General features: G+C 41.9%; 69 protein-coding genes and 1 pseudogene (1 of these 70 only partly in view). 45 read left to right on the top strand and 25 right to left on the bottom strand.

Annotated features, from left to right (window positions below):
- On the bottom strand, nt 1-257 hold a 257-nt coding region (locus tag CYK47_RS05830), incomplete at its 3' end, for a transposase family protein (RefSeq protein WP_164709154.1).
- A gap of 329 nt (nt 258-586) precedes the next feature.
- Between CYK47_RS05830 and CYK47_RS05840 the strand changes: the two genes are divergently transcribed.
- Both CYK47_RS05840 and CYK47_RS05845 read left to right on the top strand, forming a co-directional pair.
- On the top strand, nt 587-910 hold the full coding sequence (locus tag CYK47_RS05840; RefSeq protein WP_122899819.1) for a hypothetical protein: 324 nt from the start codon (nt 587-589) through the stop codon (nt 908-910).
- A 91-nt stretch (nt 911-1001) separates the two neighbouring features.
- Nucleotides 1002-2525 (top strand): anti-phage dCTP deaminase, encoded by a 1524-nt coding sequence (locus tag CYK47_RS05845; RefSeq protein ID WP_122899821.1) that lies wholly within the window; start codon nt 1002-1004, stop codon nt 2523-2525.
- Between the two features lie 30 nt (nt 2526-2555).
- Here the strand turns inward: CYK47_RS05845 and CYK47_RS05850 are convergent, their stop codons facing one another.
- The 4 genes from CYK47_RS05850 to CYK47_RS05865 all read right to left on the bottom strand — a co-directional run bounded on the left by CYK47_RS05850 (nt 2556) and on the right by CYK47_RS05865 (nt 5506).
- Nucleotides 2556-2840 (bottom strand): DUF3817 domain-containing protein, encoded by a 285-nt coding sequence (locus CYK47_RS05850; RefSeq protein WP_122899823.1) that lies wholly within the window; start codon nt 2838-2840, stop codon nt 2556-2558.
- Between the two features lie 166 nt (nt 2841-3006).
- The gene (gene sodC / locus CYK47_RS05855) at nt 3007-3564 is read right to left on the bottom strand and encodes a superoxide dismutase family protein (protein ID WP_122899824.1); all 558 of its coding nucleotides are present in this window, start codon (nt 3562-3564) and stop codon (nt 3007-3009) included.
- 94 nt (nt 3565-3658) lie between these two features.
- Nucleotides 3659-4771: an AI-2E family transporter gene (locus tag CYK47_RS05860; protein ID WP_502697049.1), complete on the bottom strand. Its 1113-nt coding sequence runs from the start codon at nt 4769-4771 to the stop codon at nt 3659-3661.
- Nucleotides 4772-4861: 90 nt separating this feature from the next.
- Nucleotides 4862-5506: a ParA family protein gene (locus CYK47_RS05865; protein WP_122899826.1), complete on the bottom strand. Its 645-nt coding sequence runs from the start codon at nt 5504-5506 to the stop codon at nt 4862-4864.
- Between the two features lie 338 nt (nt 5507-5844).
- Between CYK47_RS05865 and CYK47_RS05870 the strand changes: the two genes are divergently transcribed.
- A complete protein-coding gene (locus tag CYK47_RS05870) occupies nt 5845-6366 on the top strand; it encodes a hypothetical protein (RefSeq protein ID WP_228722474.1) in 522 nt (173 codons plus the stop codon).
- Between the two features lie 14 nt (nt 6367-6380).
- Nucleotides 6381-6782, top strand: a complete 402-nt coding sequence (locus tag CYK47_RS05875) for a protease inhibitor I42 family protein (RefSeq protein ID WP_122899828.1) — start codon at nt 6381-6383, stop codon at nt 6780-6782.
- 47 nt (nt 6783-6829) lie between these two features.
- Here CYK47_RS05875 and CYK47_RS05880 read toward each other — a convergent pair whose 3' ends face one another.
- A complete protein-coding gene (locus CYK47_RS05880; protein ID WP_122899829.1) occupies nt 6830-7162 on the bottom strand; it encodes a HopJ type III effector protein in 333 nt (110 codons plus the stop codon).
- A 103-nt stretch (nt 7163-7265) separates the two neighbouring features.
- Here CYK47_RS05880 and crcB point away from each other — a divergent pair, with 103 nt between their 5' ends.
- Nucleotides 7266-7631, top strand: coding sequence for a fluoride efflux transporter CrcB (crcB, locus tag CYK47_RS05885; protein ID WP_122899830.1), 366 nt, complete (start codon nt 7266-7268; stop codon nt 7629-7631).
- A gap of 70 nt (nt 7632-7701) precedes the next feature.
- Here the strand turns inward: crcB and CYK47_RS05890 are convergent, their stop codons facing one another.
- Both CYK47_RS05890 and CYK47_RS05895 read right to left on the bottom strand, forming a co-directional pair.
- The gene (locus CYK47_RS05890) at nt 7702-7962 is read right to left on the bottom strand and encodes a type B 50S ribosomal protein L31 (RefSeq protein WP_122899832.1); all 261 of its coding nucleotides are present in this window, start codon (nt 7960-7962) and stop codon (nt 7702-7704) included.
- Nucleotides 7963-8054: 92 nt separating this feature from the next.
- Nucleotides 8055-9353: an ABC1 kinase family protein gene (locus CYK47_RS05895; RefSeq protein WP_122899833.1), complete on the bottom strand. Its 1299-nt coding sequence runs from the start codon at nt 9351-9353 to the stop codon at nt 8055-8057.
- Nucleotides 9354-9486: 133 nt separating this feature from the next.
- Here CYK47_RS05895 and CYK47_RS05900 point away from each other — a divergent pair, with 133 nt between their 5' ends.
- Nucleotides 9487-9711, top strand: coding sequence for a DUF1737 domain-containing protein (locus CYK47_RS05900; protein ID WP_122899835.1), 225 nt, complete (start codon nt 9487-9489; stop codon nt 9709-9711).
- Nucleotides 9712-9725: 14 nt separating this feature from the next.
- Here the strand turns inward: CYK47_RS05900 and CYK47_RS05905 are convergent, their stop codons facing one another.
- Both CYK47_RS05905 and CYK47_RS05910 read right to left on the bottom strand, forming a co-directional pair.
- Nucleotides 9726-11078: an MATE family efflux transporter gene (locus CYK47_RS05905; RefSeq protein ID WP_502697050.1), complete on the bottom strand. Its 1353-nt coding sequence runs from the start codon at nt 11076-11078 to the stop codon at nt 9726-9728.
- A gap of 9 nt (nt 11079-11087) precedes the next feature.
- The gene (locus tag CYK47_RS05910; RefSeq protein ID WP_122899839.1) at nt 11088-11546 is read right to left on the bottom strand and encodes a DMT family transporter; all 459 of its coding nucleotides are present in this window, start codon (nt 11544-11546) and stop codon (nt 11088-11090) included.
- Between the two features lie 126 nt (nt 11547-11672).
- Here CYK47_RS05910 and hemW point away from each other — a divergent pair, with 126 nt between their 5' ends.
- Complete coding sequence (hemW, locus tag CYK47_RS05915) at nt 11673-12827, top strand: radical SAM family heme chaperone HemW (RefSeq protein WP_122899841.1); 1155 nt, start codon at nt 11673-11675, stop codon at nt 12825-12827.
- 59 nt (nt 12828-12886) lie between these two features.
- Here hemW and CYK47_RS05920 read toward each other — a convergent pair whose 3' ends face one another.
- The 5 genes from CYK47_RS05920 to ribA form a co-directional block, all read right to left on the bottom strand.
- Nucleotides 12887-14710 carry an acyl-CoA dehydrogenase C-terminal domain-containing protein gene (locus CYK47_RS05920; protein WP_122899843.1) on the bottom strand — a complete coding sequence of 608 codons (1824 nt, stop codon included), beginning with the start codon at nt 14708-14710 and terminating at the stop codon, nt 12887-12889.
- A 374-nt stretch (nt 14711-15084) separates the two neighbouring features.
- Nucleotides 15085-15873, bottom strand: a complete 789-nt coding sequence (gene aroE / locus CYK47_RS05925; RefSeq protein WP_122899845.1) for a shikimate dehydrogenase — start codon at nt 15871-15873, stop codon at nt 15085-15087.
- Nucleotides 15874-15922: 49 nt separating this feature from the next.
- The gene (locus tag CYK47_RS05930) at nt 15923-16129 is read right to left on the bottom strand and encodes a hypothetical protein (RefSeq protein WP_122899848.1); all 207 of its coding nucleotides are present in this window, start codon (nt 16127-16129) and stop codon (nt 15923-15925) included.
- 120 nt (nt 16130-16249) lie between these two features.
- Nucleotides 16250-17194 carry an oxygen-dependent coproporphyrinogen oxidase gene (gene hemF, locus CYK47_RS05935; protein WP_122899850.1) on the bottom strand — a complete coding sequence of 315 codons (945 nt, stop codon included), beginning with the start codon at nt 17192-17194 and terminating at the stop codon, nt 16250-16252.
- Between the two features lie 114 nt (nt 17195-17308).
- On the bottom strand, nt 17309-17911 hold the full coding sequence (gene ribA / locus CYK47_RS05940; protein WP_122899852.1) for a GTP cyclohydrolase II: 603 nt from the start codon (nt 17909-17911) through the stop codon (nt 17309-17311).
- 300 nt (nt 17912-18211) lie between these two features.
- Here ribA and dxs point away from each other — a divergent pair, with 300 nt between their 5' ends.
- From dxs to CYK47_RS05980, 8 genes are all read left to right on the top strand, one after another.
- The gene (dxs, locus tag CYK47_RS05945; protein ID WP_122899854.1) at nt 18212-20122 is read left to right on the top strand and encodes a 1-deoxy-D-xylulose-5-phosphate synthase; all 1911 of its coding nucleotides are present in this window, start codon (nt 18212-18214) and stop codon (nt 20120-20122) included.
- A gap of 100 nt (nt 20123-20222) precedes the next feature.
- A complete protein-coding gene (locus tag CYK47_RS05950; protein ID WP_122899856.1) occupies nt 20223-21053 on the top strand; it encodes an inositol monophosphatase family protein in 831 nt (276 codons plus the stop codon).
- A gap of 457 nt (nt 21054-21510) precedes the next feature.
- Nucleotides 21511-23373, top strand: coding sequence for a DEAD/DEAH box helicase (locus CYK47_RS05955; protein WP_122899858.1), 1863 nt, complete (start codon nt 21511-21513; stop codon nt 23371-23373).
- Nucleotides 23374-23710: 337 nt separating this feature from the next.
- Nucleotides 23711-24526, top strand: coding sequence for an ABC transporter ATP-binding protein (locus CYK47_RS05960; RefSeq protein WP_122899860.1), 816 nt, complete (start codon nt 23711-23713; stop codon nt 24524-24526).
- Nucleotides 24523-25302: a lipid asymmetry maintenance ABC transporter permease subunit MlaE gene (mlaE, locus tag CYK47_RS05965; protein WP_122899862.1), complete on the top strand. Its 780-nt coding sequence runs from the start codon at nt 24523-24525 to the stop codon at nt 25300-25302. The genes CYK47_RS05960 and mlaE overlap by 4 nt, the downstream gene beginning before the upstream one ends.
- Nucleotides 25302-25955, top strand: coding sequence for an outer membrane lipid asymmetry maintenance protein MlaD (gene mlaD, locus CYK47_RS05970; RefSeq protein ID WP_122899864.1), 654 nt, complete (start codon nt 25302-25304; stop codon nt 25953-25955). Before mlaE ends, mlaD begins: the two co-directional genes overlap by 1 nt.
- A 15-nt stretch (nt 25956-25970) precedes the next feature.
- On the top strand, nt 25971-26597 hold the full coding sequence (locus tag CYK47_RS05975) for an MlaC/ttg2D family ABC transporter substrate-binding protein (RefSeq protein ID WP_122899866.1): 627 nt from the start codon (nt 25971-25973) through the stop codon (nt 26595-26597).
- A complete protein-coding gene (locus CYK47_RS05980; protein WP_122899868.1) occupies nt 26597-26881 on the top strand; it encodes an STAS domain-containing protein in 285 nt (94 codons plus the stop codon). The genes CYK47_RS05975 and CYK47_RS05980 overlap by 1 nt, the downstream gene beginning before the upstream one ends.
- Before the next feature lie 74 nt (nt 26882-26955).
- Here the strand turns inward: CYK47_RS05980 and CYK47_RS05985 are convergent, their stop codons facing one another.
- Nucleotides 26956-27969 carry a magnesium and cobalt transport protein CorA gene (locus tag CYK47_RS05985; RefSeq protein WP_122899870.1) on the bottom strand — a complete coding sequence of 338 codons (1014 nt, stop codon included), beginning with the start codon at nt 27967-27969 and terminating at the stop codon, nt 26956-26958.
- A 148-nt stretch (nt 27970-28117) separates the two neighbouring features.
- Between CYK47_RS05985 and CYK47_RS05990 the strand changes: the two genes are divergently transcribed.
- Together CYK47_RS05990 and CYK47_RS05995 are read left to right on the top strand one after the other, a co-directional pair.
- Entirely contained in the window at nt 28118-28717 is a 600-nt protein-coding gene (locus tag CYK47_RS05990; RefSeq protein WP_122899872.1) for an LOG family protein, read from the top strand.
- On the top strand, nt 28714-29118 hold the full coding sequence (locus CYK47_RS05995) for an NUDIX hydrolase (protein WP_122899874.1): 405 nt from the start codon (nt 28714-28716) through the stop codon (nt 29116-29118). Before CYK47_RS05990 ends, CYK47_RS05995 begins: the two co-directional genes overlap by 4 nt.
- On the opposite strand, the gene CYK47_RS06000 is transcribed toward CYK47_RS05995, so the two are convergent.
- Both CYK47_RS06000 and recG read right to left on the bottom strand, forming a co-directional pair.
- The gene (locus CYK47_RS06000; RefSeq protein ID WP_122899876.1) at nt 29098-29703 is read right to left on the bottom strand and encodes a phosphoribosyltransferase family protein; all 606 of its coding nucleotides are present in this window, start codon (nt 29701-29703) and stop codon (nt 29098-29100) included. The genes CYK47_RS05995 and CYK47_RS06000 overlap by 21 nt on opposite strands.
- Nucleotides 29690-31735 carry an ATP-dependent DNA helicase RecG gene (gene recG, locus CYK47_RS06005; protein ID WP_122899877.1) on the bottom strand — a complete coding sequence of 682 codons (2046 nt, stop codon included), beginning with the start codon at nt 31733-31735 and terminating at the stop codon, nt 29690-29692. The genes CYK47_RS06000 and recG overlap by 14 nt, the downstream gene beginning before the upstream one ends.
- A 41-nt stretch (nt 31736-31776) precedes the next feature.
- On the opposite strand from recG, the gene CYK47_RS06010 reads away from it, so the two are divergent.
- From CYK47_RS06010 to CYK47_RS06020, 3 genes are all read left to right on the top strand, one after another.
- Nucleotides 31777-32583 (top strand): NAD-dependent epimerase/dehydratase family protein, encoded by an 807-nt coding sequence (locus tag CYK47_RS06010; RefSeq protein ID WP_122899879.1) that lies wholly within the window; start codon nt 31777-31779, stop codon nt 32581-32583.
- A gap of 86 nt (nt 32584-32669) precedes the next feature.
- Entirely contained in the window at nt 32670-33344 is a 675-nt protein-coding gene (locus CYK47_RS06015; RefSeq protein ID WP_122899881.1) for a hypothetical protein, read from the top strand.
- A gap of 54 nt (nt 33345-33398) precedes the next feature.
- Complete coding sequence (locus CYK47_RS06020) at nt 33399-33941, top strand: hypothetical protein (RefSeq protein ID WP_122899883.1); 543 nt, start codon at nt 33399-33401, stop codon at nt 33939-33941.
- A gap of 32 nt (nt 33942-33973) precedes the next feature.
- Here the strand turns inward: CYK47_RS06020 and plsB are convergent, their stop codons facing one another.
- Nucleotides 33974-36523, bottom strand: coding sequence for a glycerol-3-phosphate 1-O-acyltransferase PlsB (gene plsB / locus CYK47_RS06025; protein ID WP_122899885.1), 2550 nt, complete (start codon nt 36521-36523; stop codon nt 33974-33976).
- Nucleotides 36524-36752: 229 nt separating this feature from the next.
- Here plsB and CYK47_RS06030 point away from each other — a divergent pair, with 229 nt between their 5' ends.
- A complete protein-coding gene (locus CYK47_RS06030; protein WP_122899887.1) occupies nt 36753-37628 on the top strand; it encodes an acyl-CoA thioesterase in 876 nt (291 codons plus the stop codon).
- 32 nt (nt 37629-37660) lie between these two features.
- Here CYK47_RS06030 and CYK47_RS15770 read toward each other — a convergent pair whose 3' ends face one another.
- Nucleotides 37661-37786, bottom strand: coding sequence for a hypothetical protein (locus CYK47_RS15770; protein ID WP_286206918.1), 126 nt, complete (start codon nt 37784-37786; stop codon nt 37661-37663).
- A 255-nt stretch (nt 37787-38041) separates the two neighbouring features.
- Here CYK47_RS15770 and CYK47_RS06035 point away from each other — a divergent pair, with 255 nt between their 5' ends.
- The gene (locus tag CYK47_RS06035; protein WP_122899889.1) at nt 38042-39280 is read left to right on the top strand and encodes a dicarboxylate/amino acid:cation symporter; all 1239 of its coding nucleotides are present in this window, start codon (nt 38042-38044) and stop codon (nt 39278-39280) included.
- On the opposite strand, the gene CYK47_RS06040 is transcribed toward CYK47_RS06035, so the two are convergent.
- The 5 genes from CYK47_RS06040 to CYK47_RS06060 form a co-directional block, all read right to left on the bottom strand.
- Entirely contained in the window at nt 39277-39831 is a 555-nt protein-coding gene (locus CYK47_RS06040) for a hemerythrin domain-containing protein (protein WP_164709155.1), read from the bottom strand. The genes CYK47_RS06035 and CYK47_RS06040 overlap by 4 nt on opposite strands.
- Nucleotides 39832-40124: 293 nt before the next feature.
- Nucleotides 40125-40976: a ribosome biogenesis GTP-binding protein YihA/YsxC gene (gene yihA / locus CYK47_RS06045; RefSeq protein WP_122899893.1), complete on the bottom strand. Its 852-nt coding sequence runs from the start codon at nt 40974-40976 to the stop codon at nt 40125-40127.
- 62 nt (nt 40977-41038) lie between these two features.
- Entirely contained in the window at nt 41039-41479 is a 441-nt protein-coding gene (locus CYK47_RS06050) for an RrF2 family transcriptional regulator (RefSeq protein WP_122899895.1), read from the bottom strand.
- A 67-nt stretch (nt 41480-41546) separates the two neighbouring features.
- Nucleotides 41547-42308: a globin domain-containing protein gene (locus tag CYK47_RS06055; protein WP_122899897.1), complete on the bottom strand. Its 762-nt coding sequence runs from the start codon at nt 42306-42308 to the stop codon at nt 41547-41549.
- Nucleotides 42309-42460: 152 nt separating this feature from the next.
- Nucleotides 42461-43657 (bottom strand): PLP-dependent transferase, encoded by a 1197-nt coding sequence (locus tag CYK47_RS06060; RefSeq protein ID WP_122899899.1) that lies wholly within the window; start codon nt 43655-43657, stop codon nt 42461-42463.
- A 162-nt stretch (nt 43658-43819) separates the two neighbouring features.
- Here CYK47_RS06060 and CYK47_RS06065 point away from each other — a divergent pair, with 162 nt between their 5' ends.
- The 23 genes and pseudogenes from CYK47_RS06065 to secY all read left to right on the top strand — a co-directional run.
- Nucleotides 43820-44557 carry a type 1 glutamine amidotransferase gene (locus CYK47_RS06065; RefSeq protein WP_122899901.1) on the top strand — a complete coding sequence of 246 codons (738 nt, stop codon included), beginning with the start codon at nt 43820-43822 and terminating at the stop codon, nt 44555-44557.
- A gap of 270 nt (nt 44558-44827) precedes the next feature.
- Nucleotides 44828-45139, top strand: a complete 312-nt coding sequence (rpsJ, locus tag CYK47_RS06070) for a 30S ribosomal protein S10 (protein ID WP_000070912.1) — start codon at nt 44828-44830, stop codon at nt 45137-45139.
- A gap of 59 nt (nt 45140-45198) precedes the next feature.
- Entirely contained in the window at nt 45199-45837 is a 639-nt protein-coding gene (gene rplC / locus CYK47_RS06075; RefSeq protein ID WP_122899903.1) for a 50S ribosomal protein L3, read from the top strand.
- An 11-nt stretch (nt 45838-45848) separates the two neighbouring features.
- Nucleotides 45849-46451 carry a 50S ribosomal protein L4 gene (rplD, locus tag CYK47_RS06080; RefSeq protein ID WP_067731189.1) on the top strand — a complete coding sequence of 201 codons (603 nt, stop codon included), beginning with the start codon at nt 45849-45851 and terminating at the stop codon, nt 46449-46451.
- Nucleotides 46448-46768, top strand: a complete 321-nt coding sequence (gene rplW, locus CYK47_RS06085; protein ID WP_004809809.1) for a 50S ribosomal protein L23 — start codon at nt 46448-46450, stop codon at nt 46766-46768. Before rplD ends, rplW begins: the two co-directional genes overlap by 4 nt.
- Nucleotides 46769-46779: 11 nt before the next feature.
- Entirely contained in the window at nt 46780-47604 is an 825-nt protein-coding gene (gene rplB / locus CYK47_RS06090) for a 50S ribosomal protein L2 (protein WP_122899905.1), read from the top strand.
- A 19-nt stretch (nt 47605-47623) separates the two neighbouring features.
- Nucleotides 47624-47899 carry a 30S ribosomal protein S19 gene (gene rpsS, locus CYK47_RS06095; protein ID WP_004281508.1) on the top strand — a complete coding sequence of 92 codons (276 nt, stop codon included), beginning with the start codon at nt 47624-47626 and terminating at the stop codon, nt 47897-47899.
- A gap of 9 nt (nt 47900-47908) precedes the next feature.
- Nucleotides 47909-48238, top strand: a complete 330-nt coding sequence (gene rplV, locus CYK47_RS06100; RefSeq protein WP_001982638.1) for a 50S ribosomal protein L22 — start codon at nt 47909-47911, stop codon at nt 48236-48238.
- Between the two features lies 1 nt (nt 48239).
- Nucleotides 48240-49017, top strand: a pseudogene (gene rpsC, locus CYK47_RS06105) (30S ribosomal protein S3).
- Nucleotides 48996-49409, top strand: coding sequence for a 50S ribosomal protein L16 (gene rplP / locus CYK47_RS06110; protein ID WP_122899908.1), 414 nt, complete (start codon nt 48996-48998; stop codon nt 49407-49409). The pseudogene rpsC and the gene rplP overlap by 22 nt, the downstream one beginning before the upstream one ends.
- Nucleotides 49409-49606 (top strand): 50S ribosomal protein L29, encoded by a 198-nt coding sequence (gene rpmC, locus CYK47_RS06115; RefSeq protein ID WP_004650482.1) that lies wholly within the window; start codon nt 49409-49411, stop codon nt 49604-49606. The genes rplP and rpmC overlap by 1 nt, the downstream gene beginning before the upstream one ends.
- Nucleotides 49603-49860, top strand: a complete 258-nt coding sequence (gene rpsQ / locus CYK47_RS06120) for a 30S ribosomal protein S17 (protein WP_122899910.1) — start codon at nt 49603-49605, stop codon at nt 49858-49860. The genes rpmC and rpsQ overlap by 4 nt, the downstream gene beginning before the upstream one ends.
- A gap of 88 nt (nt 49861-49948) precedes the next feature.
- Nucleotides 49949-50317: a 50S ribosomal protein L14 gene (rplN, locus tag CYK47_RS06125; RefSeq protein WP_005012978.1), complete on the top strand. Its 369-nt coding sequence runs from the start codon at nt 49949-49951 to the stop codon at nt 50315-50317.
- Between the two features lie 9 nt (nt 50318-50326).
- A complete protein-coding gene (gene rplX, locus CYK47_RS06130) occupies nt 50327-50644 on the top strand; it encodes a 50S ribosomal protein L24 (protein WP_122899912.1) in 318 nt (105 codons plus the stop codon).
- Nucleotides 50645-50660: 16 nt separating this feature from the next.
- Complete coding sequence (rplE, locus tag CYK47_RS06135) at nt 50661-51197, top strand: 50S ribosomal protein L5 (protein ID WP_122899914.1); 537 nt, start codon at nt 50661-50663, stop codon at nt 51195-51197.
- 9 nt (nt 51198-51206) lie between these two features.
- Nucleotides 51207-51512, top strand: a complete 306-nt coding sequence (rpsN, locus tag CYK47_RS06140) for a 30S ribosomal protein S14 (protein ID WP_122899916.1) — start codon at nt 51207-51209, stop codon at nt 51510-51512.
- A gap of 12 nt (nt 51513-51524) precedes the next feature.
- Entirely contained in the window at nt 51525-51920 is a 396-nt protein-coding gene (gene rpsH, locus CYK47_RS06145; protein WP_122899918.1) for a 30S ribosomal protein S8, read from the top strand.
- Nucleotides 51921-51933: 13 nt separating this feature from the next.
- Nucleotides 51934-52467, top strand: a complete 534-nt coding sequence (rplF, locus tag CYK47_RS06150; RefSeq protein WP_122899920.1) for a 50S ribosomal protein L6 — start codon at nt 51934-51936, stop codon at nt 52465-52467.
- A gap of 14 nt (nt 52468-52481) precedes the next feature.
- Nucleotides 52482-52832: a 50S ribosomal protein L18 gene (gene rplR, locus CYK47_RS06155; protein WP_004281497.1), complete on the top strand. Its 351-nt coding sequence runs from the start codon at nt 52482-52484 to the stop codon at nt 52830-52832.
- Between the two features lie 2 nt (nt 52833-52834).
- Nucleotides 52835-53332, top strand: coding sequence for a 30S ribosomal protein S5 (gene rpsE / locus CYK47_RS06160; RefSeq protein WP_122899922.1), 498 nt, complete (start codon nt 52835-52837; stop codon nt 53330-53332).
- Nucleotides 53333-53338: 6 nt separating this feature from the next.
- Entirely contained in the window at nt 53339-53515 is a 177-nt protein-coding gene (gene rpmD, locus CYK47_RS06165) for a 50S ribosomal protein L30 (protein ID WP_005094139.1), read from the top strand.
- 3 nt (nt 53516-53518) lie between these two features.
- On the top strand, nt 53519-53959 hold the full coding sequence (gene rplO, locus CYK47_RS06170; protein ID WP_122899924.1) for a 50S ribosomal protein L15: 441 nt from the start codon (nt 53519-53521) through the stop codon (nt 53957-53959).
- Nucleotides 53960-54004: 45 nt separating this feature from the next.
- Nucleotides 54005-55320 carry the 5' portion of a preprotein translocase subunit SecY gene (secY, locus tag CYK47_RS06175; protein ID WP_171407306.1) on the top strand. Its footprint extends 4 nt past the window's final position, so only the first 1316 of its 1320 coding nucleotides appear in the window; its start codon is at nt 54005-54007; the stop codon falls past the right edge of the window.

Below are 55320 nucleotides of genomic sequence, written 5' to 3' on the forward strand. Positions count from 1 at the left end.
TTAATGGTTCGATTCACATTACTTTCAGCGATATGGTAATTTGCCGCTAATTCCAGTTGAGTACTATAGTTGCGTAAGTAATTGAGAGTTAATAACAATTGATCCTCTATATCTAAAGTATGAGGTCGACCTGATTTCTTCTTGAGTGATTCTGCTTTTTCTAGAACCTCTACCATTTCAGTAAAAACTTGTCGAGGTACGCCAACCAAGCGTTTGAATTCAGAATCTGAAAAACGGTTTAATTTCTGATATCTCATGAAATTTATATGGAGGTGATTTTTACTTTCGCAAGAGGTCTAATGAAATTAATAATATTTTTGATGAGATAAAGAGTAAAAATGCTGCTTATAGTCAAATTATTGATGAAGATAGTAATCAACGCATCCAAAAATATTACGAAGAGATTTATGACGAAGAAATTCATATAGCCAATAAATACCGTAAATGGGCTTTATGGATTTTTGCTGCTGTAGGTTCATTTCTTCTAATCGGTTTTTTAATTGTTTCCATCCAAAATTGGAATCATCTGCGTAATCCATCGTTTATTGAAATCAAACTCGGTTGGGATAGCCTATTTAAAACCTTAATGCTATTTAGCTTAACCACACCTGCATGGTATTTAACTAAAGAATCTTCAAAGCATCGCCAAGTGGCTTATAAAGCCAAAATGCTTGGAACGGAACTTGCAGCTTTTCCTTTATACGCGCGTGAATTCAAAGACGAAGAGCGTTTAGAGTTACGTAAAAGTCTAGCTGATCGTTTCTTTGGACAAGAGCTTTATGGTACATCTAACTCAAAAGCAGATAATTCAGCATCATCTACTGAACAAATCAAACTGCTTGCGGAAATGAATAAAGTCACTGTAGAAGCCATTAAAGTACAACAAACTTTATTGGGCAAAAAAGAATAAAAACATTATTTGCCTAAAATGGCTAAAAACTTGAAAAAAAACACATCAGTATAGAGAATAGAGAATCTGCTGTTTTCTCTACTGGTGCACTATGCTCGAAGATATCAAAATAACCAACCATGAGCTTGTCATTGGTCTTGTGGGCGCGGTGGGTAGTCGCCTTGGACAACTCAGCGACATTGTGCAAAACCTGCTCGAACAGCAATTTAACTACCAAGTTGAAATTATTCGCGTGTCTAAAGACATTCTTGCCGAATTTTATCCGTATACCCAAAATGGCAGTGCCTTTGACCGCATTCAACACTATATGGATAAAGGCAATCAACTACGCCGTGATTACCAAACCGACTTTTTAGCACTGCAAATTGTTAAAAAAATTTATCAGCGTCGCCAAATGTGGCAACAGCAAAATCCTGAGCAAGATATTCAGCAGCGCCGTGTGGCATATATTGTAGATTCGTTAAAACACGAGTCAGAAATTCAAGCACTGCGCCAAATTTATGGCAATGGCTTTTTTCAGTTGTCATTATATGAGTCCAAAAGTACACGTACCCATGCCTTAGTCACCAGATACGGCATGAGTGAAGACAAAGCCAAAATCTTAATTGAACGTGATGAAGGCGAGTCGAACTCTTATGGTCAACATACCAGTGAAGCGTTCCATCTGGCCGACTACTTTTTAAAGTTTGAACATAATCAAAATCAATTACGTGAGTCTTGCTTACGCTTTTTAAAACTGATTTTTAAAAACCCGTATATCACACCCACCTTTAATGAATTTGCGGCATATATGTCATTTAGCGCCAGTTTGCGTTCGGCAGATTTATCGCGCCAAGTGGGGGCAGTGGTGGCAAGAGACGAAACCATTTTAGCCATTGGCTCCAATGATGTACCTAAATTTAGGGGCGGAACGTATTGGCCTTATTTTAATGAAGAAACGGGTGCGGTCGAAGATGTGCCGAATGGTCGTGACTATATGCGCGGCTATGATGTCAATACCCAAGAAAAGCAGGGCATTATTCAAGATTTATTGGGTAAAATTGAAGGCGTAATTGAACGCGAAATGCCAGATGAGCGCCGCGCATCAGTCAAAACCGAAATCGAAAATATCCTACGCCAAAGTAAAATTAAAAATATTTTGGAATATGGTCGCGTGGTACATGCCGAAATGGATGCTTTACTCAGTTGTAGCCGTAGCAATATTTCTACAGTAGGTGCGACTTTATTTGTGACCACATTCCCATGTCATAACTGCGCTAAACATATTTTGGCAGCAGGGATTGAAAAAGTGGTGTTTGTCGAGCCGTATCCAAAAAGCTTGGCACTGCATTTGCACCATGAATCGATTACTCAGCGCTGGGAACAGCAAGAAAGTGAAATTCATAACAAACTGATTTTTGAACCTTTTGTTGGTGTGGGCGCACGCAGCTTTATGAATTTATTTTCGCTGTCTTTAGGGGTGGGGGAAAAAGTCAAACGTAAAGATGCCTTTGGTCGCGTACTCGATTGGCAAGCAGATACAGCAACTTTACGCATGCCAATGCATGTCTTGTCTTATCAAGCCTTAGAAGAAAAAATTATGCAGATCATGCAAGGCAAAAATACAGCAGATTAAAACTAAAATCCCGCAGGTTGCGGGATTTTTTTAACCTTGCAGCTTTTTAAGTTTACGGTCATACACAAAAGTGCCAAACGGTAAAATCGCAGCAATTAAACCTGCCACAAACATATTGAGTGACCATTTTTCACGTTCACAGACAATGAATAAAACTGCTAAAAAAGCGATCACTAAAATGCCATGTCCCATGCCCACATATTTAACTAAAATAGGATTTCCCCACATATATTTAAGCGGCATAGCAATAAACAGCAGTAATAAAAAGGATAAACCTTCAATAAAACCAACCACACGTAAGGCTTGAATATTCATCTTAAAAAATAGCAAAAACAATACTATATGAAATTTTTAAGCATTGTTTAAATTTAGTTTTGATTAAATTGTAAAGCAGTTGTGATGTTTTTGGCAGTCCAGTGCTACAGTGTTATAGCGTTGGCTAAAACTACAAAAAAAAAGCAGCCGAAGCTGCTTTCTAGATTTAGTGGATGACACCACAGGCAATACGTTCACCACCACCGCCTAAAGGTTTTGGAACATCGGCATAGTTGTCACCGCCTGCATGTACCATAATCGAACGACCACTAATATCTGCCATTTTTAAACGTGGTGCAATTAAGCGCACATTGGCTGTACCATCAGCTGCGACTTTCAGTGCGGGTAAATCGCCTAAATGTCCTGACAACGGTGTGCCATGATTGGCAGCGCCATTACTATTTAAATGGCTACCCGCAGCCAATGCTGCGCCCATTTTGCCATCTTTTTCAGCAGGCGCACATGAGCCATTTTCATGAATATGGAAACCTCGTTCACCCGCAGGTAAGCCAGTTAAATTGGTGCTAATGATTAAACCTGCAACGCTGTCTTGGAAAGTGACAGTACCGATTTTTTGCCCCACGCCTTGGGCTGACACAGCATTTATTTCCACTGTTTTTTGTGCAGTAGGGACAATCTGACCTTGGTCATTGGTGGTGGCACAGCCTATCGTCACGGCTGCTGTGAGGGCGCTCAGTGCTGCAATTTTAAAGAATGATAACATTGTGTTTTTCCCAGACTTGTAATTATAAACAAGAATCATTTAAACAAACTCAAACCCTTAACTCAATGTTAAGCCGTGACAATCTGTATAAGTTTTACTTGATTTGTGCATCATCCACATCATGTGCAAGGGTGGCTTTGGGCATTAAACCTGCATCAACGTCCTTACTTTCATGCAACCATTCGCGCCAAATTGCCAATAATACGGCCAAGATCACTGGGCCAATAAATAAGCCAACCATACCAAAACTGGCCAACCCCCCCAGTACACCAAACATAATTAAAATAAATGGAATCTGGGTTGCACCTGAAATCACCAATGGACGAATCACATTGTCGGCAGTACTTACCACACACACGCCCCATGCCATGACGCCAATCGCTTCAATGGTGTGACCTTGTGAAAACAACCATAAAGACACCGCACCATAGGCCACAGGTGGGCCAAATGGAATCAGGGCAAAAATAAAGGTCACAATGGTCAGTAGCATTGGATTAGGGACGCCCGCGACAAAATAGCTGATGCCAGCCAATAATGCCTGTGCAACGGCAGTTAAGCCTACACCATACACCACGGCACGCGTGGTTTCAGAAATCGTATCTAAATAATGATGTACGCGTGGTCCAATCACCATTTCTAAGGCGCGGCTGACTTGGGTTAAAATGGTTTGCCCATCACGGTAAAAGAAAAATAAGGTCAAAATTGCAAAACATAGCTTAACGATATTACGTGTGACTTCATTTAAGACGATTTTACCGTAATTTAGATGCCCTTGAATCCAAAGCGAGGCTGACTGGATAATACTGTTAGGATCTTGATTAATTTCATGTAATGTTCGTGTGATTTCTTTGCCAATAAACGGTAATTTTGCAATCACATCAGGCACAGATAGATGCCCAGAAAAAACTTGTTTTTGTAATTCGTAATATAAACTACGACCTTCATGCTGAATCATAAAGATCGCAAAAATCACAGGTATCCCGACCACCAATACTACGAGCAGGATCATGATGGTGGCACTTAAGGTAGCACGTTCAGCACAAGCAGCCTTAATACGACAATACAATGGCCATGTCATATAGGCGATGATTGCTGCCCATAACACCGGAACAATAAAGTATTTGAGCACACTAAAGCTCAAAAACAACAAGAAGAAAAACAGTCCAAAGAGCAAGACTTTTTGTATTGTTGGCGCGTACTGATGCACTGATGTCACTGATTGAATAATGGGTCGTTGACCATCTTAACGTAAAAATCCCATGCAGCAAGTTAAAGCATGTGTCTAAATGGTTTTAATTTAAAACCAATTGCTTGGGTCATCAATAATCGCATTGAGGACAGGTTGCCACTGATTCTGCATCGCCAAATAAATCTTTTGAGGTTTATCAAAGACATTGAGTCCTTGCTGCGCCAATTGTGCATAGGCACTACGCTCAGAAATCCAAGCCAACGGGCTTTGCCCAACTTTATCAAAAAAGGCCTGCATGTCTTTATTACTCGCACTGTTGGCTTTGACGCGATTAGCCAATAAATGGATGTGTACTTTGCCTTTACGAATCCGTTTAATATCTTGAATATGTTTTAAAAAGCGTCGTGTGCTGTCGATATCAAAAAAAGATGGCTGCAATGGGGTGATAATAGCATCGGCTTCGGCGATTAATTGTTCTGCACTTTCACCCGACAAAGCACCAGGTGCATCAATAATTAAATACTCAATGCCTTTAGGGCTTTTGCCAAAACTTTTATCAGAACGCCAATCTAAACTTTCAATAAAAGCTGCCTCTGCAGGGCGCTGTTTAAGCCAATGTAAAGACGATTTTTGTGGATCAGCATCAGCAAGCGCGACCTTATAGCCTTTTTGTGCCAGAGCCGTTGCCAAACTAATGGCTGTTATTGTTTTACCACAGCCTCCCTTTTGATTTGCAATTAAAATAGTTTTCATGATCCTAAAGGTTTTATTCTGCTCAGCTCTAGCATAGCACCCTTTTATGTCTAGTATATGACACAGGACAAAAGTATTACGCTTATGCAATTAAGCCTTGCAAACTATAAAAACCTGCATAGCAATACAGAAAAAATAGCAATTTAAGGCCGATTTATATCTGTATTTTTAGTGTAGAAATATAGTAAAAAGCTACAAAAAATCAGCAAATATCAGTGCCGTGTTACCGATTTTTAATTGTAGTTTAAGCTTAAACACTTAAGCTAAAGTTTAGGATTAAAGCAAGGATAAATGGTATGAAAATGGCGTTCGTTGCGACGACCTTGGCTGCGGCCAGTATGTTAGGCATTGCGATGACGCATGCTGCGCCTGAATACAATATTGCCAAAGGTTTGCCGCCTGTGTTGGCGACCCAGTCGGTTGCAGTTTTACAGCCTTTTCAGGGTGATTTTCGGATTTTAGGGACTAAGATTTATCGCGATGATGCTCAAGCAAAATTTTCTCCGATTGATTATGCGGTAAGTTGGGGCTTATTTGCCGAACCTGAAATTGCCCGTACCATACGGGTTAATCAATATGACCGTTATTTAAATTGGCAGATGCCACAATTACCTGTGCCAGTAGAACAAGCCATGCAAATGGTATCCAATATGCATATTGTGCCTGCTACGCCAGAAATTGCTCAACAAATTAAACAAGTAAAACGTGGCGATCTGGTACGCTTGCAAGGCGAATTGGTCGAAATTAAAGATCAAGATTTAGTCTGGCGATCTTCTTTAACTGCAACCGATATTGGTGATGGTGCATGTGAAGTTTTTCGTGTAAATTCAATTCACTGGATTGAAAAAGTCCATGCATAAACTTTTGGGGAAATATGTATAAGATCGCTTTTGCTGTACTGACTACAGCATTGATGACGGGCTGTGTCAGCACACCAAAACCAGCACAACTACCACAAGGTACTTATAGTTATAATGTAGATACGCCGTGTAGTGACAATCTACGCTTAAAAGTGGGTGAAACGATTACAGTCAAAGTCTATGACAATTCTTCAACGGGTTATAGTTGGAACGTTGTCGGTGCAGATAAGTTTGCTGTGACAAGTGCATATATTGCACTTTTGCCTACAGATCCGATTGTTGTCGGTGGTGGTACAGATAAAACCTTTATCTTTACCGCTAAAGCACAAGGGGAAGACACTATTGCCCTACATCATAGCCGTGGTTGGGAAGGGCAGTCTGCAGCCCAATGGTCATGTCAAGTGACGGTTGAATAAAAGCTTAAATCTAAACATCCTCCCTATAGGGAGGATTTTTTTGGGCGTTATTTGGCTGTTAAAGCTGGAGCAGAAAACTGAATGCCATCCCAACCGTTTTGCATAAACTGGCGAATATTTTGATGATCTGTACCCTCAGGATGCGCCAGCACCGCAGCATAATGTTCAGCAAATAAACTTAAAGTTTGTGCTTGGTCTAATTGTTGCAACTGCGCAAAGGCAAATACTTTAGCACTGCCTTGATTTTGATCCGCAGCATTGCTTTGGTTACCATTTTGAAATGCAGTTGGGGTATGGGTGTAGTGTTGTTCGATATAAGCCAAAACATCGCTAAATTGAGCCTGATTTTGGCTTAAACGTTGCAGTAAATCCTGTGTCATAAGTGTTGTATCCTAAAAAAAATGTGTACTGAATATAGCAGGCTTATGCTTTGCTTTTAAGACAAGGTTAAACTGTGTTTTTTAGTTTTTATAGCAGACGATGATGACATGGCTATTGGTGGCAAGTGGTGGAGCAATTGGCGCTAGCTTGCGTTATGCACTGGGACTGTATTTAGCTAAACCCGACAGTGTATTTCCATGGGCAACATGGTGGATCAATATAGGCGGTTGTGCGTTGGCAGGTATTTTTTTTGGTTTAAGTCAAAAATATCCAAGTCTGCAACAAGAAGCGCGTTTATTTTTTATGGTAGGAATTTTAGGCGGTTTTACCACGTTTTCCAGCTTTGGTTTAGAAACCTTGCAACTTTGTAAACAAGGCCAGTGGTTACTTGCAATGAGTTATGCTTTGTCTAGTCTGGTTTTTGGCGTTTTGCTCTTGGCACTCATGAGTTATGTCGTACAGCGCTAGCTCAGGACAGATTAAAAAAATGGTCTAATCCGAAAATTAGACCATGCCAGCCACAGCAAAAAAACTTGTCTTAATCGGCTTTTTTGCGGCCAAAACGTGCAAAACGTTTATTAAAGCTTGCCACACGTCCTTCATTGCTGGTTTGACGTTGTTCACCAGTATAAAAAGGATGTGAAGCACTCGAAATATCAAGGCTAATATAAGGATAAGTCTTGCCTTCATATTCGCGTGTGATGGTGCTTTGCAGTGTGCTACCAATGACAAAATACACATCGGCATTGGTGTCATGAAATAAAACTTCATGATATTCAGGATGGATATCAGGACGCATCATTGTATTCCTAATCTTTTAGATATGTTATAACATAACATAAAAGTATAAAAAGTAAACCCAAAGTCGTTTAAAACTTTGGGTTTTATGATTTAAGCACGCGGGGGTACTAATTCATCAAACACATCATTGAGGTTGTCATGCACTTTAAGATTAATCAAATTCCAGTATTGTCCTGAGATGGTACGATTCACCATTAAAGTGTCTGGAGACGGTTTAAATAAATCCCAATATTTAAGTGAAGGTTTCACCAATTCCATAGCATCGTGATGCGAGCTATTGGCTGCAAAATCATAATGCGTGGTTAAAGGACGGGTAAAAATTTCTACCCAAGCTGTATATAAATCGGTGGGGAATTTGCCAGTTTCTGCCAAAGAATTTAAGCGCACTAAATAATCTTCCATGGTGGCAAAGTCTTGCGCGCGTGCGGCATGTACTAAGGCTTTAAAGTTTTCGACCACTTCTGTTGATAAAGTTTTAACACCGCCATAATCGTAAATTAACACGCTGCCATCTTCACGAAAGGCAAAGTTGCCCGGATGTGGGTCACAGTGGAAACGCTTTAAATAGAAAATTTCTTGGCCAATGGCACGTAATAAACGTCGACCAAGTTCATTGCGCGTTGCTTGTGACCAAGTACTGGCAGTTTCAATACTGTCACCTTGTTCGAGGCTTAAGGTTAAAACATGGCGTGACGAATATTCTGTATAGACTTGAGGAATGATGATTTTAGGGTCAAGTTGCTGATGAAACGTGCGTGCCACTTGCAGATTTTGGGCTTCAATCTCGTAATTGAGTTCGTTGTCTAAGCTATCTTGAATTTCTTTAAATAAACGATCTTGCAGTTTGCGTTCAATTTTTAATACACCCATTAAACGTAAGGCCAAACGTACTTGCTTTAAATCGCTTTCACAGGCTTCTTCTACCCCTGGATACTGCACTTTGACTACCACTTGTTCGCCATTTTTTAAGATGGCTTTATGGACTTGACCAATCGAGGCTGCAGCAAAAGGGGTTTCGTCAAAATGTTGAAATAGTTGATCTAAAGATTTACCCAGTTCTTTTTCGACTTGTAATTTGATTTGCTTAAACGGCATTGGCGGCGCTTGGCGCTGCAATTTGGCAATCGCTTTAGATACTTCGGGTGGGAAAATGTCTTTATATTGTGAGGCAATTTGCCCCACTTTCATGACAGCCCCTTTCATATCCCCTAAGGTTTCAGCAATCTGTACGCCAATATCTTGGAACATTTTACTGCGTGCGGCATTTTTTTGTTCTTCATCTGCGGTTAAATTACGTAGCGAATGAGAGACCGTTTTTGTTGCGATACTTGCGGTCATACCTGCAAGTTTCAGAAAACGACGACCAGGCGTACTTGCCGGTTTTGCCATGCGTAAATCCTCAGGAAAAAATCTGCACTATTGAGCTTGATCATAGGCGACAATTCGCCTGATGCCTACTTTAAATTGTTAAAGGATTGTATAAGGAGGTAGACTCAAGCAGATTTTAAACATAGAGAACAGCATGCAAGTGTATCGCTATTTAACGGGTAAAGATGATGTGGATTTTTGTGCACGCGTGACCCAAGCTTTAAATGATGGCTATCAGCTTTATGGTTCACCTACCATGACCTTTAATGGCACTGATGTGATTGTCGGGCAGGCGATAATTAAACAAGTCGCGGATCAAGCTGCAATACCACAAGGCTTACAAGATGCAATAAATGCTCAAAAAAAAGCGAAGCCTTAAGCTTCGCTAGTCATTTAAATACTTGCACTTAAGCGTTTATTGTTCATATATAAACGCATCAGCAATAAAATACAGGCCACGGTTAAACCAACAATTAAACCGATCCACACTCCAGGTGCACCCATATTGGTAAAACGTGATAAATAAATTCCGACAGGGAAGGCCACAATCCAGTAGGCCACCATGGTGATCCACATCGGGCCTTTAGTGTCTTGCATGCCACGTAAGCAACCTGCGGCACTAATTTGCCATGCATCCATAATTTGATAGGCAATTGCAAACCAGATTAAATACATGGCGACTTCAGCTACCGCTAAATCAGTGGTGTAGATAGAGACTATTTCAGCGCGTAATAGCCACATCAATAACATGGTCATTAAAGCTAAAACGGTGGCAGTGAGTAACCCTAGTTTTTGTACTTTACGCATGGCGACAAAGTTTTTCTCACCATAATAGGTTCCGACCCGAATGGTCAATGCCAGCGCCAGTGACATGGGAATCATAAATAATTGCGAAGTGACAGAAATGGCAATCTGATGCGCGGCGACAATGGTTTCACCTAAAGGACTTAAAATAATGGCTGCGGTACTAAAAATACTGACTTCAAAGAAAATCGCTAAACCAATTGGCAGCCCAAGTTTTAAAATGCGTTTAATCCAGTAGTGATCCATTTTTTCAAAATGAAAAATAGAGGTCGCCTTATAAATGCTGGCTTTATGAATATAGCCCAATAAAGCAAAAAACATCAGCCATTGTAAAATCGCGGTAGCAAAACCACAGCCAGCACTACCCAGCGCTGGAATAGGCCCAAAGCCATACATAAAGATAAAATTGAGAGGCACTAATAACACTAAAGCGATCAGGCTAATGGCGGTGACTGGGCGTGGGAAACCGAGTGCTTCAGAATAACCACGTAAAGCGGCATACATGGTCACCGCAGGCATCCCAAACCCAATGGCATGTAAAAATAAACTGGCTTTAGGTAGCAAGTTGGCAGGCACACCAAGCACGGGCAGTAAAAATGGCATGACTTGTAATATTAAGCCAGCAATAATCCCTAAAATTAAAGCTACCCATAATGATTGACGCACAATAGTGGCAATTTTTTCAGGGGTTTTGGCACCATTGGCTTCGGCAACCAGTGGCGTGGTGGCAATCATAATACCGCTAAATAGCAGCATAATCGGAATCCAAAGACCTACCCCTACAGCAATTGCAGCAAGATCAACGGCAGATAAATGCCCCGCCATAATGGTATCAATTAAGCCAAAGCCGGCTTGAGAAAACTGCGTAATTAAAATTGGCAGCATTAAATGCATGAGCTTCTTAATTTCAAAGCTTGTAGAGGTCACTTGTGACACAGCCATATTCATCATCTAGCGTTGTAGGGTGAGCAGCACACCGACAAATATGACCACGCCACCCAATAAACGTTGCCAATGGATTGGATTTTTTTCGGCACCTAACCAGCCAAAATGATCAAACAGCATAGACGTTAGCAGTTGCCCAAAAATGACCAAACCTGAGAAAGTCAGAAAGCCTAATTTTGGGGCAGTATAGATGCTAATACTAATTGCATAAACCCCTAACATGCCTGCACAGTAGCTATACCACGGTAGGTTGAACAATTGTGCTAATTGAGGCAAGGGTTGCCGAGCCCACAGCACTAATAACGCCAAAAGTACAGTGCCAATGCTAAACGATAAAAATGCCGCTTGTAAGGATGATGCTAAAATTTGACTCACTTGTGTATTTATGGCGGTTTGTAGCGTCATCGCTGCACCAATGGCCAAGACAAAAGGGATAAGCAGCAACAGTTGGGCAGATAAATTCATGTAGATGTTCCATTCTTTTTATTGGCTTTTTTTACTGTAACTAAAAACTGGCGGGCTTTTCGTCAGTGTCTTGCTAGAGTCATGTTAAAATACGCAGCATTCTCTTTGTTGTTTTGAGCTTGTGCCTTGGCCAAATTAAATCCACTTGCTGTGCCTTTATCTTTATATATTCATATGCCGTGGTGTGTACGCAAATGCCCATACTGCGATTTTAATTCGCACGCCGTACCCGAGGGTAAACTGTCTTTAGATTTAGAACAGCAATATTTGCATGCTTTAGTCGCAGACTTTAAAACCCAATTGCATTTTGCTCAAGGGCGCAAAATTCATAGTGTATTTATTGGTGGTGGGACACCGTCATTAATTTCGGCACAAGGTTATACATGGCTGTTTGCCCAGCTTAAGAGTTTAGTGGCTTTTGAAGAAGACTGTGAAATTACCCTTGAAGCCAATCCAGGTACTGTGGAACATGATCCTTTTAAAGATTATTTAGCCGCAGGGATTAACCGCTTATCTTTGGGTGTGCAAAGCTTTAACGTTGCACAACTGCAAAAATTAGGTCGTATTCATAGTGATGATGATGCGATTTTAGCGATTCGACACGCCAAAGAAGCAGGTTTTAACCGTGTGAATGTCGATCTGATGCATGGTCTACCTGAACAGAATTTAGAGCAAGCATTGCTGGATTTAAAACTGGCTGTGGAAAATGGGGCAACTCATATTTCATGGTATCAACTCACTATTGAACCCAATACTGTATTTTTCCGTACTCAACCTGTTTTACCTGTAGATGATGTTTTAGAAGAAATTCAGGCAAAAGGTGAAGAATATTTAAAGGCCAATGGTTTTATTAATTATGAGGTGTCTGCTTGGCGCAAAGAATTGCCATCTGCACATAACCTCAACTATTGGCAATTTGGCGACTATTTAGCGATTGGTGCAGGGGCACATGGCAAAGTGACCCAAACGGATGGTGTCTATCGTTTCCAAAAAACCCGTTTGCCTAAAGACTATTTAGCCAAAGTGCCTGCTGAACATCTGCAATATAAACGCATTGAAGCAGATGAAATGCCGTTTGAGTTTATGATGAATGCCTTGCGTTTAAATCAGGGTGTTGCAGCACAGCTTTATCAACAACGTACAGGTTTGCCACTTAATACTTTACAGCCAGTATTAGATTCTTTACGTGAGCGTCAATTAATGGTTGACGATCTGAATGTGCTGTCTTGTACCGAAAAAGGCCATATCTTTTTAAATTCGGTATTAGAAGAGTTTCTCTAAGTTGCCGTTTTTACCTAAAAGCCCAACAAAATGTTGGGCTTTTTAAATAGGATCTATACTTAATAATCAAAACTAAAGTGTTCAGCTTTGAGCGCGGTCATGCTGCGCGATGGATTAAGCATAGATTCGGCATGGCCTTGGGTGCGTGGCAATAGACGCTCAAAGTAAAAATCAGCCACTTTGAGTTTGGCTTTATAAAACTCAATGCTTTCAGGGCCTTGATTCAGACCAATTTTTTCCGAAGCAATCGCAGCTTGTTGCGCCCAGAAATAGGCCATCATCACATAGCCTGAGAACATTAAGAAATCCATCGAACTTGATGACACCACATCTCGATCTTTACGCGCCATTAACATAATACGTAAAGTGAGGGTGTTCCACTGCGCACAGAGTTTGGTGAGATCCCAAGCAAAACGGCGCATATATTTATTACGTGCCTGATTACTACAGAATTTTAAAATTTCTGCGGTATATTCACGAATCACTTTACCGCGTGAACTTAAAATCACTTTACGACCAATTAAATCTAAGGCTTGAACGCCTGTCGTGCCTTCATACAAAGTTGCAATCCGAGCATCGCGCACAATCTGCTCCATGCCCCATTCTTTAATATAGCCATGTCCACCAAAGACTTGCATGCCTAAATTGGCAGATTCATAGCCGAGCTCGGTTAAGAAACCTTTTAAAATTGGGGTATAAAAACCGAGTTGATCATCATATTCTTTAAATGTAGCTTGATCGCCACGTTGTAGCGCATCTTGCATTTTGTCGGAGATTTGCGCGGCATAATAAATCATGGCGCGTCCACCCTCAGCCACTGCTTTTTGGGTCAGTAGCATACGACGCACATCGGCATGGTAAATAATTGGGTCGGCAACTTTATCGGGTTCTTTTTTACCCGACAGCGCACGCATAGACAGACGTTCTTTGGCATAGGGTAGTGCGCCTTGGAAAGACAGTTCGGCATGCGCAATACCTTGAATTGCTGTACCAATTCGTGCCGTGTTCATAAAGGTAAACATGGCATGTAAGCCTTTATTGGGTTCACCAATTAAATAACCTGTGGCATTGTCGAAATTTAATACCGCAGTAGCAGAGGCACGAATGCCCATTTTATGTTCGATGGAGCCACAGGTGACTGCGTTACGCTCACCAATAGAAGCATCGTCATTGGCTAAAAACTTAGGCACAATAAATAAAGAGATGCCTTTAGTGCCTTGCGGTGCATTGGGTAAGCGTGCCAAAACAATATGCACAATATTTTCAGTTAGGTCATGTTCACCGGCAGAAATAAAGATTTTGGTGCCGCTAATGCGATAACTGCCATCTTCACATGGTTCAGCTTTGGTTTTGACTTGACCTAAATCGGTACCGCATTGTGGTTCAGTTAAACACATTGTGCCTGACCATTCACCAGTCACTAACTTGGGCATATAAGTGTCTTTTTGCTGTTCCGTACCATATTGCATAATGGTGTTCATACAGCCAATGCTTAACCCTGGATACATTTGAAATGGCCAGTTAGCCGTACCCATCATTTCCGATTTAATTAAATTTAATGACTGCGGTAGGTTTTGACCGCCATATTGTTCAGGATAAGACAACCCTTGCCAGCCGCCTTGTACCAGTTGATCATAAGCTTCTTTATAGCCTTTGGGTGTAGTCACTTCACCCTCATGAAAATGACAGCCTTCTTCGTCACCGCTTTGATATAACGGCGATAAAATATTTTCGCAAAACTCAGCAGCGCCTTCTAAAATCATATCTACAGTTTCAGGATCAGCCGCTGTGCCATTGCTTAGTGCTTGATAATGTTTGGGATAGTCAAACACTTCATTCATTAAAAAACGAATATCGCGTAGGGGAGCTTTATATGTTGGCATAGTTGTAATCCCTCGTTGTAAAAATTGTTGTTGAGCATTTCATTATTCATAGTTGCGCGTTAAATACATTGATAAAGCTGCCTGACTTAAATGTAAGAAAAGCCAATCTGCTCTACAAGCGTCTAAGTGTATTTAAAGTTTATAATTGACTATTCGCGCACTGAGTATTGTTACTCTGTACTTAAGATATTAAATTTAATCATAAAAAAAGGTAGCAAAATATTGTGAAGATATGTGTGCGGTCAGGATATTATTTAAAAAGAGCGGGATAAATGGGGCAAAATAATCAATAAAACGCTTCAATGTTAGGTGTAGATTGAAAAAAAGAGCCAAATTTGGCTCTTTTTTATGATGAGGAGATCAGCCTGTTTTAGTTATAAAAAGTCTTTTAAGTCAGGGCGTACCCCATTCCAAATATAAAAAGACTCAATCGCTTGACCTACCAACATACCAAAGCCATCGCTATGAGGTACACCGCGCGCTTGAGCTTGTTCTAAAAAGCTCGATGCTTTGCCATACGCCATTTCATAGGCATATTTAAACTGTAATGTTTCAGGTAAAACTAAAGCGTCACCGCTTAAACTGGCCGAAGTGGCATTAATAATGAAGTCAAAATCACCCGCTAATTCTTTTAGGCTCATGGCTGTGATTTTAGCTTCAGCAACATAATCTTTTAAATCTGCTACCAATTGTTCAGCGCGGAGTAGAGTACGGTTCGCAATCACGATTTTTTTCACACCCGCGTGTACCAATGGATAAATCACGCCACGGGTAGCACCGCCTGCACCTAAAATTAAAATCGAACTGTTGTTTAAATCCCAATCCAAGGCTTGAATTGCTGCAACTAAACCTTGTCCATCGGTGTTATCACCATGCAATACGCCATTTTGCATCCATAGGGTATTCACCGCTTTAGCAATTTTGGCGCGTTCACTTAAATGTTCACAGGCAGCAAAAGCTTGCTCTTTAAACGGCACAGTCACGTTCATGCCAACACCGCCGCCCGCAAAGAAACTTTGCATGCTTGGCATAAAACCATCTAGAGGGGCCAAACGTTTTTGGTATTCAAGACAAATACCAGTTTTTTCAGCGAACTTATGATGCAGTTCAGGTGAGCGAGATTGTTCGATAGGGTTGCCAATGACAGCGAATTGTTTGCTCATGATAGCAATTCCGTGTGCACAAAATTGCTGCAACTATACGGTAAAAGCGTTAAGGGTTACAAATATCGTTCACCACATCAAACAGCCACACGCTGGCTAGCACCAATAAAGACAGGCTGGCTAAAGCACTGACACTGATAGAAATTCCATCGGAAAGAGAGTTTTCATAATTTAAAGTAATCGTAAAAGAGATCGCCAAAATGGCAACAAGAAGCACCGACCATAAGGCTTTATGGTTGGAAAAGGACGCAAGCATAAGGCTGCCCTTATTGTAAAAATTAAGAAGCACAAGCTTAAAGGTTTTTAGTGTTTAAGTCTGTGGCAGGTTGTAATCAAATATGTATAAAAAAGGCTATGTAAACATAGCCTTTTGGGTTTATTTTTGTAGCTCATGCAGCCAATCATGTGGCTTTAAGTAATAGTCTGTGAGACGCTTTTCAGCGGAACCTTCAGCCCATTCAGGACGATACGACCAACCTGCCAGCGGCGGTAAACTCACTAAAATAGATTCAATCCGACCACCGGTTTGTAAGCCAAATAAAGTGCCACGGTCATAAACCAAGTTGTATTCGACGTAACGGCCACGGCGATAGAGTTGGAAATCACGTTGTTCTTGGCTGTATGGTTTATCTTGGTTACGTTTGAAGATCGGTAAAATCGCGTCTAAATAACCATTGCCTACCGCTTGCATATAGTTAAAGCAAGTTTCGAAATCCCATTGATTTAGATCATCAAAGAATAAACCGCCTACGCCACGCTGTTCATCACGATGTTTTAAATAGAAATAATCATCACACCATTGCTTGTACTTTGAATAAATCTCTGCACCAAATGGGGCACATAAATCATGCGCAGTTTGATGCCAAGAGAGCACGTCTTCGTCATTTGGATAAAAAGGCGTTAAGTCAAAACCGCCACCAAACCACCAAATCGGATCTTGTCCTTCCGGTTCTGCCACAAATAAACGCACGTTGGCATGTGAAGTCGGCACATTCGGGTTTTTAGGATGAATCACCAATGACACACCCATCGCTTGCGCCTTAGCACCAGCAATTTGTGGATGGCGCTCAGTTGCCGAAGCCGGTAATTTAGAGATGTTGATGTGGGAGAACATCACACCGCCTTTTTCAATCACGGTGCCATTTTCTAAAACGCGCGAGCGACCGCCACCGCCTTCAGGACGTTGCCAATCATCAATGGCAAATGTTGCGCTGCCGCCACCTTGTTGTTCTTGTTGCTCTAAAGCGGCACAAATTCGTGCTTGTAAGTCGAGGAGAAATTCGCGAACGCGTTGAATATCAGCCGAAGTTGGATGCTGCATAAAGGACGCCTCAATCAAAAAATAGGGGACTTCACCATCAAAACATAAAACCTTAATAAAAGTAAGGGATTTTTAACTTTAAAAACCCCACTTTTGGCAATCGTTTGGTTTTGTTTAGAAATCGTCTTTTTTATACATATGTGACATACGATCGTGTTTAGTTTTTAAATATTGTTCGTTAAATGGATTTAAACCCACAGTTAACGCGACACGACCCACCACATCAATGCCTTGCGAAGTTAATGCTTCAATTTTTAAAGGATTGTTGGTAATTAATTTCACTTGCTTAACCTGAAGATGATCCAACATGATGCTACACATTTCATAAGTACGTGCATCGGCAGGTAAGTTCAGCATTAAATTGGCATCTACTGTGTCATGACCTTGGTCTTGCAAAGCATAAGCACGAATTTTATTGGTTAAACCAATACCACGGCCTTCTTGGCGCAAATATAAAATCACACCTTGACCCGCATCGTTAATCAAACGTTGCGTGGCTTGTAATTGTGGACCACAATCACATTTGAGAGAAGCAAAGGCATCACCGGTCAAACATTCTGAATGTACGCGAACCAAGACTGGCCCTTCAGGTGGCAGATCTAAACCTTTAGACAATGCCACATGCTCTTCTCCCGTTTCGGGATCTTGAAAAACACTCAGCTTAAATTCACCAAAAGCGGTCGGTAATCGAGACGTTGCGACAAATTGAATTGGCACTGCGAAACCCGTTTAAACAAAAAAATTGGCTAAAGTATAGCTGAATGCTTGGACATTAGTAGAATTGCGACGCTGAATTTATGCAGAAGATTTTCTTTTTTGTATAAAGCACACGATAATAGTTGATAAATAGTGAGATTATTCAGGATAATCTACCCACCCATGCCCGCGAGAAATTTGTTTTAACAGGACATCGCTAAAAATGTGGCTGATTTAAGGTGCTATCATTCGACGATATGTTCGAGTAACCCATTTGACCTAGCTATAAAATTTGCCAGGCTTTAGAAGGCTTTGCCACATATGTTGTATACAGAAATTCCAACTCATCGCCCTGTAACTCCGTTGCTGGATACGATTGATCATCCAGAGCAACTGCGTATGCTCGACCGCAGCCAACTCGAACAAGTGGCGGATGAGTTGCGTCAATACATTTTGTATGCCGCAGGACAAAGTGGTGGGCATTTTGGCGCCAACTTAGGGGTGATTGAGCTTGCAGTAGCACTACATTATAGCTTTAACACTCCACATGACCGTCTAATTTGGGATGTAGGTCATCAAGCTTATCCGCATAAAGCCTTAACTGGTCGCCGTGAGCAGCTGGTTACTATTCGTGCCAAAGATGGTTTAGCGGCATTCCCAGCGCGGGAAGAATCTGAATTTGACACCTTTGGGGTGGGGCATTCATCTACGGCTATTTCAGCTGGCTTAGGCATGGCTTTGGCGAGTCGTTATCAAAACATCCAGCGTGATGTGGTCGCAATTATTGGTGATGGTGCCATGACCGCAGGCATGGCTTTTGAAGCCATGAACGATGCTGTTGCGCACAATGCCAATTTAATGGTGGTGCTGAATGACAATGATATGTCGATTTCATGTAGTACGGGCGGTTTTGCCAAACATTTAGCGGCCATTTGGGCGCGTGGTGAATCGATTAACATTAGCGATGATGGTCAGGCCTATGTCCAGCCGCATCCAGAATGGTCATATAACTCACGCCTGCACTGTGCAGCAACCGATGCTGCTGATAACTTATTTAAAGCGATTGGTTTTGATTATTTTGGTCCATTTGATGGGCATAACGTACAGCAATTGGCACAGGTATTTCAGGCACTAAAAAAACGCCAAGGGCCACGTTTAATTCATATTTACACCAAAAAAGGTAAAGGTTTTGCCCCTGCTGAAGCAGAGCAAATCAAATACCACGCCATTACTAAAATTAATGCCGTCGCAGCAAAAGCTGTTGCACCAAAATATTCAGATGTGTTTGGGCAATGGCTCATTGATCAAGCCGAACAAGATACACGTTTACTTGCGATTACGCCTGCGATGTGTGAAGGCTCAGGCATGGTGAAATTTGCTAAGCAATATCCTGAGCGTTTCTTTGATGTTGCCATTGCAGAACAACATGCGGTGACTTTAGCTGCGGGTATGGCATGTGAAGGCTTAAAACCTGTGGTTGCCATTTACTCAACCTTCTTACAACGCGGTTATGACCAATTGGTGCATGACGTTGCTTTGCAAAACTTAGATGTCACTTTTGCGATTGACCGTGCAGGCTTGGTCGGTGAAGATGGCCCAACCCATGCTGGTGCTTATGATTATGCTTACATGCGTACCATTCCGAATATGGTGATTATGGCACCTAAAGACGAAAACGAATGTCGTCAGATGTTGCACACCGCTTATATGTATCCAGGTCCTGCCGCAGTGCGTTATCCGCGTGGTAATGGTGTAGGCGTACATATAGACACACAGATGACAGCCATTCCAATGGGTCAGGCAGAAATTGTCGCTGAGTTTAATTCAGATTCAGATGAGCAAATTAGCATCCTTGCATTTGGTAGCCGAGTGGTGCCTGCTATTGCAGCAGCAGAACAATTGGCAGCAGAACTCGCTGTTGCTGTACGTGTAGTGAACATGCGTTTTGTGAAACCATTAGATACAAAAATGCTAGATCGCTTAAATCAAGACAGTCGTTTGTTTGTCACTGTTGAAGAACATGCCGTGATGGCAGGAGCGGGCAGTAGTGTTAGCGAATACTTTGCCAAAGCTCAAATTGTGAAACCAATCATTCACTTAGGTTTAGATGATAGCTTTATGCCACAAGCTACCCATTCACAAATGTTGGCTGCAGCCGGCTTAGATAGCGCAGGAATTGCTAAGTCCATTCAAGCGGCTTGGTTAAAGCTTAAACAGCCAGTTTCATCGTAAAAATTAATTTTTTTGCCCAAAAGCCCCGATCTTTGCTAAAATGTCGGGGCTTTTATGCATTATTCTTTATCGTCTTCAATATATTGTAGTAGGGTGTTCAATGGAACCTATGGTGGTGATGGCTGCGCGTGCGGCTCAATTAGTTGGTCAAGAGCTTTTAAAAGCGCATCAAAATCGTCATAAGCTCGATCTACAAGTCGAAGAAAAAGGCATCGATGGTCCTGTAACGCGTGTAGACCGTTATTTGGAACAATTGGCGATTGATACGCTACGTAAAAGCTATAAAAACCACAGCTTCCTGGGTGAAGAATTTGGTTATCAAGAAGGTAAAGGTCACGACGCTGAATGGTGTTGGGTGATCGATCCGCTTGATGGCACATTAAACTTCATCAACGGCGTTCCACATTTCTGTATTTCTATTGCTGTTCAACACAAAGGTGTAACTCAACACGGTGTAATCTATGATCCTGTGAAAGATGAGTTATTCTCTGCAAGCCGTGGTCGCGGTGCAATGTTGAACCAACGTCGTATTCGCGTAAACGTGAAAGACAATTTAAGCAACACATTCTTATCTGTAGGTCACGCTTTCCGTAAAGTACGTAACGGTGAAGTAGTTTCTTATGCGAAAAACCATTTTGATGCATTATTAAATGTATCAGAAGCTGGCGCACAATTCCGCCGTACAGGGTCAGCTGCACTTGATTTAGCTTATGTAGCAGCAGGTCGTTTCGATGGTTACTTCGAACTTGGCTTAAAACCTTGGGATATCGCAGCAGGTGAGCTGATTGTAAAAGAAGCTGGCGGTACTGTAGTGGATGCACGTGGTGGCTCAGAATCCATGGAAAATGGCCAAGTCCTTGCTTGTTCTATGAAAATGCTTAAACCGTTAATGCAAGCTGTAGTACCAGCTTGGGGCGACGCTGCAAAATAATAGAATGCTTTGATCGAGCACAAGACATTTAAAATATAGCTCTCAGATGAGGGCTATATTTTTTACAAAAAAATAACAATTAAAAAATTATAAAAAAACAGTGATTTGTGTAATTAATGGGAATTTTTAGCTAATTTTTAATCAAATAACATGACATTTAAATTAACTCTGCTATAATCCGCCAACGCACTTAATTTCTGTTCGTTACCTGAACATTTCTCTTCTAATCATTGTGTATGCGCGTTCGGTCCAAAGAGAGGACGATATCTCGCGCCCCAATCGCTAAAGCGATTTCTATTCAGGTTAAGCCGTACTACAAGCGTGCGTTATCACATCGTCGTTACTCGGATCGCCGCTGATTCTCATATTTGTCAGCGATTATTGCTGTACCGCTTTTTGCCGATGTCCATCTGACTTTATTTTTAATGGAGCACCCAATTTTCGGGTGAAAAACTCTATGAGCAAAACTTTTGCTGATTTTCCTTTACATGAATCTTTACAACAAGCGCTTCAAGCTTTAGGTTTCACTACACCTACTCCTGTACAGGAACAATCGATTCCTGCAGCCTTAGAAGGTAAAGACCTACTTGTATCAAGCCAAACAGGTTCAGGTAAAACTGCAGCGTTTTTACTCCCAACTTTAAACGCACTTGCATCTGAAGATGTATTCGTTCCGTTTAAAGAACGCATGAAGGCCATTACTCAGCCTACAATTTTAGTAATTTCACCAACACGTGAATTAGCGCAACAGGTAAGCCAAGACGCGATTGCATTTGTACGTCACATGAAAGGTGTTCGTATTGCTGCAATTATGGGTGGTATGCCTTTTGGTAAACAAATTCAACAATTAAAAGGCGCGCAAGTTGTTGTTGCAACGCCAGGCCGTTTAATTGACTTGGTTAACCGTCGTCAGATCAAACTGGATAAAGTTGAATCTTTAATCGTCGACGAAGCAGACCGTATGCTTGACCTTGGCTTCTCTGAAGATTTAGAAGCAATTGGCGAATACGCTGCTAACCGTAAACAAACATTAATGTTCTCTGCAACGTTTGCACCGCGTATTATCACGCTTGCTGAACGCATGATGAACGATCCACAACGTATTGCGATCGAAACGGGTCACTCTACGAACACTGACATCACCCAAACTCTACATTGGACTGATGGTTTTGAGCATAAGAAAAAATTGCTTACCCATTGGTTAAATGCAGAAGATGTTGATCAAGCAGTTGTATTCGCTTCAACTCAAGAAGACACAGATATGCTTGCTGAAGAGCTGGCAGAAGCAGGTCTTTCAGTTGTAGCACTTCACGGTGCAATGCCACAAACTGTACGTAACCGTCGTTTACGCAGCATCCGTGAAGGCCGTGCGAAGATTTTAGTTGCAACTGACGTTGCAGCACGTGGTCTTGACGTACCAACCATCTCTCACGTAATTAACTTTGGTCTTCCAATGAAGAACGAAGACTATGTACACCGTATTGGTCGTACAGGTCGTGCGGGCCGTACTGGTAAAGCAATCACTTTAGCAACTTACCGTGAACGCGGTAAGATCCGTGCTTTAGAAGACTTCCTAGATGCACGTTTAGACGTATCTGAAATCGAAGGTCTTGAGCCATCTCCACCACCAGCACGCGGTAGCCGTGATGGCGCTGGCCGTGGTCGTGGTCGTGACGGTGGTCGTGGTGGCCGTGGTGGTTTCGGCGGTGGTCGTCGTTTTGAAGGCGAAAGCAACTTCAAACGTCGTGAAGGCGGTGATGATCGTCCACGTCGTAGCTTTGATGACAAACCTCGTGGCGAGCGTCCAGCATTTGGCGAAGATCGTCCACGTCGTGAATTCAACAACGATCGTCCACGTCGCGAAGGTGGTTTTGGTGATCGTCCACAACGTTCGTTTGATGACCGTCCAAAGCGTGATTTTGGCGACCGTCCACAACGTTCTTTTGATGATCGTCCAAAGCGTGATTTTGGCGACCGTCCACAACGTTCTTTCGATGATCGTCCAAAGCGTGATTTCGGTGACCGTCCAGCGCCACGTCGCGAAGGTGGTTTCGGTGATCGTCCTCGTTCTAACGATGACAACCGTGGCAACCGTGTAGACTACAAACCAGCACGTGAAATGGGTTATGGTGATCGTCCAAAACGTGATTTTGGCGACCGTCCACAACGTTCATTTGGTGATCGTCCACAACGTTCATTTAGTGATGATCGTCCAAAGCGTACTTTTGGTGAAGACCGTCCACGTCGCAGCTTTGATGACAAACCTCGTGGCGAACGCACATTTGGCGAAGACCGTCCACGCCGCAAATTTAACGACTAATTGTTAAATTAGCCTAGAAAAAGATCGATGCTTGCATCGATCTTTTTTTATGGGCAATAGGTTTGAAATGTAGATTTAATCAATTTTTTTTCAAAAAATGAGAAATGGTATTATAATTTTCGCCAAATTTGCGTGAAGATGGAACAGAACTTATGATGCGGTATTTGAGTGGCTTATTGGTGTTATGCAACATCGCGGTATTTTGTTATAGCTATTTAAGTTAAATGTTGCCTAGTGGCTGACATTTTTACAACGCAGCGTTCTATATTTCTTGCCCCAAAAATAATCTAATCCTTTATAGTATGCCTGCTGAAAAAATGCAGGAATACGCAGCAGTATGAATAATACAGTATCCCAAGCTCAAGCTTTAATTGAAGTGAAAGACTTAAGCTTCAAGCGTGGGGATCGAATAATTTATGACAATATTAGTTTGAATATCCGCCGCGGTCAGATTACCGCGATTATGGGGCCGTCGGGCACAGGTAAAACGACATTGCTTCGTTTGATTGGTGGGCAATTAACCCCAGATCAGGGACAAGTGCGACTAGATGGTGCTGATATTGCCAGCATGTCACGCCAGCAATTATTCCAAGCGCGGGCGCGCATGGGGATGCTATTTCAAAGCGGTGCTTTATTTACCGATATGTCAGTGTATGAAAATGTCGCTTTTCCAATCCGTGCACATACCAAATTACCTGAACACCTAATTGCTGAACTTGTCGCGTTAAAGCTTGAATCGGTGGGTTTACGCGGTACAGAGCAACTCATGCCAGCAGAATTGTCGGGAGGGATGAATCGTCGCGTGGCTTTGGCGCGTGCCATTGCACTTGATCCAGAATTAATCATGTATGACGAACCTTTTGCTGGTCAAGACCCCATTGTAATGGGGGTATTAACACGTTTGATTCGTTCTTTACGTGATGCACTTGATTTAACCACTATTATTGTGTCGCATGACGTGGCAGAAACACTATCGATTGCCGATTACATTTATGTGGTAGCTGAAGGCAAGGTTCAAGGTGAGGGGACACCTGAGCAACTCAAAGCGCACGCCTCACCTTTCGTACGCCAATTCTTAACGGGTTCAGTCGAAGGCCCTGTCGAATACCAATTTAGTCATCAGCCTTATTTAACTGCTGAGGGTCAAACATGAATGCAATTGCCTTATTAGGGCGTCGCGTGATTGAGCGCGTGCGTGGCATTGGTGTGGCCAGCATCATGTTGCTACAAATTTTATGCTCAATACCCACTTGGCTTGGGGTCAAACTGTTTATCTACCAAATGTACCGCGTTGGATTTTTATCTTTATTAATTATTGCAGTATCTGGTTTATTTATTGGTTTGGTTTTAGGTTTGCAAGGCTATTCTATTTTAGTCAATGTAGGTTCTGAAGCGATGCTTGGCACCATGGTGTCCTTAACTTTATTACGTGAATTGGCGCCTGTGGTTGCAGCACTTTTATTTGCAGGGCGTGCAGGTTCTGCCTTAACTGCAGAAATTGGTTTAATGAAAGCCACCGAACAACTGTCGAGCATGGAAATGATAGGCGTGGATCCTTTGAAACGCATTGTTTCACCGCGCCTTTGGGCAGGCATTGTTAGCTTACCCATGTTATCGGTGATTTTTGCTGCCATTGGCATTATGGGCGGTAAATTAGTTGGGGTGGATTTTTTAGGGGTGGACGAAGGTTCTTTCTGGAGTGGGATGCAAAGTAGCGTGCGTTTCTATGAAGATATTTTTCAAGGCACTTTAATTAAAAGTTTGGTATTTGCCATTTTATGTACGTGGATTGCAGTTTATCAAGGTTATGCCTGTGAACCGACTTCGGAAGGCATTGCAACATCCACCACGCGTACAGTGGTGTATTCGTCTTTATGTGTATTAGGTTTTGATTTTGTGTTGACTGCGGTCATGTTTGGAGGTGTGTAATGAAATCACGTACAAGTGAACTGGCCGTTGGTCTATTTGTGGTTATCTTTGCGATTGCAATGTTCTTTTTAGCCATGAAAGTCAGTGGTTTAATGGGCAATAACTTACGTGACACCTATAGCATGCAAGCGGAATTTGATAACGTCAATGGCTTAAAACCGCGTGCCAAAGTCACCATGAGTGGGGTCACGATTGGCCGTGTCAGTGACATTAGCTTAGATCCAATGACGCGTTTAGCCACGGTACATTTTGATTTAGATGGCAGTTTAACCTCGTTTAACCCAGAGCAACTCAAAGTGGTACAAGAAAATGCTTTAGAAGAGTTGCGTTACAGTACAGAATATACACAAGCCAACTCGCAGCAACAAAAACAGATGCAAAATGAACTGATTGCTAACATGAAATCCATCACCAGTATCGATGAAGATGCTTACATTATGGTGGCAACCAATGGTTTATTGGGCGAGAAATACCTCAAAGTGATTCCGGGTGGTGGCTTAAATTATCTACCGCGTGGTGGCAGTATTATCAATACCCAAGGTACGATGGATCTAGAAGATCTGATTAGTAAATTTATTACAGGGGGTAGCAAGACTGCCGACAGTGATAACCCATCCAATCAAGATGCAGAGGCATCATTTGTTGCAGAGTAAGCATAGGAGATAGATATGAAAACATTAATCAAACAGACTCTGACAGCCAGTATTTTAGCAAGCATGTTCGCAGGTACTGCATTTGCTGCACCGAGCCAAACACCACCTGAATTTATCAAACAAGTTGCAGATAACTTGATTAAGCGTTTGCAAACAGACCGCAGTAAATTAGAAAATAACCCAGCTTTAGTGAAAACGATTGTGCGTCAAAACTTGGATCCATACATTGATTCACAAGCTTTTGTACGTACTGTAATGGGAACTTATGTGCAGCAAAGTAGCGCTGCACAACGTGCCAAGTTTGAACAGAATTTCCGTGAAACTTTAATTGAAAATTACGGTTCTGCTTTTGCAAAATACAGTAATCAAACCTACACTATGCGTCCTTATAAATCTGGGCCTAATGTTAAAAATCCAGTGGTGACCATTGATTTTAACAACAAAGGTGAAAAAATTCCGGTGGCTTTCCAATTGGTCGACAAAGGCAGCCAGTGGAAAATTCGTAATATTAACGTTGCAGGCATTGATTTAGGTTTACAATTCCGTAATCAGTTTGCAGCCAACGTCAAACGTAATGGCAATAACTTAGATAAAGCAATTGCGACCTTTGAACCCAACGCTGACTCAGTTGTTAAAAAGTAATGTTGCGCCTGCACAATCAAGCGTTATGGGTCAGTGGTAAAATTGACTTTGCTAACGCTGAAGATTATTACCAACAAGGCTTAAAGCTGATTCAGCAGCAAAATTTGCCTGTAGTGGTAAATTTATCTGAACTGGAACAAGGTAGTACTTTGGCCTTGGCTGTATTGGTACGCTGGTTACGCCAAACCCCACAAGCGCAAGGTTTACATTTTCAGGCTGTACCTGCAAAAATGCTCAAGATCATTCAATCTTGCCATTTAGAACATGATTTAATCTTGATCTAAAAAAAGCACCTACGGGTGCTTTTTTATTACGCATGACTTCTGCGTTTGACAAAGGCAGGTGGGCAGGAATGTGATCAAATCCATTTTTTCCATCTAAAGTAAATTAATGGTCCAATAAAGAACGCCACAATAATTAAACTCACCACAATAAAACTCGTCGTGCCTTTAGCAAACGGCAAGACATCGGTGTTCATGCCATAAACGCTCGCCACCAACATTGGAGGCGCGAGCATACTCGGTAAAATTGAGAAGCGACGGATGGTATCGTTCTGTTCGGTGTTAATGAATCCTGAGGTAGTATCCAGTAAGAAACGCACTTTTTGGAATAAGAAGGCATCATGTTCGACGAGTGAGCGTACATCTTCGCTGAGTTCTCGAATATCGGCATCGTAAATATGACTGCCTAGCGCACGAGGACGCGCTAAAAAGGTCAGCACACGGCGTAGATCAATTAAACATAGCTGTGCTTTACCCAGCATATCTTCAAGCTGCGCTAAACGGGTAATCATGTCATCTAAATCTAGAATTTGTTCACGGTGGCGGTTATTTAAGACCTCGGTGGAGTATTTTTCTAAATCCTTGTGCACATCTTCTAAAATGTCGGCAAGTTCATCCAATTTGGCTTCAAGTAAGCCAAGTAATACCCAAGTGGGGTCTTTATAGTCAATTTCGTAATCATTACGGCGGGCGCGGGCACGAAAGGCACGAAAGGCCACCAATTTTTCACCGCGTAAGGTAAATAAGCGATCTTTATGTAAAATAAACGCGACCGTTTGTACGGTAGATAAAATGCCAGAGTTATCATCTGGCTCACCATCCACTTGATAATTTTTGTTTTTAGTTAAAAAATACGTACTAATATGCAAAATGCCGTCATCATCACGATAAAAACGCGCACTTGAGGAGATGTCTTCTAAGGATTTAAGCGTAGGTAAATTCTGTTCATAGGCATCTAAGACCCATTGTTGTTCTTCTTGGGATGGGGCAATCAGATCTAACCAGACTAAGTCTGGATGTAAATCAAAACCGCCATTGATCGTAGCATCTTCTAAACTACCGCGCTCTGTGGCATAAAAGGCTTCAAGCATTATTCTTTTCCTTTGCGCAGTGTTGTAAACCAATGGGTGTATTTTAGACAAGGATATACAGAAAGCACAGCCATGCTGCTGGTTTTTTTACAAAAACTGGCTGAAGTTTATGCGGCAAATATGACAAAAATTTTATAGAGGGTGAAATATGACGAAATCAATCGCTGTTTTTTGTGGTTCTGCTTTGGGGGCAGAGCAAATTTATGTGGAACAAGCGCAAACAGTGGGGCGTAGTATTGCAGAGCAAGGCAAGACCTTGGTGTATGGCGGTGGACGTTCGGGTTTAATGGGCGTGGTTGCCGACAGTGCTTTACAAACGGGTGGTGAGGTGATTGGGGTGATTCCTGAAGCTTTAGTGAATCGTGAGCTGGCTCATCCAAATTTAACCGAATTGCATGTGGTGCAAAACATGCATCAACGTAAAACCTTAATGGCAGATTTATCAGATGCTTTTGTTGCTATGCCGGGCGGTGCTGGCACCATGGAAGAAATCTTTGAGCAATGGACGTGGGCACAATTGGGGATTCATCAAAAAGCCAATGCTTTTTTAAACGTGAATGGTTTTTATGATGATTTACTTAAATTTATTCATATGACTGCCGAGAAAGGTTTTACTCAACATCGTTTTAGTGATGCCTTAATTGTCTCAGATGACATCCAACAAATTTTAAAACAGTTTGACAGTTATACGCCGCCTTTACCAAAATGGGGCGCCACCGATCAGCAAGAGCTTGTTAAACCTGTATGAAGATCATTACCGTTGCCGCAGCGATTATTGTCAATAATAAACAGCAATTGCTGTTGGTACGTAAGAAAAATACCGCCTGCTTTATGCAAGTGGGCGGTAAGTTAGAGCCCAATGAAGCACCTGAAGTGACCATGTTGCGTGAAATTGCTGAAGAAATTGGTAGTGCAGCCAAAATTGAACAATTTATTGGTCGTTTTGAAACTCAAACGGCCAATGAACCTGATCATCAATTGGTGTCTTATGTTTACCATGTCAGCTTAGAACAAGCGCCTGAAATTGCCGCTGAAATTGCCGAAATGAAGAGGATAGATTTAGATGATCAAACCACCCAATTAGCCCCCTTAACTACACAAGTGGTGATGCCGTGGGTCAAGCAGCATTTAGCCCTCAGCCACAGCTAAACACGCTGCACGAATCTGCTGACAACCGAGTAATTTTAATTGCTCGGTTAAAGCATGAATCGAACTGCCCGTGGTGACTACATCATCCACAATCAGCACCCGTTTAAAACGGCTATGAGTGTTTGAATCGGGGTAAAATTGCTGTTCAATGTTAGTTAGGCGTTCTTGGCGAGTTAAGCCTTTTTGCGAGTGTTCGGCATGGCGTAAAACCGGCTGCCAAATGGGCACTTTGAGTTTTTGGCTTAAAGTTTTGGCAATTAAAATACTTTGATTAAAACCGCGTTCGGCGAGTTTAGGTAGCGAAATTGGCATTGGCACAATTGCTTGAATACCCACATATTTCACTTCAGCCAATAGGCCACTCAGTAGGGTTTGATAATGCAGTTGTTGCTGATATTTAAACTGCTGGATCAGGCGATCCATTGGATAAGCATAATGACAAGCCGCCCAAATCTGCATTTCTTGGCGCAGCACTTCTTTTTTAAACCAGGGTAAACTGCGCCAACAGTCTAAACAGAGGTTAGCTTTGACACTTGGACTTAACTCACACAGTTGGCAGCTTGGTATAAAGTTAAACATAGGCATAACGTGGGGCTTCGGGTAGCCAACGCTGTAATAAAGCATCTACATGATCAGGATAATGGGTGAGGATTTGCTGTGCCACATAATGTGCCTGATTGAGTAGATGATCATCACGCTCGAGTTTAGCCACCCGAAAGCCCAAATCTCCTGTTTGTTTGGTTCCCAATAATTCACCTGGGCCACGAATTTCTAAATCCTTTTCCGCAATCACAAAACCATCATTACTTTCGCGTAAAATTCTTAAGCGCTCTTGACCATTTTGGGATAGCGGATGTTTATACAATAATGCACAAAAACTCGCCGTGGCGCCACGTCCCACCCGACCACGTAACTGATGCAATTGTGACAAACCTAAACGTTCCGCATTTTCAATCACCATAATGGAGGCATTGGGCACGTTGACGCCGACTTCAATCACCGTGGTGGCAATCAGCAGTTGCAATTGATTGTCCTTAAATTGCTGCATCACACTTTGCTTTTCGTCGGCTTTCATTTTGCCGTGAACTAAGCCGACTTTCAGCTCAGGATAACGCTGCTGAATCTCTAAAAATGTCGCTTCAGCCGCTTGTGCATCTAAGGTTTCGGATTGCTCCACCAAGGTGCAGACCCAATAGGCTTGCTTGCCCTGCATACAGTTGGTGGCAATACGATCTAACACTTCATTACGGCGCTCTAAAGGTACAGCTACAGTTTGAATGGGCGTTCGTCCGGGCGGTAGTTCATCAATAATGGAGGTATCTAAATCACCATAAGCAGACATTGCGAGTGTGCGTGGAATAGGAGTCGCAGTCATCACCAATTGATGTGGCGTCATACCTTGTACGCCTTTATTGCGTAGTGCTAAACGCTGATCGACCCCAAAACGATGTTGTTCATCAATAATGACTAAACCTAATTTGGCAAATTGAATACTGTCTTGAAAGAGCGCATGGGTACCAATCACTAAATTGGCAGAACCATCTTGTACCGCTTGTTCAGCGGCTTGGCGCGCTTTACCTTTTTGTTTGCCCGACAACCATGTCACTTGCATACCTAAGGGTTCAAACCATGCTTTAAAGTTTAAATAATGTTGCTCAGCAAGAATTTCAGTCGGTGCCATCAGTGCCACTTGCCAACCTTCTTCTAAAGCATGACAAGCTGCTACAGCTGCTACCAAGGTTTTACCTGCCCCTACATCACCTTGGACTAAACGTAGCATCGGTTTATTGAGTTTTAAATCTTGCACAATGTCTTTAGAAACGCGTTTTTGTGCACCGGTCATTTCAAAAGGCATGGTAGCAAGCAGTTGTTTCGCAAGGTTCTGACTTGGCTTAAAACTTGGTGCTTGAATTTGCTGAATATAAGCACGCCGAGTCAGTAGGCTGAGTTGATGCGCCACCAATTCTTCAAAAATTAAACGTTGTAGGGCAGGGTGTGAGCCTTGCGCCAATTGCAGCATATTGGCATCACTGGGCGGTTGATGCAGATAATACAGCGCCTGTTTTAAATCATAGCCATTGGTAAATTTGGCCGGCAGTAATTCAGGTAAATCATCGGCATGTAACTCTAAGGCTTTAGCGACAAAACCACGAATTTTGGCTTGGGTTAAGCCTTCGGTGCTTGGATAAATCGCGGTCAACTGAGTTTTAGGTAAAGGTGTATGTGCTTGCACCAACTCAATTTCAGGGTGATATAACTCTAAACCCCGCGCCCCGACACGCACTTCACCAAAAATACGTAAACGATTCCCGACTTGAGCACGATCGGTTAAGGCTTTATATACATGGTAAAAACGTAAGGTGACTTTGCCAAAATCATCTTGTAGCAACACTGCCATGGATTTACGTTTACCCGCTGGAAAATCCACACCACGTACAATGCCTTCCAATAAATAACTGCGTCCTACAGTTAATTGGTTCATTGGGATGATCGTGCTACGATCTTCATAGTCACGTGGCAAATGAAACAGCAGATCGTCACTGTTAAAAATATGTAATTTTTCAAGTAAAGCCGCTGCGGCGTGACCTACGCCAGGCAATTGGTGGATGGCAGTCATGTCCCCTCAAAATAAATTTTAGCTAAAGTGGGTGCTACATCATGCATATTCTGTTTATAGGTTACGGTAAAACATCTGAGCGAGTGGCTCAACAGTTATTTACACAACATCAAATCAGTAGCGTAAGTTTATCGCCTAAACAAGATGCTTTTGCTACGCATTATGTGCAAGATGTGCATGCCTTAGATTTAACGCAGCTTGCGCCAATTGATGTGGCTTATGTGTTGCTGAGTCCGAAACAAAGCAGCATTGAAGGCTATCAACACACCTATTTAGATTCGGTTGCACCGATTGTAAGGGCTTTAAAATCACATCCGATTCAACGGGTGATTGTGGTGTCTTCTACGCGGGTCTATGGTGAAAATAGCGGTGAGCGCATTGATGATGAATCGGAGATTAAGCCGAGTGACGCGCAAGGGACTGTATTGCATGCCATGGAAAAGGATTGGCAAGCAGCTTATCCCAATGAATGTGTGATTATCCGTCCGACAGGGATTTATGGGACATCAGTTATGCGTATGATCAAGCTTGCTCAGAACACTGCAAGCTATCCGCATATTCATTATAGCAACCGTATTCATATTGATGATTTAGCACATTTTTTAGCAAATATGATTCACGTGAAACATCTGCAAAAGTCCTATATTGTCAGCAATAATCAACCTTTGCCTTTACATAAAATTATTGAATGGTTTCAGCAGCAATTAGGCTTGCCTGAATTGGTATTAGAAAGTGATCATTTATCTGGGAAACGGATTTATGCCACTTATTTGCAGCAAATGGGTTTTGAGTTAGAGCATGAAGACTGTTTTAGAGATTATCAATTACTCATGCAAAAAGAAGAATAGAAGCTTAGGGGGGAAAGCATGTTTATTAATGAAGTGATTAGCTACAACGGTGCTTGGGAGGAGTTGAATAAAAAAATCCAAGTATTTTGCAAGATATTCAGGACAGTCTACTTCAATGCAGTATAGAAGAATGGGCAAGTGCATACCAAACAAGTAATTCAAATTTTAGGTGGAGAAGTTTAGAAAATAATCTCAATGAAAAACAATGGGAGGTCTATCAAGATACAAAAGCCTTCATACATATAAGTAAAGAAAATATTTTTATTAATGTGACTTTAGATCTTTTTGTAAATTTAATAGAAACTCTGTATTTCGATTTGGTTCTCTCTAACAGACATGCACCCGATTATTTACCTATTATCATTACTGATAATATTAGTGTTGATTCGGAAAATCATCTTCAACAAAAGATGTTGAGTAAAGGATCATTTGAAAATAATGAATTGACGGTTATGGGGCTAGGTCATGTGATAGCGCGAATGGCATTATTGGATAATTTATCTCTTGAATTTCCTTTTCTAATTTTTGGAGTGGATCGGGAGCAGGCTGATTTTTACGTGCATTCATTTGAATCAAAGCATAAAATTTCTACAAATAGAGAAAGGTTTAATCAGTGTATTACCTTTGCACCTGAATATTACCAAGCAGGTTTATCTATTTTAAATTACTTTGGTACGGTGCTACGTAACAAATACCCAGAACAAAAAGCCACAGTTAAAATTGAACAGCACGAAAACATGGTTCGCATGATTGTTGAATGAGAAAATGGCGATAAAGACATTATAGAAAAAGCTTTATATGAATATGAATTAGTGATGAGTGGGCAAACCTCTGTTGAAGATTTTTATCAAGACCCCATTCAAACTCTAGAGCTACGTAATCAAATTAGAATGATGCAGTTTCAGGTTGAGTCACAGCGAGAAATTGTGGCTTTAAAAAATGGTCACATTCAAACATTACAAGATTTATTACGGCAAGCTTTAAAGCAACCTCAAGCGCCAATCACCGTTAATAGTTATTTAACCAATCAGCAAACAGTCAACATTAACCATAAAAATGAACTTAATCACAGCTATGATCTGTTAGATGAATTGATTGATGCTGTAAAAGATGAAAGCTTAAAAAATCAGTTGCGTGATCTACAAAATGCACTCGACCAAAGTAAAAATCTAGAACAAGCTGCACAAGTTAAAGATTCAGGTGGCTTTAAAAAACTGAGTAAATTTATTAAACAAGCCAACGACACCAGTTCAGATGTACACGGTATTTTAGATAAAACCGATAAAGCTATCGGCTTAATAGAAAAGCTGACGGCGCACTATGAAAAATTGGTGCAGTTTACTTCAGGGTTAATATAAGAAAGCAGCCCCGTAAAACGGGGCTGATGGGTTTATTTATTGCTTTTCACTTTACGTAATAAACGTCGTTTAGCAGCTTGATCGGCAGCGAGTGCATCTAAAGCTTGTTGTAATTCATCATCACTAAAGGTGGTGATATGCTGCAGCATTTGTAAGGTGGCATCATCAAGGACTAAATTGGCATATTTAGCCACATCGGTGAGTTTGCTGTCATACATAATCGCACCGCCCTCTAAGCGAATATAGCCTTGTTTACTCAATTCTTTTAAAAAGCTTTGGAACAATGCTTTATCAAAAAATTCAGGTGAATTAAATTCATAGAGCACAGATAAACGCTGTCCGATTAAATGACTTAACTCTTCGACTTGGCGGGCAGAGATATTACCTGAACCACGTTGGGTAATTAAAGCCAAGGTCATATAGTAACGCTCCAAGCTTTGCATGACAGGCGCAGCTAAAATTTGTAGTTGTAAGTGCTCTTCGCTATTAGGTGCAGGTGAAACTAAATCTTCACCTTGTGCGATAAGCAAACCACAATTTACTAAGGCATCACTATAGGCGCTAATCACGTCTTTGAGTTCATGTGCTTGCCATTTTAAAAATAATTCTGCTTTTAAAAATGGATACAATAAACGAATGACATTACCTAAGTCATGACGGGTAATTTGTCCGTTATGTGCAACTAAAGCGGCAATGAGAGAGGGTAGACTCAAGGCATGCACAATGTTATTGCGGAAATAGGTCAATAACACCGCTTGATTATCTTCAATCGCAATAATATCGCCCAATACATGGCGAATCCGTTTAATTAATTTCAGCTTTAAACCATAGGCAATAATTTCTTGACCCAATAACGCCGTGATTTGCATCCGTGCATCATAAGGTAATTGCTGTAACAGCGTGCGATAGCCATCGAGCTGTTTAATACAAACTGCTTCGTCTAAGGTATGTTTATCTGTCGCCAATAAAATCAGTGCCAATAAAGACACAGGATTAATGACTACAGCGCTATTAATATTTTTTAAGATTTCTTGCGCAGAGCTATTAATGGCATCCGACACCTGCTCAGGAATTGGATCATCATTTTTATGAATGGTGACATCTAAAGCATCATGTTTAGCGAGCATGTCATCTAAAAAGACAGGTTCACCAAAATTCACATGCACTTTGCCAAAGATACGTTCAATTTTGCGTAAGGCTTGTAAGATACCTTTAATAGATTCCGCTTCTTTGGGCTTACCTTGCATTTCACCCACATAAGTCGAACCTTCCATTAAGCGTTCATAACCAATATAGGTTGGTACAAAGGCAATCGACTTGGCTTTACCGCGTAAATGTCCATGTACAGTCATGGCTAGCATCCCCGTTTTGGGCGGTAGGAGGCGTCCTGTGCGTGAGCGTCCACCTTCGATAAAATATTCAAGTGGTGCATTACGAGATAAAATACTATATAAATATTCTTTAAATACAGAAGTATATAAACCATTACCGCCAAAGCTACGTCGAATAAAGAACGCACCGCCACCACGTAACAGTTGACCTACAAACGGCAGGTTTAAATTGTCACCTGCAGCAATATGCGGCACACGTAAACCGCGTTTAAAAATCACATAGGACAGCAATAAATAGTCAATATGGCTACGGTGACATGGGGTATAAACAATTTCATAATCCTTTGCCAGTTCACGTACTGTATTAAAATTATGCACCTCTACACCGTCATATAGCTGTGTCCATAGTCGGGTTAGGGCTTGTTCGGCAAAACGTACTGTTGGATAAGAATAATCAGAAATAATCTCAGATAAATAGCCCACCGCGCGTTGTTCTGCTTCAAATAAGCTGATTTTGCTACGGGTACTTTCACGGCGAATCGCTTCTTGAATCGCCTCTGACTTAATTAAGTCATGCATGACATTACGACGATCTGATAAATCTGGCCCTAACACCACTTTGCGCTGTGCATCTAAAAAATTATTCAGATGATTCACAATATAAGTCACAGGCGATAAGTTGGGGTAGGTAGCGTTGGCATAGTCAATCAAACTACGTAATGATTCTACAGGATGAAATTCTAAAAAGGTTTCTCGACCATGTAAGCCAATATTTAGCAACTGTTTTAAACGGCTTGGTGGTGCCCAGTTATCAGTAAACAGGAGCTTAAGCCAAGAATCTTCATTTTCTGGTGCGCGTCCCCACAATACAGTTACAGGAATCAAATCAATATCTAATTCAGGATAGGCTTGTAGCAGTTCAACCAAACGTAATAAACGTGGTGGAAAGGCATGTTGTTCGCGTTGCATAACATCTTCTGGATGATGCTGCAAAAAGATAACTGAAGTTTTTTCTTCGAGGTTTTTAATGTGTAGTGGATTTAAGGCCGGTGTAAGTTTTAAGCGCCGTGTCTCGGCATCTAACAATAAAGCATTACTGCGTGAATAGTTTTGCAAGACGTAGCAGGTCAGTTTGCCTGTAGCAGTGTGATGTGCTGCAGGTGTTTCGCCTAAAAGCTGTGGTGTAACCACCAAATCTAGTAATTTACTCGACATCTGACGGTAAATTTGACCAAATCCACGCTTGGGCATAGTGACTCCTTAATATTTTTATTCGTGCACAATGGCAGTAATTGTAAACAAAAAATCGCTGCTTGTTTGCGCAATATAACCAAGATTGCTGTGCTACGGCAGTAAAATTCGTGCCAATTTTAAAAAAACCGCAAAAAGCACCCGTGAGTCAGCTTGAAAAAGCGCGTTTCTCCCATAATTCAGTTTATGCTACAAAACAATTGCTGCTGTTACATGAGATAGGTTGGCCATGAATGCATTAACCCAAGAATTAGTTGAGCTGTTGAGTTTGGAAAAACTCGAAGAAAATATTTTTCGCGGTCAGAGCCGTAATTTAGTGGGTAAACGTGTCTTTGGTGGGCAGGTCTTAGGTCAAGCCTTACGTGCAGCATCTTATACAACGGATCGTCCTGCTCATTCTTTACATGCCTACTTTTTATTTGGTGGTGATGTAAATGCGCCGATTATTTATCATGTGGATCGTATTCGAGATGGCAAAAGCTTTATTAGCCGTCAAGTACGCGCTATTCAACATGGTCGTACCATTTTCATGTGTATGGTGTCGTTTAGCCATCCCGAAGAAGGCTTAAACTACCAAACCGAAGCACCCGATTATCCACCTGTTGACGCCTTAAAATCAGAACAAGAGCTTAAACAAGGTTTTATTCAATTTGTGCCTGAAAATGTTCGCGCCAGCTTTATGCGTGAGCGGCATATCGAGATTCGTCCTGCGGTGGATGTGGGCAATATTTTCCATCCACAACCGGAAGCACCTGTTTATGCGCATTATTTGCGTACTCATGACAAAATTACCGCAGATGTCGACTCCATCGCTTTACATCAAGCCATCGCCGCTTTTTATTCCGACTTTACTTTAATGACCACAGCGCTACGTCCGCATGGGCTGAACTATTTATCGCCAAGTTTACAATGTGCCAGTATTGACCATGCCATGTATTTCCATAAACCTTTCCGTGCCGATGAATGGATGCTGTATGACATGGATGCCACCGTGAGCAGCAGTTCACGCGGCTTAAATTTTGGTCGTATGTGGCAAAATGGTGAGTTGGTGTGTAGCACCACCCAAGAAGGTTTGATTCGCTTACGTGAAATTGAAACCCAATAAGCTAAAAAGCCGCAGATTGCGGCTTTTTTTATTTAGTGACAATGTGCAAGGTCTTGACCATGACTGTGGCAGCCTTGGTTGCTTTTACCACTTTGGCTATGCGCCATCGCTTGTCCCATAATGTTCATTAATAGTGCGGTAAGTATGATTTTTTTCATGATTTAGTCCCAATTTATGCCTTAAATCTGTGCATGATTAAAATTGATGCACCATAAATAGGCAAAATAGCGCAATAGATACTTTATACATGCTTGGATGCACTTTATATGCACATTACATGCCAAGCTGATTAGTTAAAGTGCTACATCATGCATATTAAACGCAGCACATTTTTTAGCTGACAAAAAATAGTCGTAATTCAAAATTCTGCATGGCATAGTGCTGATAAATTGCAACAATTTATAGATTAAATTATGAGCTTAAATACTCAGATTTTAGTGGCGGCAATTTTGGGTTTAATTTTTGGTTATGTCTTAAATCTATTCCCAAATGGCGCCTTTTTTTCTGCCTCCCTATATGGCATAGGCATCGCCAGTAGCATCTTTATTGGCTTACTTAAAATGCTGCTGATTCCGTTAATTTTTAGTTCGATTGTGGTGGGGGTTTCCAATTTACAAGCCGGTGGTCAATTCGTACGAGTTTGGAAAATCACTGTAATGTGCTGTATCACTACCACCACTTTAGCACTTGCGTTAGGTCTGGCGTGCGCGCATTTATTTGAGGTAGGTAAAGGCGTCGATATTGCCATGTTCCAAGATGCCATGACTCAGCATCAAAGTCCTGATACTTTAACGCCAAGCTCTTTTATTACCAATTTCATTCAAAACACTTTAATTAATCCGTTTAAAGCGTTTAGTGACGGTAATGTGTTAGCGGTGGTGCTGTTTGCGCTATTTGTCGGGGTAGCTTTAGTCAAAGGTGGTGAGCGCTTTAAAGCTGTACGCAGTTTAAGCCAACAATTTTTTGACATCATGATGATGATGATTGGCTGGGTGATGAAACTGGCACCACTGGGCATTTTTGCATTGTTGGCAAAATTAGTCGCAACCGAAGATATAAGTGTATTAAGCCGTTTAGCTGAATTTGCTGTCGTGGTCACGGGGACAACGATTTTTCATGGTGCTGTGGTGCTGCCACTATTGCTGTGGGTCTTTGGTAAAATGAACCCGATCACCTTTTTTAAAGGGACAAAAACTGCACTCATTACCGCATTTGCCACCAGTTCAAGTTCAGCGACCATGCCCTTATCGCTCAAATGTGCTCAAGAAAATCTAGGCGTACGTCCACAAACTGCAGGTTTTGTGATTCCTATTGGGACACAATTAAATATGGATGGCACTGCTTTATACGAAGCTGCAGCTGCCTTATTTATTGCCAATTTAATGGGCTTAGACTTAAGCTTGGGGCAACAACTCATTGTATGTTTAACCGCGATGATTGCCTCTTTAGGTGCACCGGGTATTCCAAGTGCGGGAATGGTCACCATGATTATGGTATTGCAGTCGGTTGGTTTACCTGCTGAAGCGATTGCAATTTTACTGCCGATTGACCGTTTGCTCGATACCGTACGCACGGTAGTTAATGTACAAGGTGATATGATGATTAGTGTGGTGGTGGATCACCACACCAAACAGGCAGCAGAAAAAACTTAAGGACTTGGTTGGTACAGCGTATAAAGATGATGTTCCTCTTGATGAATACGCTGTGCCAAAACTTCACCCACTGCATTATATTCTTGGGTAAATTCACAGATATTGTCTGTATCAATGGCTTGACCTTGCCATTTTTTAATAAAGCGAACCACCGCAGCCGAAATCGCATTCATTTCTTTACGATAGCCTTTAATCATCTCTAATTGATCGGCTTGATCCTGAAATATTTGTTCTAAATAACAATAAAAATGTAGATTTTCTTGCATGATATGCAGGTTAAATTTACTTTTCAGTTCTTCTAATCCCGGCCCAATAAATTCATATTGTTGCTGTTGAATAAAAGCACTAATTGCGCCATACAATTCAACTAGCTCAGTATGATCATGTTTAAGATGCGGAATTAGATCATCTGAATAACTAATCCCCGCATCAATAAAATCTGATTTAGCTGGAATCACTGTGTCCCCGGCAACAGTGGTGCCACACGTTTGGGTCCGTGTTTGACCTAACTTAAATAAGTTATGCAAAAATTGCAGAATGTTTTTTAACATGATTAGACTTGCAATGATGTTGATATTTTTTGCCAACATATACTGTAAAAAAACGGCTGTCTAATCATTTTTACAGGCATAATTCAAGTGTTTAAATTTTAAACAATATAATCAATTTTATTTGTTTAAAATCAATAACTTGATCTTTAAATCTCGAGTGTTTTTATCGGGATTTTTGGCTTTTGTTAGCCAGTTTATAAACTTGAATAGTTATGTGATTTATATCTATATTTTAAACTAAAATGCCAAACACAAAAGCCACAGACTGAGCTGTGGCTTTTGCTCAAAATGTCTTATTTTTGTACTGATGAATCAACGATATCTGTATCTAGTTCATCTATCACTAAATCTACATCATCCCCTTCGACAAATTCTTCATCTTGTTCAGATGCTTCAGGAATTTGGCTCAAATCAATATTGTTTTGCTGTTCTAAGGTAAAGTTTAAACGACCCGCCATGACACTCGCGAGCTCTTCTAAACCTTGCTTGTTTAATGAAGAGAATAATTGAATCGAGAAGTCTAACTTCATTTTACGCAATTGCGCTTTCACTTCTTGTAAGGCTTTAGACGCTGGACCACGATTGAGTTTGTCAGATTTGGTGAGTAACACATGCACAAAGAGGCGACGCGAGTAAGCCCATTCCAGCATCATCACGTCAAAGTGTTGTAATGGATGACGAATATCCATAAGTAACACTAAGCCTTGTAAACTTTTACGATGAATGAGGTAGTTTTCTAACTCTTTTTGCCACACGATCTTCATCGCTTCAGGTACAGCAGCATAGCCATAACCAGGTAAATCCACCAAACGTTGGTCAGGATTACCTAAGCTAAAAAAGTTAATCATCTGGGTACGACCCGGGCGTTTTGAAGCTCGAGCCAATTGTTTTTGGTTGGTTAAAGCATTAATTGCGCTTGATTTACCTGCATTAGAGCGACCTGCAAAAGCTACTTCATAACCCGTATCTTCTACACACAAATTTAGCTTTGGTGCACTCATTAAAAATTCAGCTTTACGAAGCCAGTTGAGTGAGCGTACAGCATATTCAGTAATTGCAGAATCTACTTTTTTCTCATAAGTAATCTTTTGCTTGGGCGCATTCGCCGTTTTACTGTTACGTGATTTTCCTCGGTGCTGATGCATAACCTAACTTCAAACTTAATTTACCAAGGGGTATTATAAAGCAAGTCGCCGAGGCAAGCGAATTAAACATTTAAGATGTCAATCGCCAATGGATGTTGAGCATGACTAGGTAGGGCAAGCGCTTGGGCAAAAGTATATTGATTTAAGCTTTGATAAAATTGTAAGAGAGCTTGATTGAGAATACCTTTTAAGCCGCAGCGTGGCAGCAAAATACAAGGTTCAGGTTTATTGCAATCTACAATTGCGGCATCACCTTGTAGGGTGTGTACCAGCGTACCTAAACCCATGTCTAGGACTTGAGGATTTAAACGAATCCCACCACCTTTGCCACGCGTGGTGATCAGCCAATTTTGCTTTGCCATAAAATGTACCACTTTAATTAAGTGGTTCTGTGAAACATGCAGATTCTGCGCAATTTCAGCGATGGTATAGGGTGCTTCACGCAGTGGAGCAACATACATCAACACACGTAATGCATAGTCAGTAAATTTATTGAGCTGCATTGCAAAAAAAACTAGGGCCGGAACCCTAGTTTAACTACAATAGAATGGAAAGCAAAGCGAGGCGCAATTACAGGGTCATTGGCGCAGAAGCTTCTAGCGCATCACCCACTTGATAGTGTTGCAACAAAATATTGGCTACAGAAAATTCACTTGCATCGCTGGCACTTGCTACAGCAAAGCTATATGACGTATCGCTGATTGCTGTTAATTTAAATTGTTGCGGCTGTAATAAATCGTGTTGTGGTACTTGCACACGTACAGAAATTAAGGCGTCTACGGCTGTGCTTAATACTGCTTGTGCATCTGCTGCCTCGATCGTAAATACAGCGCCTAGTGCATTGTTTTCAATTGCAGCAATCTTAAAGCCACGCCAGCCAGCCCAACCCCCATGTTGTGCTGCTAATTGCTGATATTTCGCTTGTTCTATACCAGCCATTAATTCTGCCAACTGTGTATAAGCGGCTTTCCATGCTGCAATCAGATCTGAATCCATAGATACATCTAAGACTTCGCTAATCGAATGCAATAAATTGTCACCGACAATGGCATATTGTTCAGGCTGAATATCAAGGCTGACATGCTTGCTTGTAATACGCTCTAAAGCTTTAGCCAATACACTTGGATTTTCAATGTTTTCTGCATACGCTAACACTGCTGCAGCTAAAGCACGCGGCTGACGACCTGTGCTTTGGTGATCTAAGTTAAAAGTATTTTTTAACTCAGGGTGATTGTTGAGCATACGCTGATAAAAATATTCGGTGAGTGCAACAACGTTTTCACGTAATACAGGTACGGTTGCTTTTACCAATTCAATATGTTGCGGTGTCATGCTTTACACTCACTCTAAAACAATTTTATAAGATGTATTTAAAATACATCTTTTGTTTTGGCTTGACAATATTTTGACTGAATAAAACCATAAAAAAAATATGGGATATTTAAAAATATCCCATATTTCAAGTTTTAAGCGTAATGAATTGTCTAGATTTTAGCTTCTAATACCGATAATGCTTGTGCTAAATCAGCAATTAGATCTGCAGGGTCTTCTAAGCCAATACAAAAACGTACCAAGATGCCTTTATGTAAATGTGAGTGCTGTAAGCTACGCATTTGTTGTATGTGATAGAGCATCACCAGACTCACAGGTCCACCCCAACTAAAGCCAAGCTTAAACAGTTGCAGGGCATCACAGAAACCACGTACCTCTGCTAAGCTATATTTTTCTTGAAAAACCACACTGACTAAACCGGCACTGTTTCCATCTTGGCAAATTTCTTGCCAATAGGTATGGCTGATATTGTCAGGATCAGCAGGATGCAACACTTGGCTAAAATGCGGCTGCTGTTTAAGCCAGTCTAATAGGCTTAACGTACTTTGACTTTGAGCTTGATAACGCACATGCATAGACGCCAAACTGCGTTGAATCTGCGCCACATCATCGCCAGATACGCTCAAGCCTTGCAGTGCATGGCTACGGTATAGCTGATGATGTAAAGCTTGATCGCGTGTCACTACAGAACCCATTAAAATGTCAGCACCGCCACTTGGGTATTTAGTTAAGGCATGAACGGTGATATCTACGCTTAAATGATCATCGCTAAAATCAAAAGCATTAAAGGCTAGACCTGCGCCCCAAGTATTGTCTAAAGCAGTTAAAATATGGTGGGCTTGAGCTTTTTTAACCAGTGCTTTGAGGTTAGGGAATTCTAAAGTCACAGAACCCGCTGCTTCTAACCATAATAATTTAGTATTGTTGCTGGGTTGAAAGCTCTCGACATCAAGTGGATTATAGACCTGTACCTTGACCCCATAACGCTGCTCTAAATCACGTAAATGTTCTAAATTGGGACCATACATATTATCGGCTACCCAAACTTCATCCCCCTGACTTAAAAAACAGGAATTTACTAAATGAATGGCAGATAAACCACTCGGTGCCAACAAACAATATTGGCCGCCTTCAAGCTGAGTAATATTATCGCCTAAAGTAAAGGTTGTGGGTGTGCCATGTGTGCCATAGCTATAGTCATAATCATCGCTCCAATGGCGATTAAATAGGGCATCAGTATTGTCAAATATAATGGTCGATGCACGATAGAGGGGAGGCTGAACCGTAACAACGTACTGAGGTGCCTTTCTTGGTGCATGAATGAGTTGGGTTTGGGGGTTTTTTTTCACGTCCGTGCTCAAAATAAACTGTATATCTAACTTAGCTTAAGAGAAAGTCATTGATCCTGCTAGAGAAGTGACACTTTTTATAAAAATCGGATGAAATGTGCAAAGTTGGCGTTATTCTTGCAAAACCTATGTTAAAGCAATAACAATAGGTGAAATAACAGCATGAAACCGCAGTTAAAAGTACATTATTTTCAACATATTGCGGGAGAAGGTTTTGGTAGTTGTTATGAATATTTAAAACAAAAAAACGCCAAAATTACTGCAACAGAATTCTTCGCATTACCAGTTGATCGTCCTTTAGATATAGAGGCATTGCCCGATATTCATGATGTGGATTTACTCATTATTATGGGCGGTACTATGAGTGTTAATGATGAAGCCAATTATCCTTGGTTAAAAGTCGAAAAACGTTGGTTAAGACGTTACTTGTCTTTAGGTAAACCCGCTATTGGTTTGTGCTTAGGTGGGCAATTGATTGCCAATGCTTTAGGGGCAGCGGTGAGTCGTAATCAGCAGCAAGAACTCGGTTGGAGCACCATCCGTAAGATTCAATCCGTCCCTAAAGACTGTTTTGAGTTGCCTGAACAACTTAATGTCTTGCAATGGCATAGTGAAACATTTGAAATTCCTAAAGGTGCGGTGCATTTGGCAGAAAATGAAGTCTGTCGCAATCAAATGTATCAGATTGGTAAAAACGTTTTGGGCTTTCAGTTTCATCCTGAAATTACCCCGCAAGTATTGGAGTTGTTTCTAGAAAATGCTGAAGAATTGTCCATTTTTTCAGGTCAGTATGTACAAGATGTGAATACGTTGATTAAATCGTCAAAAAGTAAATTTATTCAAGGAAATCAAATATTAAACCAAGCAATTGACTATGTTTTAAAGAAAACAGCTTGGTAAATGGTGTTTAAACAAGCGAACAACAAAATATATGGAAAAAACAACTAAAAGAGCAAAAAGGGATTTGCTTATGCATTAAACAATAGCTATAATGAGCGACCCTTCGATAGGAAGGGTGTTAACTGCGAAGAAAGTAGTTAACTATCGTTACAGTCGTGGCATCGATCACGACCTTAGTGATATTTCACTGCTCTTGACACTTGCCTTAAAATAGTGGGGTGAGATGCGTCAAGAGTGATTCTTTATATATTTGGCTTGGAGTTAACTGGTATGTCTAACCAGAGAATTCGTATCCGTCTTAAGTCTTTTGATCACCGTTTAATTGATCAATCAGCTCAAGAAATCGTAGAAACAGCAAAACGTACTGGCGCACAAGTTTGTGGTCCAATTCCAATGCCTACACGCATTGAACGTTTTAACGTTTTAACATCACCACACGTTAACAAAGATGCGCGTGACCAATACGAGATCCGCACTTACAAACGTTTGATCGACATCGTTCAACCTACAGACAAAACTGTAGACGCGTTGATGAAGTTAGATCTTGCAGCTGGTGTTGATGTTCAGATCGCATTGGGTTAAGGCTTTCGGTTAATTAACGCTCTAAGTTAATTAAGCCGCTTTTTTAGAGGTTTATGCACATGGCTATTGGTTTAGTCGGTCGCAAGTGCGGTATGACGCGTATCTTTACAGATGCTGGCGTTTCTGTACCTGTAACAGTGATTGAGGTTGATCCTAACCGCATCACTCAAATCAAAACGCTTGAAACTGATGGTTATCAAGCGATTCAAATCACTACTGGTGAACGTCGCGAATCTCGCGTAACTAACGCTCAGAAAGGTCACTTCGCGAAAGCGGGTGTTGCTGCTGGTCGTCTAGTTCAAGAATTCCGCGCTACAGAAGCTGATCTTGAAGGTCGTGAAGTTGGTGGTATGCTTACTGTTGAGTTGTTCCAAGTTGGTCAAATCGTTGACGTAACTGGTACTTCTAAAGGTAAAGGTTTCCAAGGTGGTGTTAAGCGTTGGAACTTCCGTACGCAAGATGCTACTCACGGTAACTCGGTTTCTCACCGTGTTCTAGGTTCTACAGGTCAAAACCAGACTCCTGGTCGCGTATTCAAAGGCAAAAAAATGGCTGGCCATTTAGGTGCTGAACGCGTAACTACACAGGGTCTTGAAATCGTTGCTATCGACGTTGAACGTTCAGTTCTTGTTGTGAAAGGCGCGGTTCCTGGTGCTACTGGTGGCGACGTAACTGTTCGTCCTACGATCAAGGCCTGAGGGGAAATAACGTGAATTTAAATACTGTTTCCGGCTCTGCTGTTGAATTATCAGAAGTTGCGTTCGGTCGTGAATTTAATGAAGCTCTTGTACACCAAGTTGTTACAGCTTACTTAGCTGGTGGTCGTCAAGGTTCTAAAGCTCAGAAATCACGCGCAGACGTTTCTGGCGGTGGTAAAAAGCCGTTCCGTCAAAAAGGTACTGGCCGCGCTCGTGCTGGTTCTATTCGTAGCCCAATCTGGGTTGGCGGTGGTAAAACTTTTGCTGCTCGTCCACAAGACTGGTCTCAAAAAGTAAACCGTAAAATGTATCGCGGTGCTATGCAATGCATCCTAGCTGAACTTGTTCGTCAAGATCGCTTAGTTTTAGTTGAAGAGTTTGCTGTTGCTGCTCCAAAAACTAAAGAATTGCTTGCAAAACTTAACGACTTAAATGCGACTCGCGCATTGATCGTTACTGATGCTGTTGATGAGAACTTGTATCTAGCTGCTCGTAACATTCCACACGTTGATGTGGTTGATGCTACTGCTATTGATCCTGTTAGCTTGATCGCGTTCGATAAAGTTGTTATGTCTGTAGCTGCTGCTAAGAAAATTGAGGTAGAACTCGGATGAACAACGAACGTTTATATCAAGTCCTTCAAGGACCTGTTTTCTCAGAAAAAGCACAAGTTTTAGGCGAAACTGCTGGTGTTCAAGTTTTTAAAGTTGCGACTGATGCAACTAAACTTGAAATCAAAAAAGCTGTTGAGCAATTATTTGGTGTTCAAGTTGTTAAAGTTAACACAACGATCACTAAAGGTAAGACTAAACGCTTTGGTAAAACTATCGGACGTCGTTCTGATGTTAAAAAAGCATACGTCACCCTGAAAGCTGGCCAAGATGTTGAAATGGCTGACTTGGGCGATGCCGCTGAAAGCGCAGCGGAATAAGGACGAAAACTATGCCTATTCAAAAATGTAAGCCAACGTCTCCAGGACGTCGCTTTGTAGAGAAAGTCGTTCACGACCATCTTCACAAAGGTGCTCCATACGCTCCATTAGTAGAAGCTAAAAAGCGTACTGGCGGCCGTAATAACAACGGTCACATCACGACTCGTCACGTTGGTGGCGGTCACAAGCAGCACTACCGTCTAGTTGACTTTAAACGTAACAAAGATGGTATTCCTGCAACTGTAGAGCGTATTGAATACGATCCTAACCGTACTGCACACATTGCACTTGTATTGTATGCTGACGGTGAACGTCGTTACATCATCGCGCCTAAAGGCCTTCGCGCTGGCGATAAAGTACAATCTGGTAACGATGCTCCAATTCGTCCAGGTAACTGCTTACCGCTTCGCAACATGCCTATCGGTTCTACTCTTCACAACATCGAACTTAAAATCGGTAAAGGCGCGCAATTAGCTCGTTCTGCTGGTACTTCAGTTCAATTGTTGGGTCGTGACGGTTCTTACGCTATCGTTCGTCTTCGTTCAGGCGAGATGCGTAAAATTCACGTTGAATGCCGTGCTGTGTTAGGTGAAGTATCTAACTCAGAAAGCAACCTTCGTTCACTAGGTAAAGCTGGTGCATCACGCTGGCGTGGTGTTCGTCCTACCGTTCGTGGTATGGCGATGAACCCAGTTGACCATCCACACGGTGGTGGTGAAGGGCGTAACAAAGGTATTCAACCTGTAAGCCCATGGGGTCAAAAAGCTAAAGGGTACAAGACACGTACCAACAAGCGTACGACTAAGATGATTATTCGCGACCGTCGCGTTAAGTAACAAGTAAAGGAATCTGACAATGCCTCGTTCTCTGAAAAAAGGCCCATTCGTCGATGCGCACTTGTTCGCTAAGGTTGAAGCGGCTATCGCGGCTAATAACCGTAAGCCGATCAAAACTTGGTCGCGTCGTTCGATGATCCTCCCGGATTTTGTTGGTTTAACAATTTCTGTTCATAATGGCCGTAACCATGTTCCAGTGATCGTATCTGAACATATGGTTGGTCATAAACTCGGTGAATTCGCGCCAACTCGTACCTATCGTGGTCACGGTGTTGACAAGAAATCTAAACGCTAAGGTGCTATGATGGAAGTTACTGCTAAATTACGCGGTGCCGCTATCTCGGCACAAAAAGCACGTTTGGTTGCAGACTTGATCCGCGGCAAATCTGTTGCGCATGCTTTAAACATTTTAAACTTCAGCAACAAAAAAGCTGCAGTTTTAGTTAAAAAAGCATTGGAATCTGCGATTGCAAACGCTGAACATAATAACAGTTTAGATGTAGACGATCTTAAAGTTTCTACGATCTACGTTGACGAAGGCATGAGCCTTAAACGTATTATGCCACGTGCTAAAGGCCGTGCAGATCGTATTACTAAGCGTACTTGTCACATCACCGTTAAGGTAGGGGTTTGATATGGGTCAGAAGGTTCATCCAATCGGTATCCGCCTAGGTGTTGTGAAACGTCATAACGCTAACTGGTATGCGAGTCCGAAACAATACGCTGAATACTTGCTTAAAGATTTGCAAGTTCGTGAGTTTTTAAACAAAAAACTTAAGAACGCAATGGTAAGCAATATTCTTATCGAACGTCCTACTGGCGCTGCTAAAATTACAATTAGCACTGCTCGTCCTGGTATCGTTATCGGTAAAAAAGGCGAAGACATTGAGAAATTACAACGCGAATTAACATCTATTATGGGTGTTCCTGCGCAAGTAAGCATCAACGAAATCGATCGTCCAGACTTAGACGCGCGTCTAGTTGCTGAAGGTATCGCTTCTCAATTAGAAAAACGTGTAATGTTCCGTCGTGCTATGAAGCGTGCGGTTCAAAACTCTATGCGTGCTGGTGCTAAAGGTATTAAAGTTGAAGTTTCAGGCCGTTTAGGTGGTGCTGAGATCGCTCGTACAGAATGGTATCGTGAAGGTCGTGTACCTTTGCATACGCTTCGTGCGGACATCGACTACTCTTCAGTACGTGCTGAGACTACTTACGGTACGATTGGTGTTAAAGTTTGGGTATTCCGCGGTGAGATCCTTGGTGGCATGAAACAAGTCATGAACCCAGCTCCTGCTGAAGAACGTCCAGCTAAACGCGGTCGCGGTCGTGGTGAAGGTCAAGAGCGTCGTGGTCGTCGCAATGATCGTTCTGCTGAAAAAGGAGAATAATCCATGTTGCAACCTAAACGTATGAAATTCCGTAAGGTGCAAAAAGGCCGTAACACTGGTCTTGCGCATCGCGGTAGCTCAGTATCTTTCGGTACTATCGCGCTTAAATCAATTGAACGTGGTCGTATGACTGCTCGTCAAATTGAAGCAGCTCGTCGTACAATCAGCCGTCGTATTAAACGTGGTGGTAAGATCTTTATCCGTGTTTTCCCAGACAAACCAATTACTAATAAACCATTAGAAGTTCGTATGGGTAAAGGTAAAGGTTCTGTGGAATACTGGGTTTGTGAAATCAAACCAGGTAAAGTCTTGTACGAAATTGATGGTGTTAACGAAGAATTGGCTCGTGAAGCGTTCACGCTTGCAGCTGCTAAACTTCCGTTTAAAACCACTATCGTGACTCGGACGGTAATGTAATGAAAACTAAAGATCTACGTGAAAAGTCGGTAGAAGAGTTGACAGCTTTGCTTGATGAGCAACAGCTTAACCAATTCCGTCTTCGTATGGCGAAAGCAACTGGTCAATTGGGTAAATCGCACGAAGTTGCATTAACTCGTAAAACTATTGCTCGTATTAAGACCCTCCTTACCGAAAAACAGGGGAACGGACAATGAGTGAGCAAACAGTTCGCACGTTAACAGGTAAAGTAGTAAGCGACAAGATGGACAAGTCTATCGTTGTGCTTATCGAACGCCGCGTTCAACACCCGTTGTATGGCAAATCAATCCGCCGTTCAACAAAATTACACGCTCATGATGAAAACAACACTGCTAAAGCTGGTGATGTTGTAACAATCAAAGAATGCCGCCCAATGTCTAAAACTAAGTCTTGGACTTTAGTTGAAGTGATTGAAGCAGCAGCTGAGTAATTAACGTTCTTGCATCATCGGTCAATTTCGAGTACTCTTTGAGCCTTTCGAAATTCTGACCGATGTTGCTCGGTTTTGGAGTAGGGCAATGATTCAAACCGAAAGTATGCTCGACGTAGCAGACAACAGTGGTGCTCGCCGCGTACAATGTATTAAAGTACTTGGTGGTTCACATCGTCGTTATGCTTCTGTTGGCGACATCATTAAAGTTACTGTAAAAGAAGCAATTCCACGCGCTCGTGTTAAAAAAGGCGACGTGATGAATGCTGTAGTTGTACGTACAAAATTCGGCATCCGTCGTGCAGACGGTTCTGTGATTCGTTTCGACGATAACGCAGCTGTTATTTTGAACAACAACAAAGCGCCGATTGCGACTCGTATTTTCGGACCAGTGACTCGTGAACTTCGTACTGAACAGTTCATGAAAATTATTTCATTGGCTCCTGAAGTTCTATAAGAGGCACTCATGGCTAAGATTAAAAAGGGCGATCAAGTAATTGTGATCGCAGGTAAAGAAAAAGGCAAACAGGGTACTGTATTGTCTGTTTCAAATGACCGCGTTCTTGTTGAAGGCTTGAACTTGGTTAAGAAGCATCAAAAGCCGAACCGTGCAACGGGTGCTGAAGGCGCTATCGTTACACAAGAAGCTACGCTTCATATCTCAAACGTGGCAATTTTTAATGCTGCAACCCAAAAGGCTGACCGTGTTGGTTACCAAGTAGTTGAAGGCGTGAAAACTCGCGTATTCAAATCTACTGGTGAATCAGTGGCGGTAGCGAAGTAATAGGTTGAATTAGGCTATGGCCAGACTTAAAGCACGTTATAACGACGAACTTAAAGCTCAGTTACAAGAGACTTTAGGTGTTAAAAATGTGATGGAAATTCCACGCATTACAAAAATTACTATCAACATGGGTGTTGGTGCGGCTTCTGCTGACAAAAAACTCCTTGATGGTGCTCTAGCGGATATGCAAGCAATTGCTGGTCAAAAACCAGTTCTTACTCTTGCACGTAAATCTATCGCTGGTTTCAAAATCCGTGACGGTTGGCCGATTGGTTGTAAAGTTACTTTACGCGGCGAACGCATGTACGAATTCTTAGACCGTTTGATCTCTATTGCGATCCCACGTATTCGTGACTTCCGTGGTTTCTCTGCGAAATCATTTGATGGTCGTGGTAACTACTCAATGGGTCTTAAAGAACAAATCATGTTCCCAGAGATCGATTTTGATAAGATTGATCGTATTCGTGGTATGGACATTACCATTACTACGACTGCTCGCACCGATGACGAAGGCCGTGCGCTTATGCGTGCATTCGGCTTCCCGTTCAAATAAGAGGTCGATATGGCTAAGAAAGGTATGATTAATCGCGAATTGAAACGCGAAGCTACTGTTGCTAAATACGCTGCGAAACGTGCTGAATTAAAAGCAATTATCGCAAACGTAAATGCATCAGACGAAGAACGTTTCGAAGCGATGATGAAATTTCAAGCATTACCACGTAATGCGTCTCCAGTACGTCTTCGCAACCGTTGTGGTTTAACTGGTCGTCCTCACGGTTTCTTCCGTAAGTTCGGTCTAAGCCGTAACAAACTACGCGATACAGTAATGCAAGGTGATGTACCTGGCGTTGTTAAGGCAAGCTGGTAAGGAGCACTATAAATGAGTATGCAAGATACCGTTGCCGACATGTTAACACGTGTTCGTAACGCGCAAATGGCGAAGAAACAAACTGTTTCTATGCCAAACTCTAAGTTAAAAGTTGCGATTGCTAACGTTCTTAAACAAGAAGGTTATATCGCTGAAGTAGCGGTTGCTGATGCCGAAGGTAAAGCAACGCTTACTTTGACTTTAAAATATTTCGAAGGCAAACCAGTTATCGAAACTGTGAAACGCGTAAGCCGTCCTGGTCTACGTCAATATCGCGGTAAAGATGCACTTCCTAGCGTTAAGCAAGGTTTAGGTATTGCAATTGTTTCTACAAGCAAAGGCATCATGACTGATCGCGCTGCACGTGCTGCGGGCATCGGTGGTGAAGTTATTGCTTTTGTTTCTTAATAGGTGATTCCTCATGTCTCGTGTGGCTAAAGCCCCAGTAACTGTACCTAACGGTGTTACAGTTACTCAGAACGGCCGGCAGGTCGAAGTGAAAGGCACTAAAGGTACATTGTCTTTCAACCTGCATGCGCTGGTCGAGCTTAAACAGGAAGACGGTACTCTAGTTATTGCTCCAAAAGCTGAGTCGAAAGACGCTTGGATGCAAGCTGGTACTGCTCGCGCTGTGCTTAACAACCTTGTAAAAGGTGTTAGCGAAGGTTTCGAACGTAAGTTACAGCTTATCGGTGTTGGTTATAAAGCTGCGGTTAAAGGTAACGTTGTTAACCTTAACCTTGGTTTCTCTCACCCGATCGATTACAACCTTCCTGAAGGTGTAACTGCTGAAACTCCTACAGCAACTGAAATCGTACTTAAATCAGCTGACAAAGCTGCTCTAGGTCAAGTTGCTGCAGATATCCGTGGTTACCGTCCACCAGAGCCGTATAAAGGTAAAGGTGTTCGTTATTCTGACGAAGTTGTACTTCGTAAAGAAGCTAAGAAGAAATAAGGCGCGAGGTTCTTATGAACGAAAAGAAACAATCCCGTTTGCGTCGTGCGAAAAGCACACGCTTGCACATCCGTGCGTTGGGTGCGACTCGTTTGTGTGTAAACCGCACTCCGCGTCACATCTATGCTCAAGTTATCTCAGCAGATGGTGGCAAAGTATTAGCGCAAGCTTCTACTTTAGACGCTACTCTACGTGCTGGTACAACTGGTAACGTTGAAGCGGCTCAAAAAGTTGGTGCTTTAATTGCAGAGCGTGCGAAAGCTGCTGGTGTAACTAAAGTTGCATTTGACCGTTCTGGTTTCAAATATCATGGTCGTATCAAAGCCTTGGCTGATGCTGCTCGTGAAAACGGCTTGGAGTTCTAATCATGGCTAAAGTTGAACAAAACGAAGGTCTTGTTGAAAAGCTGGTAGCCGTTGATCGTGTTGCCAAAGTTGTTAAGGGTGGTCGTATCTTCTCTTTCACAGCATTAACAGTTGTGGGTGATGGTAATGGTCGCGTAGGTTTTGGTCGTGGTAAAGCGCGTGAAGTTCCAGCTGCTATTTCTAAAGCACTTGAAGCTGCTCGTCGTAACATGATTACTGTTGACTTAGTTAACGGTACTGTACAGCACCCGATCAATGCTCGTCACGGTGCAAGCCGCGTTTACATGCAACCTGCTTCTGAAGGTACTGGTGTAATTGCTGGTGGTGCTATGCGTGCAGTTCTAGAAGCTGTTGGTGTACGTAACGTATTAACTAAATGCTATGGTTCTACAAACGCTGCTAACGTAGTAAACGCGACTTTTAATGGTCTGCGTGATATGACTTCTCCTGAGAAAGTTGCTGCGAAACGTGGTCTTTCAGTAGAACAAATTCAAGGGTAATCAATCATGAAAACGATTAAAGTTACCCAGACTAAATCTGCATCGCACCGCTTGAAAAATCACAAGCTTAGCCTTCAAGGTTTAGGTCTGCGTCGTATTGGTCATACTGTAGAAGTGCAAGATACGCCTTCTAACCGTGGTATGATCAACCAAGTATACTATATGGTTAGTGTAGAGGAATAAGCCATGACTCTGCGTTTAAATACAATTGCGCCTGCAGAAGGTGCTAAACGTGAAAGCGTTCGTCTAGGCCGTGGTATCGGTTCTGGTATGGGTAAGACTGGTGGCCGTGGTGTCAAAGGTCAAAACTCACGTAAGAGCGGTGGTACACGTCCTGGTTTCGAAGGCGGTCAAACAGCACTTTATCGTCGTTTGCCTAAATTCGGTTTCACTAGCCAACAGGCATTGAAAACTGCTGAAGTACGTTTATCTGAGCTTAACAAAGTTGAAGGCGATATCGTTTCTCTTGAAACTTTAAAAGCTGCAAACGTTGTACGTAAAGATATGTTACGTGCTCGTATCGTACTTTCTGGTGAAATTACTCGCGCATTCACTGTTCAAGGTGTTGTGTTGACTAAAGGCGCTAAAGCTGCTGTTGAAGCTGCTGGCGGTAAAGTCGAGGAGTAATCTCCAGTGTCTATGACTCCTAGTTCTACAGGTCATGTTAACATGATGAAAGGTCAGCCATTTCACGTCAAATATCGTGAAATTATTCGCAGAATGATGTTCCTCATTGGTGCGTTGCTGGTCTTTCGACTAGGAGCGCATATTCCAGTACCGGGTATCGATAATGCTGCCCTTGAGAATTTATTTAATGCAAACTCAGGCACAATCCTGGGTTTGTTTAATATGTTCTCAGGTGGTGCATTAGAGCGAATGTCTATTCTTGCTCTTGGGATCATGCCATACATTTCTGCCTCAATTATTGTGCAGTTAATGTCAACTGTGGTGCCATCGCTCGAAGCTTTAAAAAAAGAAGGCGAGCAGGGTAAGCGTAAGATTAACCAATATACACGACAAGGAACGCTGTTCTTAGCCTTAGTGCAGTCGATTGGTATGTGTGCAGGTCTGATTAGTCAAGGAATTACCTTAACGTCAGGACTTGCTTTTTACATTCCAGCCGTGACTTCACTGGTTGCGGGTACAATGTTCTTGATGTGGTTGGGTGAGCAGATCACTGAACGCGGGGTAGGTAATGGTATTTCCATGATTATCTTCGCGGGTATTGTTGCAGGCTTGCCAACATTGGTAATGCAATCTTTCACCTCTATTGACAGCGGACAGTCAAGTTTAATTGGCTTAGCGATCTTCGCTCTGTTATCATTAGCGGTATTGGCAGCAATCGTGTTTATCGAGAAAGCGCAACGTCGTATTCCGGTAAACTATGCTCAAAAACAACAAGGTCGTCGTGTATTTACCGCGCAACAGACACATTTGCCATTAAAAATTAATATGGCGGGTGTAATTCCGGCAATTTTTGCCAGCTCATTGCTTTTGTTCCCAGCGAGCTTAGGTCAGTGGGTCGGTAGTGCTGACCCTGATGCAGGTTTAATTAAGCGTGGCCTACAAGATTTGGCACTCGTTTTGTCGCCTGGACAACCACTATATTTGGTACTCTTTGGTGCGTTAATTATTTTCTTCTGTTATTTCTATACTGCGCTAGTGTTTAGCCCTAAAGAAGTTTCCGAGAATTTAAAGCGTAGTGGAGCTTATGTGCCCGGTATACGCCCAGGTGAGCAAACTGCTCGTTACTTAGATCATATTCTCAATCGTTTGACCTTTATTGGCGCGATCTACATTACAGTGGTGTGTTTGATGCCAATGGTGCTACAAAGCTCATTTGGTATTCCGTTTAGCTTAGGCGGCACATCGTTACTGATTGTAGTTGTTGTGGTGATGGACTTTATGGCTCAGCTGCAAGCTCATCTCACCTCGCATCAATACGATAATCAAACCCTAATGAGAAAAACGACTGCTCATCCTAAGGG

It is taken from the genome of Acinetobacter sp. B51(2017) (assembly GCF_003711395.1).
In the GTDB taxonomy this organism is placed as follows: Bacteria; Pseudomonadota; Gammaproteobacteria; order Pseudomonadales; family Moraxellaceae; genus Acinetobacter.

Coding starts and splice junctions, on each gene's coding strand:
- rplR (WP_004281497.1), top strand. CDS start 52,482: ATGAACGAAAAGAAACAATCCCGTTTGCGTCGTGCGAAAAGCACACGC.
- CYK47_RS05845 (WP_122899821.1), top strand. CDS start 1,002: ATGCTCGAAGATATCAAAATAACCAACCATGAGCTTGTCATTGGTCTT.
- CYK47_RS06010 (WP_122899879.1), top strand. CDS start 31,777: ATGCATATTCTGTTTATAGGTTACGGTAAAACATCTGAGCGAGTGGCT.
- CYK47_RS05875 (WP_122899828.1), top strand. CDS start 6,381: ATGTATAAGATCGCTTTTGCTGTACTGACTACAGCATTGATGACGGGC.
- rpsH (WP_122899918.1), top strand. CDS start 51,525: ATGAGTATGCAAGATACCGTTGCCGACATGTTAACACGTGTTCGTAAC.
- CYK47_RS05890 (WP_122899832.1), bottom strand. CDS start 7,962: ATGCGTCCTGATATCCATCCTGAATATCATGAAGTTTTATTTCATGAC.
- rplP (WP_122899908.1), top strand. CDS start 48,996: ATGTTGCAACCTAAACGTATGAAATTCCGTAAGGTGCAAAAAGGCCGT.
- CYK47_RS05930 (WP_122899848.1), bottom strand. CDS start 16,129: ATGCTTGCGTCCTTTTCCAACCATAAAGCCTTATGGTCGGTGCTTCTT.
- CYK47_RS05870 (WP_228722474.1), top strand. CDS start 5,845: ATGTTAGGCATTGCGATGACGCATGCTGCGCCTGAATACAATATTGCC.
- rplC (WP_122899903.1), top strand. CDS start 45,199: ATGGCTATTGGTTTAGTCGGTCGCAAGTGCGGTATGACGCGTATCTTT.
- CYK47_RS05865 (WP_122899826.1), bottom strand. CDS start 5,506: ATGAAAACTATTTTAATTGCAAATCAAAAGGGAGGCTGTGGTAAAACA.
- rpsE (WP_122899922.1), top strand. CDS start 52,835: ATGGCTAAAGTTGAACAAAACGAAGGTCTTGTTGAAAAGCTGGTAGCC.
- CYK47_RS06050 (WP_122899895.1), bottom strand. CDS start 41,479: ATGCAGCTCAATAAATTTACTGACTATGCATTACGTGTGTTGATGTAT.
- CYK47_RS06040 (WP_164709155.1), bottom strand. CDS start 39,831: ATGTTAAAAAACATTCTGCAATTTTTGCATAACTTATTTAAGTTAGGT.
- CYK47_RS05910 (WP_122899839.1), bottom strand. CDS start 11,546: ATGAATTTATCTGCCCAACTGTTGCTGCTTATCCCTTTTGTCTTGGCC.
- CYK47_RS06020 (WP_122899883.1), top strand. CDS start 33,399: ATGAGTGGGCAAACCTCTGTTGAAGATTTTTATCAAGACCCCATTCAA.
- rpsN (WP_122899916.1), top strand. CDS start 51,207: ATGGCTAAGAAAGGTATGATTAATCGCGAATTGAAACGCGAAGCTACT.
- rplE (WP_122899914.1), top strand. CDS start 50,661: ATGGCCAGACTTAAAGCACGTTATAACGACGAACTTAAAGCTCAGTTA.
- dxs (WP_122899854.1), top strand. CDS start 18,212: ATGTTGTATACAGAAATTCCAACTCATCGCCCTGTAACTCCGTTGCTG.
- rplF (WP_122899920.1), top strand. CDS start 51,934: ATGTCTCGTGTGGCTAAAGCCCCAGTAACTGTACCTAACGGTGTTACA.
- rpmD (WP_005094139.1), top strand. CDS start 53,339: ATGAAAACGATTAAAGTTACCCAGACTAAATCTGCATCGCACCGCTTG.
- CYK47_RS06055 (WP_122899897.1), bottom strand. CDS start 42,308: ATGACACCGCAACATATTGAATTGGTAAAAGCAACCGTACCTGTATTA.
- CYK47_RS05840 (WP_122899819.1), top strand. CDS start 587: ATGCTATTTAGCTTAACCACACCTGCATGGTATTTAACTAAAGAATCT.
- CYK47_RS05900 (WP_122899835.1), top strand. CDS start 9,487: ATGCAAGTGTATCGCTATTTAACGGGTAAAGATGATGTGGATTTTTGT.
- rpsQ (WP_122899910.1), top strand. CDS start 49,603: ATGAGTGAGCAAACAGTTCGCACGTTAACAGGTAAAGTAGTAAGCGAC.
- rpsS (WP_004281508.1), top strand. CDS start 47,624: ATGCCTCGTTCTCTGAAAAAAGGCCCATTCGTCGATGCGCACTTGTTC.
- CYK47_RS05880 (WP_122899829.1), bottom strand. CDS start 7,162: ATGACACAGGATTTACTGCAACGTTTAAGCCAAAATCAGGCTCAATTT.
- rplV (WP_001982638.1), top strand. CDS start 47,909: ATGGAAGTTACTGCTAAATTACGCGGTGCCGCTATCTCGGCACAAAAA.
- CYK47_RS05920 (WP_122899843.1), bottom strand. CDS start 14,710: ATGCCAACATATAAAGCTCCCCTACGCGATATTCGTTTTTTAATGAAT.
- CYK47_RS05985 (WP_122899870.1), bottom strand. CDS start 27,969: ATGCTTGAAGCCTTTTATGCCACAGAGCGCGGTAGTTTAGAAGATGCT.
- rplW (WP_004809809.1), top strand. CDS start 46,448: ATGAACAACGAACGTTTATATCAAGTCCTTCAAGGACCTGTTTTCTCA.
- CYK47_RS06035 (WP_122899889.1), top strand. CDS start 38,042: ATGAGCTTAAATACTCAGATTTTAGTGGCGGCAATTTTGGGTTTAATT.
- rpsJ (WP_000070912.1), top strand. CDS start 44,828: ATGTCTAACCAGAGAATTCGTATCCGTCTTAAGTCTTTTGATCACCGT.
- CYK47_RS06030 (WP_122899887.1), top strand. CDS start 36,753: ATGAATGCATTAACCCAAGAATTAGTTGAGCTGTTGAGTTTGGAAAAA.
- CYK47_RS05960 (WP_122899860.1), top strand. CDS start 23,711: ATGAATAATACAGTATCCCAAGCTCAAGCTTTAATTGAAGTGAAAGAC.
- aroE (WP_122899845.1), bottom strand. CDS start 15,873: ATGAGCAAACAATTCGCTGTCATTGGCAACCCTATCGAACAATCTCGC.
- rplN (WP_005012978.1), top strand. CDS start 49,949: ATGATTCAAACCGAAAGTATGCTCGACGTAGCAGACAACAGTGGTGCT.
- rpmC (WP_004650482.1), top strand. CDS start 49,409: ATGAAAACTAAAGATCTACGTGAAAAGTCGGTAGAAGAGTTGACAGCT.
- CYK47_RS05975 (WP_122899866.1), top strand. CDS start 25,971: ATGAAAACATTAATCAAACAGACTCTGACAGCCAGTATTTTAGCAAGC.
- CYK47_RS05905 (WP_502697050.1), bottom strand. CDS start 11,078: ATGGCTGTGTCACAAGTGACCTCTACAAGCTTTGAAATTAAGAAGCTC.
- CYK47_RS05895 (WP_122899833.1), bottom strand. CDS start 9,353: ATGGCAAAACCGGCAAGTACGCCTGGTCGTCGTTTTCTGAAACTTGCA.
- hemF (WP_122899850.1), bottom strand. CDS start 17,194: ATGCAGCATCCAACTTCGGCTGATATTCAACGCGTTCGCGAATTTCTC.
- CYK47_RS05990 (WP_122899872.1), top strand. CDS start 28,118: ATGACGAAATCAATCGCTGTTTTTTGTGGTTCTGCTTTGGGGGCAGAG.
- sodC (WP_122899824.1), bottom strand. CDS start 3,564: ATGTTATCATTCTTTAAAATTGCAGCACTGAGCGCCCTCACAGCAGCC.
- CYK47_RS15770 (WP_286206918.1), bottom strand. CDS start 37,786: ATGAAAAAAATCATACTTACCGCACTATTAATGAACATTATGGGACAA.
- rplB (WP_122899905.1), top strand. CDS start 46,780: ATGCCTATTCAAAAATGTAAGCCAACGTCTCCAGGACGTCGCTTTGTA.
- plsB (WP_122899885.1), bottom strand. CDS start 36,523: ATGCCCAAGCGTGGATTTGGTCAAATTTACCGTCAGATGTCGAGTAAA.
- CYK47_RS05950 (WP_122899856.1), top strand. CDS start 20,223: ATGGAACCTATGGTGGTGATGGCTGCGCGTGCGGCTCAATTAGTTGGT.
- mlaE (WP_122899862.1), top strand. CDS start 24,523: ATGAATGCAATTGCCTTATTAGGGCGTCGCGTGATTGAGCGCGTGCGT.
- rplO (WP_122899924.1), top strand. CDS start 53,519: ATGACTCTGCGTTTAAATACAATTGCGCCTGCAGAAGGTGCTAAACGT.
- CYK47_RS05850 (WP_122899823.1), bottom strand. CDS start 2,840: ATGAATATTCAAGCCTTACGTGTGGTTGGTTTTATTGAAGGTTTATCC.
- rplX (WP_122899912.1), top strand. CDS start 50,327: ATGGCTAAGATTAAAAAGGGCGATCAAGTAATTGTGATCGCAGGTAAA.
- CYK47_RS06000 (WP_122899876.1), bottom strand. CDS start 29,703: ATGCCTATGTTTAACTTTATACCAAGCTGCCAACTGTGTGAGTTAAGT.
- crcB (WP_122899830.1), top strand. CDS start 7,266: ATGACATGGCTATTGGTGGCAAGTGGTGGAGCAATTGGCGCTAGCTTG.
- yihA (WP_122899893.1), bottom strand. CDS start 40,976: ATGCATCAGCACCGAGGAAAATCACGTAACAGTAAAACGGCGAATGCG.
- CYK47_RS05980 (WP_122899868.1), top strand. CDS start 26,597: ATGTTGCGCCTGCACAATCAAGCGTTATGGGTCAGTGGTAAAATTGAC.
- CYK47_RS06065 (WP_122899901.1), top strand. CDS start 43,820: ATGAAACCGCAGTTAAAAGTACATTATTTTCAACATATTGCGGGAGAA.
- recG (WP_122899877.1), bottom strand. CDS start 31,735: ATGACTGCCATCCACCAATTGCCTGGCGTAGGTCACGCCGCAGCGGCT.
- mlaD (WP_122899864.1), top strand. CDS start 25,302: ATGAAATCACGTACAAGTGAACTGGCCGTTGGTCTATTTGTGGTTATC.
- CYK47_RS05995 (WP_122899874.1), top strand. CDS start 28,714: ATGAAGATCATTACCGTTGCCGCAGCGATTATTGTCAATAATAAACAG.
- CYK47_RS05955 (WP_122899858.1), top strand. CDS start 21,511: ATGAGCAAAACTTTTGCTGATTTTCCTTTACATGAATCTTTACAACAA.